This window comes from Nocardia sp. CS682, assembly GCF_004634405.1.
Classification (GTDB): Bacteria; Actinomycetota; Actinomycetes; order Mycobacteriales; family Mycobacteriaceae; genus Nocardia; species Nocardia ninae.
The window spans coordinates 4517560-4574455 of sequence record NZ_CP029710.1 but is presented as its reverse complement, the minus strand read 5'-3'; the positions used below and the strand labels follow the sequence as shown (position 1 = coordinate 4574455).

The 56896-nt window shown below is 67.0% G+C and carries 53 protein-coding genes (2 of these 53 running past the window's edge); 18 read left to right on the top strand and 35 right to left on the bottom strand.

Annotated elements, in window-relative coordinates; genetic code table 11:
* From DMB37_RS20675 to DMB37_RS20665, 3 genes are all read right to left on the bottom strand, one after another.
* Positions 1-626 carry the 5' portion of a hypothetical protein gene (locus DMB37_RS20675; RefSeq protein ID WP_135234123.1) on the bottom strand. It extends 70 nt beyond the left edge of the window, so only the first 626 of its 696 coding nucleotides appear in the window; it begins with the start codon at positions 624-626; the stop codon falls past the left edge of the window.
* A 375-nt stretch (positions 627-1001) separates the two neighbouring features.
* Positions 1002-1793 carry a TIGR03084 family metal-binding protein gene (locus tag DMB37_RS20670; protein ID WP_135234122.1) on the bottom strand — a complete coding sequence of 264 codons (792 nt, stop codon included), beginning with the start codon at positions 1791-1793 and terminating at the stop codon, positions 1002-1004.
* 174 nt (positions 1794-1967) lie between these two features.
* Positions 1968-3323: a hypothetical protein gene (locus tag DMB37_RS20665; RefSeq protein ID WP_135234121.1), complete on the bottom strand. Its 1356-nt coding sequence runs from the start codon at positions 3321-3323 to the stop codon at positions 1968-1970.
* Between the two features lie 213 nt (positions 3324-3536).
* On the opposite strand from DMB37_RS20665, the gene DMB37_RS20660 reads away from it, so the two are divergent.
* Positions 3537-4253 (top strand): cupin domain-containing protein, encoded by a 717-nt coding sequence (locus DMB37_RS20660; protein ID WP_240771588.1) that lies wholly within the window; start codon positions 3537-3539, stop codon positions 4251-4253.
* Here the strand turns inward: DMB37_RS20660 and DMB37_RS20655 are convergent.
* Both DMB37_RS20655 and DMB37_RS20650 read right to left on the bottom strand, forming a co-directional pair.
* On the bottom strand, positions 4250-5293 hold the full coding sequence (locus tag DMB37_RS20655; protein WP_135234120.1) for a PrsW family intramembrane metalloprotease: 1044 nt from the start codon (positions 5291-5293) through the stop codon (positions 4250-4252). The genes DMB37_RS20660 and DMB37_RS20655 overlap by 4 nt on opposite strands.
* Entirely contained in the window at positions 5290-5832 is a 543-nt protein-coding gene (locus tag DMB37_RS20650; protein ID WP_135234119.1) for a hypothetical protein, read from the bottom strand. The genes DMB37_RS20655 and DMB37_RS20650 overlap by 4 nt, the downstream gene beginning before the upstream one ends.
* Positions 5833-6076: 244 nt before the next feature.
* Between DMB37_RS20650 and DMB37_RS20645 the strand changes: the two genes are divergently transcribed.
* Entirely contained in the window at positions 6077-6643 is a 567-nt protein-coding gene (locus DMB37_RS20645; RefSeq protein WP_135234118.1) for a dihydrofolate reductase family protein, read from the top strand.
* Positions 6644-6691: 48 nt separating this feature from the next.
* Here the strand turns inward: DMB37_RS20645 and DMB37_RS20640 are convergent, their stop codons facing one another.
* Positions 6692-7288: an RloB family protein gene (locus DMB37_RS20640; protein WP_135234117.1), complete on the bottom strand. Its 597-nt coding sequence runs from the start codon at positions 7286-7288 to the stop codon at positions 6692-6694.
* Entirely contained in the window at positions 7285-8502 is a 1218-nt protein-coding gene (locus DMB37_RS20635; protein WP_135234116.1) for an ATP/GTP-binding protein, read from the bottom strand. Before DMB37_RS20635 ends, DMB37_RS20640 begins: the two co-directional genes overlap by 4 nt.
* A 294-nt stretch (positions 8503-8796) precedes the next feature.
* Between DMB37_RS20635 and lon the strand changes: the two genes are divergently transcribed.
* Positions 8797-11157, top strand: coding sequence for an endopeptidase La (lon, locus tag DMB37_RS20630; RefSeq protein WP_240772555.1), 2361 nt, complete (start codon positions 8797-8799; stop codon positions 11155-11157).
* A gap of 61 nt (positions 11158-11218) precedes the next feature.
* On the opposite strand, the gene DMB37_RS20625 is transcribed toward lon, so the two are convergent.
* The 3 genes from DMB37_RS20625 to DMB37_RS20615 are packed head-to-tail and all read right to left on the bottom strand — an operon-like array spanning position 11219 to position 12931.
* Positions 11219-11656, bottom strand: coding sequence for a PaaI family thioesterase (locus DMB37_RS20625; protein WP_135234115.1), 438 nt, complete (start codon positions 11654-11656; stop codon positions 11219-11221).
* Positions 11657-11710: 54 nt separating this feature from the next.
* Positions 11711-12265 carry a TetR/AcrR family transcriptional regulator gene (locus DMB37_RS20620; protein ID WP_135234114.1) on the bottom strand — a complete coding sequence of 185 codons (555 nt, stop codon included), beginning with the start codon at positions 12263-12265 and terminating at the stop codon, positions 11711-11713.
* 60 nt (positions 12266-12325) lie between these two features.
* The gene (locus DMB37_RS20615; RefSeq protein WP_135234113.1) at positions 12326-12931 is read right to left on the bottom strand and encodes a DUF1707 domain-containing protein; all 606 of its coding nucleotides are present in this window, start codon (positions 12929-12931) and stop codon (positions 12326-12328) included.
* Positions 12932-13058: 127 nt separating this feature from the next.
* Between DMB37_RS20615 and DMB37_RS20610 the strand changes: the two genes are divergently transcribed.
* Both DMB37_RS20610 and DMB37_RS20605 read left to right on the top strand, forming a co-directional pair.
* Positions 13059-14129 carry a DNA polymerase IV gene (locus DMB37_RS20610; protein ID WP_135234112.1) on the top strand — a complete coding sequence of 357 codons (1071 nt, stop codon included), beginning with the start codon at positions 13059-13061 and terminating at the stop codon, positions 14127-14129.
* Positions 14130-14195: 66 nt separating this feature from the next.
* The gene (locus DMB37_RS20605; RefSeq protein ID WP_135234111.1) at positions 14196-15191 is read left to right on the top strand and encodes an oxidoreductase; all 996 of its coding nucleotides are present in this window, start codon (positions 14196-14198) and stop codon (positions 15189-15191) included.
* A 69-nt stretch (positions 15192-15260) separates the two neighbouring features.
* On the opposite strand, the gene DMB37_RS20600 is transcribed toward DMB37_RS20605, so the two are convergent.
* Positions 15261-16763, bottom strand: a complete 1503-nt coding sequence (locus DMB37_RS20600) for an MFS transporter (RefSeq protein ID WP_135234110.1) — start codon at positions 16761-16763, stop codon at positions 15261-15263.
* 126 nt (positions 16764-16889) lie between these two features.
* Between DMB37_RS20600 and DMB37_RS20595 the strand changes: the two genes are divergently transcribed.
* A complete protein-coding gene (locus DMB37_RS20595) occupies positions 16890-17606 on the top strand; it encodes a TetR/AcrR family transcriptional regulator (RefSeq protein WP_135234109.1) in 717 nt (238 codons plus the stop codon).
* 16 nt (positions 17607-17622) lie between these two features.
* Here the strand turns inward: DMB37_RS20595 and DMB37_RS20590 are convergent, their stop codons facing one another.
* Both DMB37_RS20590 and DMB37_RS20585 read right to left on the bottom strand, forming a co-directional pair.
* Positions 17623-18570 carry a DNA-3-methyladenine glycosylase gene (locus DMB37_RS20590; protein ID WP_135234108.1) on the bottom strand — a complete coding sequence of 316 codons (948 nt, stop codon included), beginning with the start codon at positions 18568-18570 and terminating at the stop codon, positions 17623-17625.
* A 362-nt stretch (positions 18571-18932) separates the two neighbouring features.
* The gene (locus DMB37_RS20585; RefSeq protein ID WP_135234107.1) at positions 18933-21803 is read right to left on the bottom strand and encodes an FAD-binding and (Fe-S)-binding domain-containing protein; all 2871 of its coding nucleotides are present in this window, start codon (positions 21801-21803) and stop codon (positions 18933-18935) included.
* Between the two features lie 459 nt (positions 21804-22262).
* On the opposite strand from DMB37_RS20585, the gene DMB37_RS20580 reads away from it, so the two are divergent.
* Entirely contained in the window at positions 22263-24143 is a 1881-nt protein-coding gene (locus DMB37_RS20580) for an ABC transporter ATP-binding protein (protein ID WP_135234106.1), read from the top strand.
* A 136-nt stretch (positions 24144-24279) separates the two neighbouring features.
* Here the strand turns inward: DMB37_RS20580 and DMB37_RS20575 are convergent, their stop codons facing one another.
* From DMB37_RS20575 to DMB37_RS20565, 3 genes are all read right to left on the bottom strand, one after another.
* Complete coding sequence (locus DMB37_RS20575; protein ID WP_135234105.1) at positions 24280-25800, bottom strand: alpha/beta hydrolase; 1521 nt, start codon at positions 25798-25800, stop codon at positions 24280-24282.
* Between the two features lie 84 nt (positions 25801-25884).
* On the bottom strand, positions 25885-26091 hold the full coding sequence (locus DMB37_RS20570) for a hypothetical protein (RefSeq protein WP_135234104.1): 207 nt from the start codon (positions 26089-26091) through the stop codon (positions 25885-25887).
* A complete protein-coding gene (locus DMB37_RS20565) occupies positions 26091-26411 on the bottom strand; it encodes a hypothetical protein (RefSeq protein WP_135234103.1) in 321 nt (106 codons plus the stop codon). The genes DMB37_RS20570 and DMB37_RS20565 overlap by 1 nt, the downstream gene beginning before the upstream one ends.
* 303 nt (positions 26412-26714) lie before the next feature.
* Between DMB37_RS20565 and DMB37_RS20560 the strand changes: the two genes are divergently transcribed.
* The 4 genes from DMB37_RS20560 (at position 26715) to DMB37_RS40605 (ending at position 28525) form a co-directional block, all read left to right on the top strand.
* A complete protein-coding gene (locus DMB37_RS20560; protein WP_240771587.1) occupies positions 26715-27668 on the top strand; it encodes a helix-turn-helix transcriptional regulator in 954 nt (317 codons plus the stop codon).
* On the top strand, positions 27665-27868 hold the full coding sequence (locus DMB37_RS20555; RefSeq protein WP_107653434.1) for a DUF397 domain-containing protein: 204 nt from the start codon (positions 27665-27667) through the stop codon (positions 27866-27868). Before DMB37_RS20560 ends, DMB37_RS20555 begins: the two co-directional genes overlap by 4 nt.
* A gap of 96 nt (positions 27869-27964) precedes the next feature.
* Positions 27965-28192, top strand: coding sequence for a DUF397 domain-containing protein (locus DMB37_RS20550; protein ID WP_107653433.1), 228 nt, complete (start codon positions 27965-27967; stop codon positions 28190-28192).
* Between the two features lie 195 nt (positions 28193-28387).
* A complete protein-coding gene (locus tag DMB37_RS40605; RefSeq protein WP_228540563.1) occupies positions 28388-28525 on the top strand; it encodes a hypothetical protein in 138 nt (45 codons plus the stop codon).
* 49 nt (positions 28526-28574) lie between these two features.
* On the opposite strand, the gene DMB37_RS20545 is transcribed toward DMB37_RS40605, so the two are convergent.
* From DMB37_RS20545 to DMB37_RS20535, 3 genes are read right to left on the bottom strand one after another with little or no spacing between them, the layout of a single operon-like run.
* On the bottom strand, positions 28575-29321 hold the full coding sequence (locus tag DMB37_RS20545; protein ID WP_107653432.1) for a succinate dehydrogenase/fumarate reductase iron-sulfur subunit: 747 nt from the start codon (positions 29319-29321) through the stop codon (positions 28575-28577).
* 2 nt (positions 29322-29323) lie between these two features.
* Entirely contained in the window at positions 29324-31264 is a 1941-nt protein-coding gene (locus DMB37_RS20540; protein ID WP_135234102.1) for a fumarate reductase/succinate dehydrogenase flavoprotein subunit, read from the bottom strand.
* Between the two features lie 30 nt (positions 31265-31294).
* A complete protein-coding gene (locus DMB37_RS20535) occupies positions 31295-32137 on the bottom strand; it encodes a hypothetical protein (RefSeq protein WP_135234101.1) in 843 nt (280 codons plus the stop codon).
* A gap of 533 nt (positions 32138-32670) precedes the next feature.
* Between DMB37_RS20535 and DMB37_RS20530 the strand changes: the two genes are divergently transcribed.
* Positions 32671-33894, top strand: coding sequence for an acetyl-CoA C-acyltransferase (locus tag DMB37_RS20530; protein WP_135237709.1), 1224 nt, complete (start codon positions 32671-32673; stop codon positions 33892-33894).
* Positions 33895-33981: 87 nt separating this feature from the next.
* Here the strand turns inward: DMB37_RS20530 and DMB37_RS20525 are convergent, their stop codons facing one another.
* The 6 genes from DMB37_RS20525 to DMB37_RS20500 all read right to left on the bottom strand — a co-directional run bounded on the left by DMB37_RS20525 (position 33982) and on the right by DMB37_RS20500 (position 38409).
* Complete coding sequence (locus DMB37_RS20525; protein ID WP_107653429.1) at positions 33982-34269, bottom strand: hypothetical protein; 288 nt, start codon at positions 34267-34269, stop codon at positions 33982-33984.
* Positions 34270-34526: 257 nt separating this feature from the next.
* On the bottom strand, positions 34527-35492 hold the full coding sequence (locus tag DMB37_RS20520) for an alpha/beta fold hydrolase (protein WP_135234100.1): 966 nt from the start codon (positions 35490-35492) through the stop codon (positions 34527-34529).
* A 349-nt stretch (positions 35493-35841) separates the two neighbouring features.
* Positions 35842-36261 carry a hypothetical protein gene (locus tag DMB37_RS20515; protein ID WP_135234099.1) on the bottom strand — a complete coding sequence of 140 codons (420 nt, stop codon included), beginning with the start codon at positions 36259-36261 and terminating at the stop codon, positions 35842-35844.
* A complete protein-coding gene (locus DMB37_RS20510; protein ID WP_135234098.1) occupies positions 36261-37040 on the bottom strand; it encodes a hypothetical protein in 780 nt (259 codons plus the stop codon). The genes DMB37_RS20515 and DMB37_RS20510 overlap by 1 nt, the downstream gene beginning before the upstream one ends.
* A 13-nt stretch (positions 37041-37053) precedes the next feature.
* A complete protein-coding gene (locus tag DMB37_RS20505) occupies positions 37054-37365 on the bottom strand; it encodes a hypothetical protein (protein ID WP_135234097.1) in 312 nt (103 codons plus the stop codon).
* A 75-nt stretch (positions 37366-37440) separates the two neighbouring features.
* Complete coding sequence (locus DMB37_RS20500; protein ID WP_135234096.1) at positions 37441-38409, bottom strand: hypothetical protein; 969 nt, start codon at positions 38407-38409, stop codon at positions 37441-37443.
* Here DMB37_RS20500 and DMB37_RS20495 point away from each other — a divergent pair.
* Complete coding sequence (locus tag DMB37_RS20495; RefSeq protein WP_135234095.1) at positions 38386-38622, top strand: hypothetical protein; 237 nt, start codon at positions 38386-38388, stop codon at positions 38620-38622. The two genes, DMB37_RS20500 and DMB37_RS20495, sit on opposite strands and share 24 nt — an antisense overlap.
* Positions 38623-38900: 278 nt before the next feature.
* Here DMB37_RS20495 and DMB37_RS20490 read toward each other — a convergent pair whose 3' ends face one another.
* Together DMB37_RS20490 and DMB37_RS20485 are read right to left on the bottom strand one after the other, a co-directional pair.
* Positions 38901-40856 carry an acyl-CoA dehydrogenase family protein gene (locus DMB37_RS20490; RefSeq protein WP_135234094.1) on the bottom strand — a complete coding sequence of 652 codons (1956 nt, stop codon included), beginning with the start codon at positions 40854-40856 and terminating at the stop codon, positions 38901-38903.
* A 154-nt stretch (positions 40857-41010) separates the two neighbouring features.
* The gene (locus tag DMB37_RS20485; RefSeq protein ID WP_135234093.1) at positions 41011-42192 is read right to left on the bottom strand and encodes an ATP-binding protein; all 1182 of its coding nucleotides are present in this window, start codon (positions 42190-42192) and stop codon (positions 41011-41013) included.
* A 159-nt stretch (positions 42193-42351) separates the two neighbouring features.
* Here DMB37_RS20485 and DMB37_RS20480 point away from each other — a divergent pair, with 159 nt between their 5' ends.
* The 3 genes from DMB37_RS20480 (at position 42352) to DMB37_RS20470 (ending at position 44094) form a co-directional block, all read left to right on the top strand.
* Entirely contained in the window at positions 42352-42630 is a 279-nt protein-coding gene (locus DMB37_RS20480) for a hypothetical protein (protein ID WP_135234092.1), read from the top strand.
* A 409-nt stretch (positions 42631-43039) separates the two neighbouring features.
* Positions 43040-43672 (top strand): C40 family peptidase, encoded by a 633-nt coding sequence (locus DMB37_RS20475; RefSeq protein ID WP_370465167.1) that lies wholly within the window; start codon positions 43040-43042, stop codon positions 43670-43672.
* Positions 43673-43674: 2 nt separating this feature from the next.
* On the top strand, positions 43675-44094 hold the full coding sequence (locus DMB37_RS20470) for an RNA-binding S4 domain-containing protein (RefSeq protein WP_255508294.1): 420 nt from the start codon (positions 43675-43677) through the stop codon (positions 44092-44094).
* Between the two features lie 73 nt (positions 44095-44167).
* On the opposite strand, the gene DMB37_RS20465 is transcribed toward DMB37_RS20470, so the two are convergent.
* The 4 genes from DMB37_RS20465 to DMB37_RS20450 form a co-directional block, all read right to left on the bottom strand.
* Complete coding sequence (locus DMB37_RS20465) at positions 44168-44545, bottom strand: hypothetical protein (RefSeq protein ID WP_167769148.1); 378 nt, start codon at positions 44543-44545, stop codon at positions 44168-44170.
* A gap of 74 nt (positions 44546-44619) precedes the next feature.
* Complete coding sequence (locus DMB37_RS20460) at positions 44620-46335, bottom strand: fatty acyl-AMP ligase (RefSeq protein ID WP_135234090.1); 1716 nt, start codon at positions 46333-46335, stop codon at positions 44620-44622.
* The gene (locus DMB37_RS20455; protein ID WP_135234089.1) at positions 46332-50915 is read right to left on the bottom strand and encodes an SDR family NAD(P)-dependent oxidoreductase; all 4584 of its coding nucleotides are present in this window, start codon (positions 50913-50915) and stop codon (positions 46332-46334) included. The genes DMB37_RS20460 and DMB37_RS20455 overlap by 4 nt, the downstream gene beginning before the upstream one ends.
* Positions 50912-51151, bottom strand: a complete 240-nt coding sequence (locus DMB37_RS20450; protein ID WP_135234088.1) for an acyl carrier protein — start codon at positions 51149-51151, stop codon at positions 50912-50914. Before DMB37_RS20450 ends, DMB37_RS20455 begins: the two co-directional genes overlap by 4 nt.
* 154 nt (positions 51152-51305) lie before the next feature.
* Here DMB37_RS20450 and DMB37_RS20445 point away from each other — a divergent pair, with 154 nt between their 5' ends.
* Positions 51306-52265 (top strand): MBL fold metallo-hydrolase, encoded by a 960-nt coding sequence (locus tag DMB37_RS20445; protein WP_240771586.1) that lies wholly within the window; start codon positions 51306-51308, stop codon positions 52263-52265.
* Positions 52266-52302: 37 nt separating this feature from the next.
* Here the strand turns inward: DMB37_RS20445 and DMB37_RS20440 are convergent, their stop codons facing one another.
* The 3 genes from DMB37_RS20440 to fadD5 form a co-directional block, all read right to left on the bottom strand.
* Positions 52303-52719 carry a hypothetical protein gene (locus DMB37_RS20440; protein ID WP_135234087.1) on the bottom strand — a complete coding sequence of 139 codons (417 nt, stop codon included), beginning with the start codon at positions 52717-52719 and terminating at the stop codon, positions 52303-52305.
* Between the two features lie 115 nt (positions 52720-52834).
* Positions 52835-53440, bottom strand: coding sequence for a cysteine hydrolase (locus DMB37_RS20435; RefSeq protein WP_135234086.1), 606 nt, complete (start codon positions 53438-53440; stop codon positions 52835-52837).
* A gap of 27 nt (positions 53441-53467) precedes the next feature.
* The gene (fadD5, locus tag DMB37_RS20430; RefSeq protein ID WP_135234085.1) at positions 53468-55039 is read right to left on the bottom strand and encodes a fatty-acid--CoA ligase FadD5; all 1572 of its coding nucleotides are present in this window, start codon (positions 55037-55039) and stop codon (positions 53468-53470) included.
* Between the two features lie 341 nt (positions 55040-55380).
* Between fadD5 and DMB37_RS20425 the strand changes: the two genes are divergently transcribed.
* Positions 55381-56352, top strand: coding sequence for a nitronate monooxygenase family protein (locus DMB37_RS20425; protein ID WP_135234084.1), 972 nt, complete (start codon positions 55381-55383; stop codon positions 56350-56352).
* Between the two features lie 8 nt (positions 56353-56360).
* On the opposite strand, the gene DMB37_RS20420 is transcribed toward DMB37_RS20425, so the two are convergent.
* Positions 56361-56896, bottom strand: the 3' portion of a protein-coding gene (locus DMB37_RS20420) for a TetR/AcrR family transcriptional regulator (protein ID WP_240771585.1). 49 nt of this gene lie beyond the right edge of the window; 536 of the gene's 585 nt are visible here — the last part of the coding sequence; its start codon lies off the right edge, out of view; it ends in the stop codon at positions 56361-56363.

Sequence of the window (56896 nt, the reverse complement as noted above, 5' to 3'; positions counted from 1 at the left end):
GTCGACTCGGTGCCCGGCGCGGGGACGGGAGCGGACTTCGGTGCCGGGTTTCGCTCGAAGCGCAGGTCGTGGTCGCCGAGTGACGGGTCGGTCAGCATCAGCACCACCGCACCACTGCGCGTGTCGAATTCGGTGCGCAACTCGGTGATGTCCGCGCGGTCGTCGAGCCGTTCCTGGTTCGGCAGGCCATTCAGCACGGTGCGGGCGTTGGTGCCCAGGGTGATGGCGATCGTGTCGGTGGGTGCGGCGGTGACCTGCGCGTCGAAATAGGCATCGCCGAGCAGCAGGGTGCCGCCGATGGTGGCCGGACGCGGCGCGGGCGACGAATAAGGGTGTGGGTCAGCCGCTTTCGGCACCGGAACGGTCACGTCTTGCGAAGGCCGGCGGTATGTCGAGGTCAGTTCGAAGCTGCCGCCGGTCAGTACGGTGTCCACCCATTCGGGATCGCTCGTCGAATCCTCGACTGCCTGCGCGGGTGGTGTGGCGAGGGCGCCGCCGGGTCGGTTGATGTCGGCCATCTGGTGGACGATGTAGGTGCCCGCGACCACGGTGAGGCTGAGACTGGCGGCACCCGCGAGAACGATCGCGGCGTGCCGAGCGATCTGGGCATGCTTGTTTCTTGTCACGATGCGGTCCTTCCTGTGCCCCTGCTCCCCCTGGCAGCCGGCCCGCATCGTTGAAAGCCGTACGGTTGTCCAGGTTACGGCGCGGCCCTCGGGGGCACTGCCTCGGGGAGACCAGAATCACAGTCCACATCGCGGACCGTCGGCGAACAGTCGGCCGATCCGCGGGGTGCTTTATGTTTCCAGCACCTCGAGCGGGGGTAAATACATTTTGCTGGCGAGCGTCATCCTCGACTGCCACATCGAGACACCCGGCCAATGGCGTCCGGCCGACACGAACGGCGCACCCAAGTGTGGCGCTCGCCCGCTCCCCTATCTCATGGATCGGGTCGGGTGTCGGCAACGGCCGGATGTTCGCATCCGGCCGTTGCCGCGTTTTCAGGCGAACTGACCGGCAGTCCGTCCGGTCCCCGTCGGTCCGGCGAAGGCCTGTGCCAGGGTGAGCCACTCGGCCGCATCCGCGCCGACCGCCTCGATCGCCAGATCGTCCGGATGGCGGCGCTGCGTCACCAGCAGGCAGAAGTCGAGTGCGGATCCCGTCACGCGTTGCGCGGCGTCCTCGGGACCCCACGACCAGCTGCTGCCGTCGGGTGCGGTGAGTTCGACCCGGAATTCTTCGGTGGGCGGCGTCTTTCCGTGCACGGTGTAGGCAAAGTTCCTGGTTCGCACGCCGATGTGCGCGACGGTGCGCAGTCGTGCGGTCGGGGTGCGGGTGACGCCGAGGGTGTCGGCCACGTCCTGGCCGTGCGCCCAGGTTTCCATGATGCGGGCGGTGATCATGGAGGCCGCGCTCATCGGCGGGCCGAACCAGGGCAGCTTGCTGCCTGCGGGTACCGCGCGCAGGGCGTCGGTGAGTGACTTGCGGCCGCGATGCCACCGATCCAGCAGCTCCGCGGGCGGCGCGGTCGACGCCTCCTCGGCGGCCTCGTCGACGAAGGTCGAGGCCTTCGGTGCGGCCTCGATGACGAGTTGCTGGAAGCGGTCGGCATCGGCGGCGGCGAGCGTCGCGACCTCGTCGGTCCAGGCGAGATGGCCGATCTGATGGGCGATGGTCCAGCCGGGGGCGGGGGTGGCGCGGGCCCAGTCGGCCGCCGCCAGCGGGGCGACGATTCCCTCCAGCTCCGCGCACTCGTCGGCGAAGTCGTTGAGCAGCGCTTCCAGGTCAGCCATCTGTTCCCTGCCTCATCGCGGGTGCACGGGCTCGTGCGGGTTGCCGCCGCCGAGCATCACGCACGCCTGTGCACGCACACCACGTCGTGTGCTGTCGCGGTCCAGCATCGCAGTGGCCGAAGAAAAATGCAAGCACGCGTGCTTGTATTTTCTATGGCGCTCCAGAAGTGCTGTCTACCAGCCGAAAACGATCAGATGCGAGGCTCCGACGACGAGTCCGAGCACCGCGCCGTGCAGATAGAGCAGCCAGGCGTCCTGCTCGACCGAGGCGTAGAACATCTCCATGAACTCCCCCGGCGTCAACTGCCGCAGCTTGCGCGCCGCGAACACGTCGATGGTCTTGGCCTGCTCCCGGGTGAACTCCTCGTCCTCCACCAGGGTCGGCGCGAGCCCGACGGCCGCCCCGGCCGCGCCCGCCTTGAGATTGTCGAACTGGCGGCGCCCGAGGGCGGCGCGGACGAACGAGGTGGTCGGGCCGAGCTGGCGGTGGATCTCGTCGGAGATCAGCCGTTCCAGCAGCTGACGGGTCTTGTCGCCGTTGGGTCCGTCGAGCAGTTCCTTCGACAGGTTCGGCAGGGTGAGCACCTGGTAGGCGAGGATGTGCGCGAGGTCGGTCGCCGCCTGCGGCTGCCGTTTGGCCAGCAGCGCCTGCCGCCACAGGTACTTGTACCAGGGCTGCGGGTCACCCGGCTCGAACACCATCTTGACCGCGATGACATTGACGATCACGCCGATCGCCGCCGACGCGAGCAGCACGATCACCCAGCCCGGCACCCAGCCGAACACCGGAATGCGGTGGTGCACATGCAGATACAGCGCGAGCAGCAGGCCGAACGGTGCGCCGAGCAGCCCGATCCGGACCATGAAGCGCAGTTCCGGCGCCGCGATCGTGGTGGTCAGATCCTTCAGGATGCCGGGGTTGTCCTGCAGATACCGGATGACGAAGCTCTTGATGTCGATGAGCTGATCGACATTGTCGCCCAGGGATTCGAACGCGCGGCGTGACAGCGCGGGCATTTCCCGATCCACCCGCTGATAGATGACCTGCTTCGCGGCGCGTGGCACCGAACGCCACAGGTCCGGGTTCTCCCGGTTCATCAGCTCGTCGACCAGCGGCTGCACCTGTTTACGGGCGAGCACCGCGACATAGTCGGCGATGCCGTCCAGGTCGAGCTCGTGGATGAAATCGCGCGGGCTGCCGATCCGCATCAGCGCCTTGTCGACGCAGATGCTGGCCATCTTCTCGGCCCGGGCCGGGATGAATCCCTGGAAGCCGAGCCGGCGCCCGTCGCCGGAGAACGTCGGCAGCACCTGCACCCGGCGCGGGAAGTACGGATACAGCAGGTGCAGTCCGGGAATGTGCACGCCGCGAAATCGTTCCGGCCAGAACAACATCAGCACGCCGGTCCAGTTGGTCAGCCAGCCGGCCAGCGCGCTGAAGATCGGGAACGTCACCAGATCGACCACGAACTTGGACTGGCCCGTCAGACCCTCCCAATCGATGAACACGCCGGCGGCGAGTGAACTCATCGATGGGTCTCCCTAGGCCGAACCGGCGGAACCGCCGGTATGAGGTATCAAGGCCCCAACATTGTCATTGCGCCGGAGCGAGTGTCAACGCGGCGCGGGATAGGGCTTGCGATCGCGTCGCGGGTCTACCATGAGCGCGCCCGAGCTGGACCTGGGCGTGAGCATGACATCCCCTTCGCGCGGTCGCGGACCGCCGACGTCGCAGGAGGTCGCGTGTCCGAAAAGCCAGTGCCCGAAGACCTACCGGCGGAGACCGACGAGGCCCGGCTGAGCAGGCGCCGGATGATCGGCACCGGCGCCGCCCTCGGTGGCGCGGCAATCGGCGGGGCGCTCGCCGCGACGGTGGGCGGGGCGGCCAGGGCCGAGCACGGCAGCGCGACGCCCGCCTCGGACGCGAGTGCGAAGCTCGACACCGAGTCGCATCTGTTCCGGCTCACCTCGGCCGAGCCGAACCGGTACGACGGCGGCACCTTGCGCGGCGCACACGAGGGCACCTTTCCGGTGCTGACGGGTCAGCAGGCGTCGGTGTACTACGTCGAACTCGAGATCGGCGGACTGCGCGAGCCGCACTGGCATCCGACGGCGTGGGAGCTCAACTACATCATCTCCGGCACGGCGGACTGGACGATTCTGGGCACCCACCCCGACGGCACCTATCGCAACGACACCTTCGAGGCGAAGCAGGGCGATCTGGTGTTCGTGCCGCAGGGCTTCTTCCACTACTTCGCCAACTCGAGCACCGAGCAACCCCTGCAAGTGCTGGTGGTCTTCAATACCAGCGCCCAGGAGCCCAACGACGACATCGGCATTGTGGCCACGGTGAATTCGCTGCCCCGCGAAATATTGGCCGCCGCGTTCGGGGTGCCGGTCGCGGCGTTCGGTGCAGTCCCCACCGCGGTGAAGCCGGTGGTGATCACCAAACGCGCTTAGGGCACCCGGATACCGGATCGCGCGCCGGTCTCCTGGACCCAGTCGAGCAGCGTGCGCTGCCGGCGCAGCAGGTTGCGGCGGTTGTACCGACCGCTCAGTCGTTCCGCTTTGCGGGCGCGGCGCCTGCTCTGCCGGGAGATCAAGGTGCTCAGCTCGCCGGCCGGCGCGATCCCCCGGGCCACCGCCCAGTCCACCACCGCGCGGAACCATTGCCGTTCGGTGCGTAATACCCAGGCGTAGACGACGGCGAAGATCAGGATGTACAGGATCGTGCGCGCCGCGATCGAGCCGACCGGGATGCTCGCCGGGCTCGGCGCGTCCCAGCCGAAATGCAGTGCGGCGCCGAGCAGATAGAACTGGACGAAGACCTGGGCGCGCCGACTGACCGGCCAGTCCGCGCGCGCCACCGCGAGCACGATGCCGATACCCGCCAGTGCGGTGAGCATCCAGTGTGAGGTGATCCCGGTGAGCAGCCGCACGAAGCCGACCAGCATTGCGTTCGCCGGATTGTCCTGTGCCGACAGCAATCCGGCGTTGGCCGAGTAGGTGATGTTCTCGACCACCTGGAAGCCGAGGCCGGTGCAGCCGCCGAGCAGCAGCCCGTGGATCGGCCGGTTCAGCAGCGGCCCGGCCAGCCACGCGACGGCGAAGACGCCGATCCCCTTGACCGCCTCCTCCACGATCGCGGCGGAGATGGGGGCCTGCCAATCCATGGCGAACGCGTCACCGGCGAGGTTCTGGATGATGCGCATGTTGTGGTCGTTGGCGAACAGGGCGATGCCTGGGCCGGCCAGCGCACCCCAGGCAAAGCCCATGACCAGCGGGGTCCTGATCCGCCGGTGCGCGCGGAGCCGATCCAAATGCAGGACCAGCCAACCGAATACGACCAGGGTCGCCAGCGTGAACGGCAGGCCGACCAGGATGCCGCGCCAGGTCAGCGCGGCGACCGGGGCCAACTGGAGCACCAGCCCCACCACGCCGAGTAGCGAGGTCAGGCAAAACACCCACCACAGCGCCGATTTCGGCTGGAACCAGCTCATCGGCGCACCGTCAGTGAGTCGAGCACCGGGGTCAGTTCCGGCAACGTGGCGTCCGCGCCGATGAGTACCAGGGTGACCGCCAGGTTGTCGTTGCCGAGAATGGCGCAGACCCCCGCCTTATCGGTGCCGCGGCAGGTCAGTCCGCTGAAGCCGTTCGGTGTCTTGATTTCGCCACCGTCGAAGTAGGCGTCGAAACCCTGTACGCCGAGGACTTTTCGACGCCACTCGGCGGCTTCGGCGAAGTCCGTGACACCGTCGATCACGCTGACCGCGAGTCGCGAACCATCCGGCGCGATGAGCACGGCGGTCGTCTGATCGCCGGTCGGTCTGCGCTGCCAGCCGCCCACCCCGCCGAAGGCGATGGTGTCCGGTTCCGTTCCCGGCGCGGTCAATTCGATCTCGCTGTCCGGGGGGACCACGGTCTGCCTGGTCGGCACGAGCGCTGCGGCGACCGAGGGGACGACGATCAGCGCGGCGATTACCGCGAGCACCACTCCGGCCTGCTTCCAGTCGTTGCCGGTGCGGATCGACTGGCTCATGTGCTCCCCTCGGCGTTCTCACTCGATGGCGCGTTAGGCGAGAAACTGCCGCCGACCAGCGGTGCAGTCGCCTCCACGGTAAGCCAGTTCGCCCCGTTTCCCGGGGAACCCGGCCGTCGCGAATGTCTTGATTGCACGACTCCGCAGCAGACCGTAAACAATCCGTAAACCGGTTCCAGCACAGTAGAGACACACCAGCACGGCGGGTCCGGAACCGGATTCGCCCCTCGAAAGGAAGCACCTCATGCGCAAGCTCAAGCTCCAGGTCCAGACCACCGCCGACGGCTACATGGGCGGCCCGAACGGCGAGATGGACTGGATGACCTTCCCCTGGACCGACGACGTCGGCGCCTACATCAAGAACGTGATGGCCTCGGTCGACACCATCGTCCTGGGCCGCAACCTCGCCGAGGGTTTCATCCCGGTCTGGGCCAACCGTACCGAGGCCGACGGCGAGGACCAGGAAACCATCGACTGGATGAACAACACCCCCAAGATCGTCTTCTCCAACACCCTCACCGAATCCCCCTGGCCCAACACCACCATCGCCAACGGTGACCTCACCAAAACCGTCACCGACCTCAAGTCCCAGCCCGGCGGCGACCTCATCGTCTACGGCGGCGCCACCCTCGCCGCCAACCTGATCGCCGCCGAACTCATCGACGAACTCCACCTCTTCGTCAACCCCACCGCCATCGGCACCGGCCTCCCCGTCTTCGCCCCCAACACCTACCAACCCCTCCGCACCGTCGCCGCCACCCCCTTCGACTGCGGCATCACCGCCCTCCACTACGCCCCGAAGAGCGCCTGAGCACGGCCGCGAGCACAAGCATCGGCCCAGGCCCGACCCCTGATGGAATCACCGTTCGGGGTTGTCGGACTGGGCGCTCGCTCGCATCAACAGCTCGACCAAGGCCCATACCCCCGTGGAAGGATTGGTCAGGTATTCGCCGCCAAAATCGGCACATTGCCTTTTGGCACGGCGCAACGCGTCGTCCAACTTCTCGGCGAAGTCACCGAAGTCCAAGTCTTGCTTTTCGTAGCTGGGCAAATGTTTCCGCAGTCGCGGTGTGACGTCCTCCCCGCATCTCTTCATAGGCGCACGACAGTGTTCGAAGTGCAGGAGCAGCCAGTACTCGAAGCAAGGATTGGATACCGCGAGAGATACATTGCTGGTATGCGCCAGCTTGGTTGTGGCTGCGATGTCGAACTCATCCACATCGGCTACGCACCAAACGTGATTGAATCCCGAACCATATTTCGAGGCGAACCGGACGAGTCTGCTCGGATCCTCGTGTCGGCCCACCACGGTGAGTTTGTACGCAGGGTTGGCCAGGTGCCGGTTCAGGCCGCTGAAGTAGGCGGGCTCGGTCTTTTTTGCCGAGACGATGAGGATCAGAGTCCGCGGCTCCCGGAAGGCCTTTCGCCGTTTGGATGAGTTCTCGCGTCGTGTCATGCGCTGCGGATCGCGTTGGCGAACCGGACGGGGTCAAGGCTGGGTATCGCGCCATACGCGCCGTTCAAATAACGACGTTCGAGGTTGTGCTCTCGCCGTGGTTTGAAGTCTGTCAACGGGTAGAGCGTGCTTGCTCCGTCGGCATCCTTGTCGACAAACCAGATCTGGTCGCGTCGCAGCAATCCGCCGGGTCGTACTGCCGTACCGAGCAGACTTGGGTCGTGGGACGTGAACAGTAACTGTGCGCCGAGCGGATTCGTGGCGGGATCCTGGAACAGCGCGGCCAGTTCGGCGGTGAGTAGTGGATGCAGGCTCGTGTCGATCTCGTCGATGACTAGGACGTAGCCCTTTGCCAGCGCCGCCAGCGCACCGGGGAGAATGCGTAGCCAGGAACGTGTACCGGATGATTCGTCGGAGGCCCTGAACTCGGTGCGGCTTCGGCCGTGGCGAAACACCAGTCGCCGTACTTCGTAATCGCTGTAGTCGTCAGGACGCTCGACATCGACGCGGACATCTGAGATCCCGACGTCTGCCGCACGGATCAGTTCCAACACCCGGGCACGTGACGGGGAGTCTTCCGCGAGCAGACGTTCGATGCCGTCGGCTTCCACGACGCGTGTTCCGTCATGGTCCGGCGTATTGAGGATCGCGTAAAACCACCAGTAGATGGAAAGAAAATGATCACCGATGGGTCCGCTGAAGTTTGCTTCCAGGATCCGCGTCAAGAACAGGGTGTCGGGGCGGGTCAGACGTTGCAATACCACGAGTTCCGACTTGATCTCGGCGAGTGTCGAACCGATCGAGAAGCGGTCGTCCTCCCGTTCGAAAAGGACTCGCTTACGCTTCGCCGGATAGCTGTACAGCCACTCTTCGAGGACGCGTTCGTCACTGATGCTGAAGCCGTACGTGTAGCGGATTTCGTCCGCAATGAACTCGACGACAAACAGTGATGGCGCGCTACCGCGTGCCGAATCCAGTCGAAAAGGCATCCGCAGCGGGTCGCTGTCGCGCCGCCGACTGGACGACGAGCCGGTGACCGTGCTCCCCATGAACGACAGCGCGTCGAGCAGATTGCTCTTGCCGGAAGCATTCGCGCCGTAGACGGCGGCCACTGGCAGTGCCGCATTGACGGCATCGCCAGTTGCCGGTATCAGCAACAGTTCCTGCTCGTCAGCGAACGACTTGTGGTTTGCGAATCGAAAGCTGCGTAGCACCGTAAGACCGCCTTCCGCGAGGCTTTGTGCCCTTCTGTGCAGTTTACCTGCATCATAGGGCTTGTAATCAAGAGAATCTCGACCTCTTCGAGGCCATGTATCTTCAGGATCTCACGTCTCCCGGCCTCTGTTGCAGCACTTCTTCGCCCACAGCGAACGTCGGGGAAGTTCGGAACAAAGTGGGTGGGGGTGGGGTTGAGTTGGTATCGCTCAACTTTTGGAAGGGTCGAACACGTGACTACACCACAGAACCTGCCGGTGCTGTTCCTGACCGATCCGATCGTGCTGCCGGGCATGGTCGTGCCCATCGAACTGGACGAATCGGCGCAGGCCGCCATCGACGCCGCGCGCGCCGCGAAGACCGATGCCGTGCTGCTCGCGCCGCGGCTGGCCGAGGGCTACGCCACCTATGGCGTGGTCGCCACCATCGAACAGGTCGGCCGGATGCGCGGCGGCGCGCCGGCGGCCGTACTGAAGGCCGAACGGCGGGCCAAGATCGGGCACGGGGTGACCGGGCCGGGTGCCGCGCTGTGGGTCGAGGCGGAGCCGGTCGAGGTTCCCACCCCGGACGGCCGGACGAAAGAGCTGGCCGCCGAGTACAAGAAGCTGGTCGTCTCGGTGCTGCAGCGCCGCGAGGCCTGGCAGATCATCGACGCGGTCAATCAGCTCAGCGACCCGTCGGCGATCGCCGACACCGCGGGTTACGCGCCGTACCTGACCGACGAGCAGAAGCGTGAACTGCTGGAAACCCCGGATGTCACCCAGCGTTTGAAGACGTTGATCGAGTGGACCAAGGACCACATCGCCGAGGCCGAGGTCACCGAGAAGATCAGCGACGACGTCCGCGAGGGGCTGGAGAAGAGCCAGCGCGAGTTCCTGCTGCGCCAGCAGCTCAACGCGATCCGCAAGGAACTCGGCGAGGACGAGCCGGACGGCGCCGACGACTACCGCACCAGGGTCGAGCAGGCCGACCTGCCGGACAATGTGCGCGCCGAGGCGTTGCGCGAGGTCGGCAGGCTGGAACGCGCCAGCGATCAGAGCCCGGAATCCGGCTGGATCCGGACCTGGCTCGACACGGTGCTGGAGCTGCCGTGGACGGTGCGCACCACCGACAGCACCGACGTCTCGGCCGCCCGCGCGGTGCTGGACGCCGATCACCACGGCCTGGACGAGGTCAAGGACCGCATGGTCGAGTACCTGGCGGTGCGTTCCCGCCGGGCCGCGCGTGGACTGGAGGTGGTCGGCGGACGCGGCTCCGGCGCGGTGCTCGCGCTGGTCGGTCCGCCCGGTGTCGGCAAGACCTCGCTCGGTGAATCCGTGGCTCGCGCGATGGGCCGCAAGTTCGTCCGGGTCGCCCTCGGCGGCGTGCGCGACGAGGCCGAGATCCGTGGCCACCGGCGTACCTATGTCGGCGCGCTGCCCGGCCGGATCGTCCGCGCCATCAAGGAGGCGGGTTCGATGAATCCCGTTGTCCTGCTGGACGAGATCGACAAGGTGGGCTCGGACTTCCGGGGTGACCCGGCGGCCGCGCTGCTCGAGGTGCTGGATCCGGCGCAGAACCACACGTTCCGCGACCACTACCTCGACCTGGATCTCGACCTTTCCGACGTGCTGTTCATCGCCACCGCCAATGTCATGGAGACCATCCCCGGCCCGCTGCTGGACCGGATGGAGCTGATCACCGTGGACGGCTACACCGAGGACGACAAGGTCGACATCGCCCGCGACTTCCTGGTGCCGAGGCAGCTGGAACGCAACGCGCTGACCACCGACGAGGTGACCGTCACCGACGCGGCGCTGCGCGAGATCGCCGCCAACTACACCCGGGAAGCCGGAGTGCGGCAGATGGAGCGGTTGATCGCCAAGGCGTTGCGCAAGGCCGCGACTCGCCTGTCCGAGGGCGGGACCGACTCGGGCACAGCGGATCTCGGCTACGACGCCGAGCTGGGTTACGACGCGCCGGTGCAGTCCGAGAGCGCGGCGAAGCAGGCGCTGACGATCGACCTCGGCGATCTGAAGGAGTACCTGGGCCGTCCGCGCTTCACCCCCGACTCGGTGGAACGCACTGCGGTGCCGGGTGTGGCGACCGGGCTCGCGGTCACCGGTCTCGGCGGCGACGTCCTCTACATCGAGGCCAACGCCGCGGAGGGCGAGCGTTCGCTGACCCTGACCGGCCAGCTCGGCGACGTGATGAAGGAGTCCGCGCAGATCGCGCTGACCTACGTGCGCTCGCACCTGGAAGAGATCGGCATCGAGCCGTCGGTGCTGGATCGCAATATCCACGTGCACTTCCCGGCGGGCGCGGTGCCCAAGGACGGACCGTCGGCGGGCGTCACCATGGTCACCGCCCTGGTGTCGCTGGCCCTGGGCAGGCAGGTGCGCGCCGATGTCGGCATGACCGGTGAGGTCACGCTGAACGGACGGGTGCTGCCGATCGGCGGCGTCAAGCAGAAGCTGCTCGCCGCGCAGCGGGCCGGCCTGAAGACGGTGTTCATCCCGGCTCGCAACGAGCCGGACCTGGACGACGTCCCGGCCGAAGTGCTTGCCGCACTGGATGTCCGCCCCGTCGGTGACGTTGCCGACATCCTGGCCTACGCCATCGAGCCGGTCGCCGAACCGGCCCTGGACGGACGGGCCTTCGCGGCCACCGCCTGACGGGAGGAGGATGGGCCGGGCACCTGAGGTGCCCGGCCTTTTCTGTGTGCGTGGCGGGTTGTCAGGTGCGACTTGCCAATTCGCGTTCGACCGACCGGGCGGTGCCCTGCGCCACCGCGCACAGCACCGGTTCGGTGCCGGCGTCCTCGGCGTAGATCTCGCAGCGGACCACGGCTTGGCGGCGGGTGGCGCCGGTGACGGTGGCGACGGCGCGTAGTCGCTGGCCCGCGGCGGGGCGCAGGTAGGTGATGGTGAAACCGCCGGTCAGCACGTTCGGGCCGAGGGCGGTGCCCGCGGCGAAGGTGAGCGCGTTGTCGGCCGCGTAGGACAGCACGCCGCCGTGCACGAAGCCGAACTGCTGGCCGAGTTCGGGGCGGATGGGGATCACCAGAGTGACTGTGCCGTCACCGAATTCGGCGATCTCGGTGCCGACCAGCTCGGCGAAGGGTTGTGCGGCGAGGACCTTCTTGGCGAGGTCGATATCTATGGTCGCGGTCATCAGCTGTCCTTCGTTCACGCGCCGAGGCGCGATAGTCGTTGGGGCGACGCAGTTTCAAGCTGCGCGCAATGCGAGCCACGCCGCGTCCGCGAGGTCGTCCGCGACGTCGGTCGGCGCGGCGCGCATGTCGCCGCCGAGCCACTGCCTGCTGTACTCCTGCGCCGGGCCTAACCACAGCGCGTACACCAGATCGAACGACAGATCGCGCACCGCGCCGTACCCGGCGTGCGTGCGCCACCAGCGCACGACATTGCGCAGGAACTCGCGATTGCTGTCACTCTCCCGTACCCCCGGCGGCCGGGCGGAGGTGAGAACCTTTGCCCGGTACTGGTTCTCGGCCACCCAGCGCAGGTGTTCCCGTACCCCCGCCGTGATCCCCTCCCTGGCATCGGCGCTGTCGCCGACCGCTGCCCAGAAGTGCTGCTGGTAGTCGACGAGCGCGTTCGCCCAGACCTGCCGATACAGGTCCGCCTTGTCCGGGAAGTGGTGATAGAGGGCGCCGACGCTGGCGCCCGCCGCGTCGCGGATCTGGGCCAGCGTCGCCTCCAGCGCCCCCTGCTCCGCGAACTGCCGCTCGGCCGCCAACAGCAACCGATCTCGAATCTTCATAACCAGAATTTAGTTCTGTTTTTCGGACAGCGCAATGGCCCGATCGGCAATGCGGTCGAGTCAGGCTGGGCGCGGCTTATTCAGCAACCACGCCACGAAGGACCGGCGGGGTCGCCGCGGATACCGCGCGAGGAGCGCGCCGGAGCCGACGCGGCCATCCACCCGCAACAGGGGTGCACCGGGCCGCACCGGACCGGTGACCTTGCTGCGCACATCACCGCTCTTGGCCCGCACGCGGTCTACGTCGACCATCCAGCCGCGCGGCACGATCAGTTTGAGGCCGCCCGAGCCGACGGATGCGTGCAGCACCACCTCGCGATGCGGGCAGAAGGCCTGGCTGAAGTCGATGACGATGGTGCCGGAAGTGCATTCGGCGGTGATCTCGGCGGGCACGATCCACTGCCCGCCCTTCTTGCGCGTCCCGCTCCCGACACTGAGCTCGATCGGCTCGCGGGCCGTGGCGGCCGCAGGCAGATCCGCCGTGACGGCCACCAGTTCATCGGTGGTCCGCGCCGAGTAGACGGTGACGAGTCGCCGATCCAGCTCCAGTAGATCCAGTCGCCCCTCCTCGACCGCGAGTTGCAGCTGTCGAGCGGCGATCTCCCGGTCGACGTGGCCGACGCGAACCTCGGGCAGTGCGGTGGGCTCGTCCTGCGGGTCGGTCATCGGAGTGCTCCCCTTTGGTGGTCCTCACCGAAATCGTACGACGCGCTGCCGTTCCAGACGCCGCCGTCAGCGCCCGATCGGACCGGAAGTCCGGCTGTCTGTCACCCCCGTGGGGTAAGACGGACATATGGCCAGGTGGCTGTTGCATGTCGATCTCGATCAGTTCCAGGCCGCGGTGGAGTTCCGCAGGCACCCGGAACTGCGCGGCCTGCCGGTCATCGTCGGCGGCAACGGCGATCCCGCCGAGCCCCGCAAGGTGGTGACCTGCGCGTCCTATCCGGCGCGCGCGTTCGGCGTGCGAGCCGGGATGGCGCTGCGCAGCGCCCAGCGCAAGTGTCCGGAGGGCGTGTTCCTGCCATTGGACATGGCCAGCTACGAGGAGGCGTCGGAGGAGGTCATGTCGCTGCTGCGGACTTTTCCCGGCCGCGTCGAGGTGTGGGGCTGGGACGAGGCGTTCCTCGCCACCGACACCGCGGACCCAGAAGCCCTCGCCCGCGAAATACGCAGCGCCATCGAGCAATTGGAGCTGACCTGCGCGATCGGCATCGGGGACAACAAGCTCACCGCCAAACTGGCCACCGGCTTCGCCAAATCGACGGGCAAGTCCGCCGCCGGACCGGCCACCGACCCGGGCGCGGCCGCAGGCATCTTCCGCCTCACCGCCGCGAACTGGACCGAGGTGATGGCACACCGCCCGACCAATGCGCTGTGGGGCATCGGCACTCGGATCGCCGCCCGCCTCGCCGACCTCGGCATCCACACCGTCGCCGACCTGATGGCCGCCGACCGGCAGCGCCTCGCCGCTGAATTCGGCCCGACCACCGGCCCCTACCTCTGGGTCCTCGGTCACGGCAAAGGCGACACCGACGTCACGACCGAACCCCGGGTCCCGGTGGGCCGCAGCAAATCCGAGACCTTCCCCCGCGACCTCACCGACCCCGCCGAAATCCGCGCGCAGGTAGCCCGCCTCGCCACCGAGGTGGCCGAAGAGATGGCCGAAGCGGGCCGCGTCGGCACCCGGGTCTCGGTCACCGTCCGCACCAACACCTTCTACACCCGCAGCAAACAGGAGAAACTGCCCACGCCCACCATCGACCCCGCCGAAATCACCGACACCGCCCTGCGCATCATCGACCGCTTCCCGCTCGACCGTCCGATCCGCCTGCTCGGCGTCCGCCTCGAACTCGTCCCCGAGTAGCCCGCCCACTCCGGCGCGGACCTCGGGAGCCGCGCGGACGCGGGCCGACGCTCGTATGCTCGTCGCATGGAGTTCTGGGCGATGGTGGCGCATGAATCGGACAGCGGGATCGTGCTGACCAAGCAGGAGGTCGGGGAGGATTTCCTCGGGCCCGGCGAGGTGACGATCAAGGTGCATTTCTCCAGCGCGAACTACAAGGACGGGCTGGCGATCACGCCCGGTGGCGGGGTGGTGCGCAAGTATCCGATCATCCCCGGCATCGATATCACCGGTGAGGTGGTGTCGTCCGAGGACGACGATTTCGCACCCGGCGACCTGGTGGTGGCGCACGGTTACGACATCGGCGTCTCGCACAACGGCGGGTTCGCCGAGTACGCCAGGGTGCCCGCCGACTGGGTGGTGAAGCTGGACGGCCTGAGCCCGAGGGATGCCGCCGCGCTCGGCACGGCGGGCTTCACCGCCGGTCTGAGCGTGCAGGCCCTGCTCGACCACGGCATCACCCCGGAGACGGGCGCGGTGCTGGTCACCGGCGCGACCGGCGGTGTCGGCAGCGTGAGCATCGACATTCTGTCCGGCCTCGGCTACGAGATCATCGCCTCCACCGGCAAGACCGACGCGGGCGAGCTGCTCGCCGAGATCGGCGCCAACGAGGTGATCGGCCGGCTGCCGGAGGATCCCGACGCGAAGCCGCGACCGCTGAACAAGGCCCGCTGGGCCGCCGCGGTCGACAGTGTCGGCGGCAAATCGCTCGCCTACGTGCTCAGCACCACCGGTTACGGCGGCGTGGTCGCGGTCAGCGGTCTGACCGGGGGCCCCGGCCTGCCCACCACGGTGCTGCCGTTCATCCTGCGCGGTGTCAGCCTGCTCGGCATCGACTCAGTCTTCCTGCCGATCGAGAAGCGCCGTGAGCTGTGGGGCCGCCTCGCGAACGAGCTGCGCCCGCAACATCTCTCGTCGCTCACCAATTTCGCGGCCGTCACCGACGCCACCGAGGTGCTGCACACCATCCAGCACGGCAGCCACAGCGGCCGCACCGTCTTCAACGTACTCGGCGAATTCTGAACGGATAGAACGCAATTCATGCGAAAAGACCGGCTCGACAAGTGATCGAGCCGGTCTTTTCCGTTTGTGCTAATCGACGAGTGCGACCTCGTCCACCGTGGCGTTGTTCTTGTTGCGCATGACGACCAGGGCGACCACCGCGCCGGCCAGGATGCCCACCCCACCGGCGACGAAACTGACCGACATGGCGTCGGTGAACGCCTCCCGCGCGGTGCCGAACAGGGCGGTGTCGCCGGTGCGCGCGGCCAGCGCGAGCGCGTCACCGATCGAATGCCGGGCGGCTTCGGGCGCCGAGTCCGGCATGCTGCTGGTGTAGGTGCTGGACAGGATGCTGCCGAGCACCGCGATACCGAGCGCAGCACCCGCCTGCTGAATGGTGTCGTTCAGCGCGGACCCGACCCCCGCCTGCTCCTGCGGCACCGCGCCCATCAGTGCGGCGATGGCCGCGGGCTGCGCCAGTCCCGCACCGGCACCGAGGATTACCAGCGCGAGTGCGAGCATGCCGAAACCGCTGTCCGCAGACAGTCCGGCCAGCAGGCCGAGGCCGACGGCCGAGACGAGCATGCCGGTGACGGCGAGGGTGCGGTTGCCGACCTTGCTGCCGAGACCGGCACCGAGCCCGTTGAACACGATGGAGGCCACCATCATCGGAATGAACGCCAGCCCCGCCTTGGTCGGCGAGTAGCCGAGTACGAACTGCAGGTACTGGGTGAGCACGAGCAGCAGGCCACCGTTGGCAACCTGGACCAGGGTCAGCGACAGGCTGCCGCCGGTGAAGTCACGGTTGCGGAAGAGGTCGAGCGGAACCATCGGGTGTTCGACGCGCTTCTCCCACACGATGAACGCGACCAAGCTCACGATCGCGATGGCCAGCGTGCTCAGCGTGGAGGCGTGATCGAAACCGCCCTTGGGGAATTCGATGATGGTCCACACCAGCGCCGTCATGCCGACCATGGACAGCACCGCACCGGGCACGTCGGGCGCGGTCCACGGTCCCTTGGACTCCGGCATCAGCACCACCGCGGCGACGATGGCCACGATCGCGACCGGAATATTGATCAAAAACGCGGCGCCCCACCAGAAGTGCGCGATCAGCACGCCGCCGAGCACCGGCCCGCCGACCAGTCCGAGCACCGAGGCGGCGCTCCAGAAGCTCATCGCCTTGCGGCGCTCCTGATCGTCGAACACGGTGATCAGGATCGACAACGTGCTCGGAAGTACCAGTGCGCCACCGACACCCATCACGGTGCGGGCCACGATCATCTCGATCGGACTCGACGCCAGCGTCGCGCCGAGTGAGGCCAGTCCGAACAAGACCAGGCCGATGATCATCACCCGGCGCCTGCCGAACCGGTCGGCCAGGCTGCCCGAGGTGAGCAGCAGACCGGCGAAAACCAGGATGTAGGAATCCAGGATCCACTGGATGTCCTGGGCGCTGGCGTTCAGGTCCTCGGCCAGCGGCGGCACCGCCACGGCCAGCACGAAGTTGTCGATGACCAGGACCAGCGTGCTGAGGCACAGCACGATCAGAATCCACCAGCGCTTCGGATTGCGGGTCTCGATCGGATTCATCGGAAGCTCTCTTCTCACGGCGTTGCGTACAACGTTCTATCGTTGCGAACAATGTACGCACACGTTTCGGACGTTCGCAAGTGCGAACATCGTGCGCTACGCTGTGGGCAACCGGAAGGAGTCGACGTGGCCGTCGAGAAACAGCAGGTCGGATCGGTATGGACCCGTCCTCGCAAGGGCAGGGAGCAGCCGGCGCTGACCAGGGAACAGATCGTGGCCGAGGCCGTCGCCCTGCTGGACGCCGAGGGCATGGAGGCGCTCACCATGCGTCAGCTCGGGGCCCGGCTGAACGCGGGCGCCACCTCGCTGTACCGGCACGTCGCCAATCGCGACGAGCTCATCGAGCTGGTCGTCGACGAGGTCTACGGCGAGATCAGGGTGCCTAAGATCGCCGACCCGACGGCGTGGCGGGCGGCCACCGAGGAGTGCGCGCAAAGCCTGCGCGGAATGATCCTGCGGCACCCGTGGATGGCGTCGACGCTCGGCCAGGTGGGACTGTCCTACCTCGGCCCGAATGTCATGCGGCTCAACGATGGCCTGGTCGGACTGTTCGAGGCGGGCGGGTTTCCGTCGGCGGAGACCGAGGAGGCGCTCAGTGCGGTGATGAGCTACGTCGTCGGAATGGGCATCAGCGAGGCGGCCTGGCTGGCGCTACTCGTCCGCTCCGGGCAAACGGAGCAGGAGTTCGTCGCCGCGCTGCGACCCGCGGCCGAGGCGGCGGCCAAAAACTATCCGAGGGCGCAGCAGGAGAATTGGGACGCAGACCCGCGCGAGCGCCGCGATCGGAAGTTCCGCTACGGCCTGGAGCGCCTGTTGGACGGACTCGACGCCCGCCGCGGCTGACGCGAGGTCGGCGCGCTCAGTGCCAGGTGTGATCGGTGAGCGGCGTGCGCGGTCCGAACTTCGGCTTGTGCGCCTGGCCGCTGATCTCCAGCAGCCGGACCGCCCGATACCGGTGTGGCCGAAGCGGTGCCAGGTATTCGACCATCGTGTCGTCGTCGATCGGGTGGCCGAGCAGCGTCCAGCCGATGATGGCCGCGAGGTGGAAGTCGCCGACCGACAACGCGTCCGCGTCGCCGAACGCGCGCTGCGCGGTCTCGGCGGCGGTCCACGCGCCGATCCCGGCGATCGTCCGGAGCCTGCGGGCGGCCTCGGCCGGGTCGACACCCGCCGCCCGTTCCAGTGAGCTCGCCACCCGCGCGGCCCGCACGATCGTCTGCGCGCGCTGCGGACCGACATTGGCCCGATGGAAGGCCCAGGACGGCACCCGCCGCCAGGTATCGGCATCGGGTGGCAGCCGCAGGCCCTCGGGCGCCGGTCCCGGAGCCGGATCACCGAACTGCCGCACCAGCTTTCGCCACGAACCGCGCGCCGAGATGGTGTGCACCTTCTGCTCGAGCACCGCGGGCACCAGCGCCTCGAACACCAGCCCGGTGCGCAGCATCCGCAAACCGGGGAAGCGGCGATGCGCCTCGACCAGCTTCGGGTGGTCCGGGACGAAGCCGTCCAGGTCCTCGTCCAGGCACAGCATGTGGTCGAGTCCGTCGAGGAACTCCTCGGCACCGGGCCCCCAGGCGTTGCCCTTTACCGCGCACGGACCGGCCTGGGTCAGCCGGTAGGTGACCGGGCCCGACGACATGCGGGAGGCGTGCCAGTGCGCGCTGTCGCGGGTGGTCTGGTGGCACGGATCGCCCGCGCCGCGGCGCAGCGGCGCGATCGTGCACGCCAGGTCGATCGGGCGGTCGGACGTCACGGTTCTGGTCAGACCGGTCGGTTCACCTACCGGCTCGACCATCGCGCTACGCATCGGCTCATTCTGCCCGATGGCACCCGAGTGGAATGCGGCCAGTCCGTGATCGGTCGAGAAGGTCCTCGCGGACAACGGAATTCACCGCTATTCGATACCGAATTCGCATGACCGCAGGTCCCCGGTATTTTGTAACACGAAGAATGGACGTGGCGATATTGGTTCCGATCGGCAAACAGCTGGCAGTCGCCACATGGAGGTATCGAATGATCACCAACTTGCTCAACTGGTTGCTCGCCGCCTGGGGCGGTGTTTCCGCAGGTAGTTCGGGTTATCAGATTCCGCCCGGCACCCTGCCCTTCGGCAGCTGACCTGTTGCGCGCACTCGCCGGGACCGCGCGTCCGGCGAGTGCGCGAAAGCCTCACTGCTCCAACAGGAATTGGGCCAGATGGCGGCTCCGGCGACCCGCCAATTGCGCCGCCTGAGTACGGCAGGAGAAGCCGTCCGCCAGGAAAACGGCGGCATCCTCGGCGGCCCGCAGCGCGGGTAGCAGGCCGTTCTCGGCGACCGCAACCGAAATGTCGTAATGGTCGCGCTGCATTCCGAAGTTTCCCGCGAGACCGCAACATCCGGTGACCTCAGTCACATTCATTCCCATTGTGGTTAACAACTGGCGATCGGCTGTGAAGCCGAGCGTCGCATGATGGTGACAATGCGGCTGAACCACCACTGTTCGTCCGGGCAATTGCGGTGGCCGCCAGTTCGGTTGTTCGCTCAGGAACTCTGCGAGCGTGCGCACGGCCCGCGCCGTGGCCGCCGCGCGCGGATCCTCGGGTAGCAGTTCGGGCAGATCCGACCGCAGTACCGCGGTACAGGACGGTTCCAGTCCGACCACGATGCCGCCGGCGCGTACGTGCTCGGCCAGCGCATCCAGCGTGCCGCGCAGCCGCGCGCGGGCACCGTCGAGCTGACCGGTGCTGATCCAGGTGAGTCCGCAACACACGCGGCGGGCTGGGATGCGCACCCGGTAGCCGAGTGACTGCACCAATTGGGCTGCGGCCAGCGCTATCTCGGGGTCGAAGGCGTCGGTGAAGGTGTCGATCCACAGCATCACCTCGGGCCGGTCCCCCTCGGCCCGTGGTGCGTCGACCAGGCTCCCCGTCTCGACCGCCGCGACGTTGCCCTGGATCTCCTCCGGTCGACCTACCGACACCGCGGGCGGGATTACGCCGCCGAGGTCACGCCAGATGTGGCGAAAGCTGCGATCCGCCAGTCGCGGTACCTCGCGGCGCGGGTCGATCCCCGCCGCGCGCAACCCGATTCGGCGCAGCACCGAGACATTCGCCAGTGCGTTGGCGACGCGCGGCAGCTTGGTCGCCACCGCGAGCCAGCGCGGCAGCCAGCCGAGCGAGTAGTGATCGAGCGGTCGCGGGCGGTGCCGGTATCGGCGATACAGCGCCTCGGCTTTATAGGTGGCGACATCGACGCCGGCCGGGCAGTCGGATCGACATGCTTTGCAGGACAAACACAGATCGAGCGACTCCGCGACGGCGTCCGACGACCACGGCAGCGCGCCGCGGACCACTTCTTGCAGCACCCTGGCGCGGCCGCGGGTGCTGTCCTTCTCATCTTTGGTGGCCAAATAGGACGGGCACATGAAACCACCGGCGGCGCTGGTATCAGCACGGCATTTGCCGACACCGACACAGCGGTGCACCGCCGTACTCAGGTCGCCGTGGTCGTGCGGGTAGGCGAAACCGCTCGCCGGAGGTAGCAGCGGCAACCCGGCCAGTCGTAGATCGGCGTCGATCGGTCGCGGTTCGACGAGCACCCCGGGGTTCAGCACCGCGTGGGGATCGAAAAGTGCCTTGTACTCGGCGAATACGTCGAGCACCGGCCGGGAGTACATGAGCGCTAGCAACTCCGAGCGGGCCCGCCCGTCCCCGTGCTCACCCGAGAGCGAACCACCGTACCGCACAACCAGTTCCGCCGCGTCGAACAGGAAGCGCCGAAACCGTTGCGGCGCATCGGCGATCGGGAGATCGAGCCGCACATGGATACAGCCGTCACCGATGTGGCCGTACAGCAGGCCGTCCACGCCGTGCGCACGCGTCAGGTCGGCGAAATCGCGCAGATAGGCGCCGAGCCGTTCCGGCGGCACCGCCGCGTCCTCCCAGCCCGGCCAGGCCGGCTGCCCGTCCGGCGTGCGACCGGCCAGGCCCGCGCCGTCCGCGCGGATATGCCAGAGTGCCGCCGCGGCAGCGGGATCGGTGACAATGCGGGAGTCCAGCGCGTCGGCCGACCGGCGCAGCTGTTCGGCGCCTGCCAGCGCCTCGGCGGGTGTGTCGCCGGTGGTTTCCACGAACAGCCAGCCACGGCCGCGCGGCAGTTCGGGCACGGTGCCGCGATGGGCACGGACCGTGTCGACCAGCCGCGCGTCGATGCCCTCGACCGCAGTGGGCTTGCAGGCCATCACGGCGGCGACATCGTCGGCGGCGGTGGCGATATCGGGGTAGCCGAGCACCGTCAGCACGGCGGCCTTCGGGAGCGGAACCAGGTCGACGGTCGCGTCGAGCAGCAACCCGCAGGTGCCCTCGGACCCGACGAACGCCTTCGCCACCGCCGAACCCCGTTCGGGGAGTAAATGTTCCAATCCGTAGCCGGAGGCCTGGCGTTCGAAACGACCAAGGTCGGTGCGCAGCACCGCGAGATGCGCCCGGGTGAACTCGGCGAGGCCCGGCAGCACGGACAGGTCGTGCGCGAGGGTCCGCTCGACGCCCGTCCCGTCGAGAATCCGCAGTTCCCGCACCGTGTCCGAGGTGCGACCCCAGGCGACCGCGCGCGGGCCGCAGGCATTGTTGCCGATCATGCCGCCGAGGGTGCACCGGTTCTGCGTCGACGGATCCGGCCCGAACCGCAGTCCGTGGGGCCGGGCCGCGCGCTGCAATTCCGACAGCACGACACCGGGTTGCACCCGTGCCACCAGCGCCTGCGGATCCACCTCCAGGATGCCGTTCATGTGTCTGCTGAAGTCGAGCACCAGCCCCGGCCCGATCGCGTTGCCCGCGACCGAGGTCCCACCGCCACGCGCGGTCACCGACAATTCGTTGTCCCTGGCGAACTCCACGGTGACGGCCACATCCTGGTCCGTGCGTGGAAAAACAACCGCTCGTGGCGGCACCCGGTAGTTGGACGCATCCGACGAATACTCCGCCCGTCGGCGATCGGACGCGTCGACCTCACCGCTGAGCCTGCTGCCCAGCGCCGCCACCACTCGGTCCTTGGTCACCACGCCAGCCTAAGCGCGGCTCGATCCCAGGCTGCCTTGGAATGACCGGGTGTGCGGCTCGCGCTTCTGAAGGCCGGTCGGCCAGAGGTTGCGAGATCGCCCGGAAGTTTCGCTGTGCGCGGAATCGGAATCCGGCGGCATCGACTTGCTCTGAACCTTTGTTGAGGTCTTAGTGTCGGTGCCGACGGCTTTGATGGGTGGGGAGCGAGAGGACAGTGCAACGTGAGCGAGCGGCAGCGAGTGAACCAGGGACACAGCGTGCTGATGCGCGCGACGGAGCCGAGCGCTAGCGAGGTGGAGTCGTGAGCGAGCGGCAGCGAGTGAACCAAGGACACAGCGTGCTGATGCGCGCGACGGAGCCGAGCGCTAGCGAGGTGGAGTCGTGAGCGAGCGGCAGCGAGTGAACCAAGGACACAGCGTGCTGATGCGCGCGACGGAGCCGAGCGCTAGCGAGGTGGAGTCGTGAGTATCGAATCGGTGGCCTGGAGCCAGATGTACCGGCAGGCCAACGCGCCCAAGGAGCAGCGGCCGTTCAGCATGGCCACCGCGCGGCGCATTCTGCGCTTCGCCGCGCCACACCGGCGCCGGATCGGCGTATTCCTGCTGTTCAGCGTCGTATCCGCGCTCTTGGCGGTGGCCACACCGGTGCTGGCCGGGCGGGTGGTCAACAACATCGTCGGCGGCGCGGCGCCACGGATCGTGGTCACCCTGGCACTGATCATCGGCGTGCTCGCGGTCTTCGACGCCGTGCTCGGCGTGGTCATCCGCTGGTTGTCCTCGCGCATCGGGGAGGGCTTGATCCTGGATCTGCGCACCGCGGTCTTCGATCACGTGCAGAAGATGCCGATCGCCTTCTTCACCAGGACCCGGACCGGTGCGCTGGTCAGCCGGTTGAACAACGACGTGATCGGTGCGCAGCGTGCGTTCAGCGACACCCTGTCCGGCGTGGTCGCCAACCTGGTCACTCTCGCGCTCACCCTCGCCGTGATGCTCAGCATCTCCTGGCAGATCACCTTGCTCGCGCTGCTCCTGCTGCCGGTGTTCGTGCTGCCCGCCCGGCGGATGGGCAACCGGCTCGCCGACATGCAGCGCGAGGCGGCCAAACTCAACGCCGCCATGAGCACCCAGATGACCGAGCGGTTCTCCGCGCCCGGTGCGACGCTGGTGAAACTCTTCGGCCGTCCGCACCAGGAATCCGTCGAGTTCGAACTGCGCGCCCGCAGGGTGCGCGACATCGGCGTGCGGACCTCGATGCTGCAGACCGTCTTCGTCACCTCGCTCACCCTGGTGTCGGCGCTGGCGATCGCGCTGGTCTACGGACTCGGCGGCTGGTACGCCCTGCGCGGACAGCTGGACGCGGGCGCTGTTGTCGCCCTGTCGCTGCTGCTGACCAGGCTCTACACCCCGCTGACCGCGCTGGCCAGCGCCCGGATGGAGATCATGGCCGCGCTGGTGAGCTTCGAGCGGGTCTTCGAGGTGCTGGACCTGAAGCCGCTGATCGAGGACGCTCCTGGCGCGGTGCCGGTGCCGGAGGGGCCGGTCGCGGTCGAGCTGGACGACGTGACGTTCGGCTACCCGTCCGCCGACAAGGTGTCGCTGGCCTCGCTGGAGGACGTCGCGACCTTGGACACCCGCGGCGGGGTCGACGTGCTGCACAATGTGTCGCTGCGGGCCGAGCCCGGCCAGCTCATCGCATTGGTCGGTTCGTCGGGTGCCGGCAAATCCACGGTGGCGCAGCTGGTTTCCCGGCTGTACGACGTGGACAGCGGCGCGGTGCGACTCAACGGCACCGACGTGCGCGAGCTGACCATCGAGTCGATCCGGGCGGCGGTCGGCTTGGTCACCCAGGACGGGCACCTGTTCCACGACACCATCCGCGCGAACCTGCTGCTCGCCCGGCCGGAGGCGCAGGAGCCGGAGCTCTGGGACGCGTTGCAGCGGGCCAGGTTACGCGACCTGGTCGAGTCGCTGTCGGACGGTCTGGACACCGTGGTCGGCGAACGCGGCTATCGGCTCTCCGGCGGTGAGCGCCAGCGTCTCACCATCGCACGTCTGCTGCTCAAGCAGCCGCGCGTGGTGATTCTGGACGAGGCGACGGCCTCGCTGGACTCGACCTCGGAAGCCGCGGTGCAGGAAGCGCTGTCCGAAGCACTGGCCGGCCGGACCGCCCTGGTGATCGCGCACCGACTGTCCACGATCCGTGCGGCCGATCAGATTCTGGTGATGGAGGACGGCCGGATCGTGGAGCGCGGCACGCACACCCAACTGCTGTCCGCCGACGGACGCTACGCCGAGCTGTACCGCACCCAGTTCGCCGACGATCCTGCGACGGTCGCCGCCTGATCATCACGCGCCCCGGCTGACGAGATCGGCTCAGGCCACCCGGCTCTCGACCGGGCGGCCTGAGCCGATCTCGGTGCACCGCACGGACGATCGCGGCTGGGCGCGACGCCGGTGGTCCGACTGCGCTGATCGGCTGCTATTGGGGTGCCGCGTCGGCGTAGCAGGTCGTGTCCTCGGTGGGCAGCGTGCCCGTGCCGAAGTAGGTGTTGATCGCGTCGTTCACACAGGTACTCAGCTTCGGCCGAAAGGTCATGTGGATGCGCACATCCTGCAGGGTGACCAAGCGCGACCCGGCCATGTCCTGATGCAACTGGACGGCGTGCGCGTACGGCGTGCGCGGATCGCCGGTGGAGTTCACGATGAGCGCGGGCACCGCGTTGCGCACGACGGTCGCGGGCTCCACCGGCCCCGGCCAGAACGCGCACGGTTGAATATTGCTCGCCATCGCCCCGAACACCGGCTGGCCGGCCCTGGTCTGTTCGATATTGCGCCAGTACCAGCCCGGATCGCGGGGTGCCCCGGCGTCACCACAGGCGATCTGCGCCAACGTCGAATTCTCGCCGTCCCGCAACGCGGTGACAATCGCCTTGAGCCGAGGCGATTTCGCCGTAGTCGGCGGCCCGCCCGCGGCATCGGCGAGTTCTCGGAGGGTGTCGGCCAGCGCCGCGTTCAGCCGGAAGTTCATCAGCATCCCGTGCAGGACGAACGGCAGCCAGTGATCATCCACCGCAAAGCCGTCGACGACGATCGGTTGCCGCGCCACGGTCCGAACCAACCCCTCGACCGTGCCGCGCACCTGCTGCGGCGTCGCACCGAAGTGATAGGTGTCGTCCCGGGTCGCGGCCCAGGACGCCCAGTCGTCCAGCGCGAGCTCGTCCGCCGGTCCCCAATCCTGCACCAGCCCTTCCCAATACCGGTCCGGATCGATCGCGCTGTCCAGCACGATCCGCCCGCTGCGGTCCGGGAACAGCTGGGTGAACACCGCACCGAGATAGGTGCCGTAGGACAACCCGAAGTAGTCGATCGTCTGCTCGCCGAGCACGCCGCGCACGATGTCGATATCCCGGGCGGTATTGCGCGTGGTGAACTGCCGCATCATCTCCGGGTCGTGGATCAGACAGCCCGCGGCCATGCCCGCCGACTGCACCGTGTCGTGCACGAAGCCGAGCGGATCCAGACCCGCCGAGCGGATCATCTCGCCGACCGGCCAGCCGCAGCGCGGACTCCGCCCCGACTCGCCGACCCCGCGCGGGTCCATCCCGATCAGGTCGTGCGTCGCCAGAACCTCCGGCGTCAGCACGTCGCCGAGCAGATCGACACTGTCCAGTCCCTCGCCGCCGGGCCCGCCGGGGTTGGCCAGCAGGATCCCTTGGCGGCGAGCCGGATCCGTGGCCGGGACCCGGGAGATCGCCACGGTCATGGTCCGGCCGTCGAGCCGCCCGTAGTCGAGCGGCACCAGCACGTCGGCGCACTCCCCGCCCGCCTTGTCCAGATTCTCGAGCTCGCACGGATGCCATTGCAGTTGCTGGCGATAGAACCGTTCCAGGCCGACCGGCTGCGTGTCACCCCCGGGCGCCGCATTGCTGTTGACCGGCACGGCGGCGAGCACCGAGACCGCCACCACCGCCACCGAACGCCGGAACAACCGCACCAACACCAGACTCGCCTCTCACGAACACTTACCTCGTCGCGCAGAGAACGGTAACGGATCGGGCCCGGCTCCGGTGGGCGTGGCGCTTCCTCAGGTCGGCAGCGCGCGCTCGTCGAGCACGCATTTGCCCGCCTCGACCAGCGTCGTGCGCGCGCGCCGCCGCACCCGGCACCGGTCGACGGTGCAATCAAGGTGCAATTGCATTGCGGCATGGGCTTGTTCGACGGTCATGATGCCCGGGTCGCCGCCGCAGGCCAGCAGGGCGGCCACATGCATGTTCAGGTTGGTCAACTGCATCAGGAGACACCCGCCCCGTGCGCCCCGGCGGTCCACCGATGTCGGGTGGGTGCCGGACGATCCTCCGGCCAGGAGGATTGCCGCACGGCCATGCCGACCGCCTCCAGCGCGGTCAACCCGACCTCGTCGGCGAGTTCGCCGACCAGATCGAGCAGGGTCGGCACCACCTCGGCAACCCGCAGCGCGGCGACGGCTTGCGCACACGTCAGGGTGCGGCCGGGCAGGTAGGAAACCACCCAGCTCCCGTGTCCGACGCTGCGCGCGCGATGCGCGGTGAGATCGCTGGTCATCAAGGACGACGCAATGACATGTACAGCCATGACTCCTCGTTCCTGCGGGCGACTCCTGCTGAGTGCCCGGAGGTTTCGCGGCGGGACGCCGAGGATGGCGTTCGATCCCTCCGGGCATACTTCCAGCACACCATTGACGGGGGCGCGAAACAACGCCCGCGATGGATATCCAAAGATTTCGCGCGAATTCCCAGCACGAAAACCAGCCGGGAGGGGAGGATTCTCCATAGTGGACGAAAGCGCCCGCTGCCCAAGCGAAGTGACGGGGGACCGAGCTTGCTGGTTGCCCCGGAAAATCACGGGTGAGCAGCCGAACACAGAACGGAGCGTGCTGTGTCAGCGAGTTCGGCAAGACTGTCAGCGAGTTCGGAGCGAGCGTCCGGGGGGTCCGACAGACCGACCGGTACCGAGAGCGCCTCCTCCACCCTACCGCGCAGGCAGCTAGGCAGGTATCTACGCGACTGGCGCACCCAGGCGGGCCTGACCATCGCCGAGGCCTCGCGGCTGATGGAATGGGGCGCAAGCACTTTGCAACGCCTGGAAAAAGGCCAGGCCGACCGCATCCGCACCATCGACATTCAGGAACTGTGCCGCATCTACGGCATCCCCGACGAGCTGGCCGACGGCCTCAAGGGCCTGGCCCAGCAGGCCGCGGTCAAGAGCTGGTGGCACGCCTACGGTGACCTGATCCCGGAGAACTTCGATGTCTATGTCGGTTTGGAAGCTTCGGCCCAGCAACTCAGTTCCTACCAGTCCGAGCTGGTGCTAGGTCTGCTGCAGACCGCGGACTACGCCAGGGCCCTGCATCGTCTCGGCTATCCGGACGATTCCGAGGCCGAGCTCGAACGCCGGGTCCAGCTCCGGTTGCAGCGGCAGGCCTTGATCACCAGGAAGGCCTCGCCCGCGACCGTTGCCGTGGTGTTGCACGAGTCGGTGCTGCGCCGGGTGGTCGGTGGCGCGAAAGTGATGGCGGCGCAGCTAAGACATATTGCGGATTTGAGTACCAATGACAATGTTGCGGTGCGTATTCTGCCGTTCGCGGCCGGTATTCCGCTCGGGGATTCAACGGGACCGTTCACTGTTCTGGAGTTCGGTACCGATAGCAAAGGGCAACCGGTAGAACCACCGGTTGTGTATGTGGAAGGTTTCACCGGAGATCTCTACTTGGAAAGACCGGTCGATGTGCAGCGGTACCATCGGGCACACGAGTGCCTCCAGCGCGCCGCGCTGGATATCCAAACGAGTAGACATCTGCTTCGGCAGATAGCGAAGGAGTTTGCGGCATGAGTATCGATCTTATTGGGGCGCAGTGGTTTACCAGCGCCCGCAGCGGCAGCAAGGATTGTGTGGAAGTCGCCTTCCTCGGCGGCGGGCATGTCGGTGTGCGCGACAGCAAGAATCCCGGCGGCCCGGCCCTGGTTTTCACTCCCACGGAATGGGATACGTTCACGGCCGGTGTGGCGGACGGTGAATTCGCGCGGGCGTGAAGCGGTTTCGGTAGGTGCGGAGTTCGACCGTGCGTGCACGGATCCATGGACAACGGGCTGCATTCGACGCAGCCGTAGGGGCAGTGAGGCGGAGTCATGAGTGTCAATAACGGCGCGAATGTCGATCTGGACGGCGCGACCTGGCGCAAGGCCGGCGCGGGCGCGGGCAACGACAGCGTCGAGGTAGCCATGCTGGCAGACGGTCACGTAGGCCTACGTGACGGCAAGAACCCGGACGGCCCCGTCCTGGTCTTCACCCCCAGCGAGTGGGCCGCGTTCACCGCAGGCGTGCACGACGGCGAGTTCGACCGACCCGGCGCGTAGCCAGAGGGGCCCGGCCGCGTCGAACGCGCGCCGGGCTTCATTGCGGCACCGAGTGGTTCAGCAAGATCACGAAATGGCACAAATCGGGCAACAAAACGGGTTTCGCCAGGAGAAATTTCGGGTAGTTAATCTTTTGTGGATCGTGGGCTGAAAGGTTCCCACTCCCGGTACAAGAAATTGCGACCTGGGGACTGGGTGGAATGGTTGATCGTCGCGTTGCTGTTCGCAGTGACGTCGATCGGTCTGTTCATCCTCACCGGCTCACTGATGTCATCACTGTTCATCGGCGTACTCGTGGGAGTTGTCGCCGTCGGTGTCGTGGCCATGCTGTGAGACAGGTGTGCCCGCCGACCGAGGATGATTCCGGCCGACGGGCACCTCGTCAACGACGAAACAGCTTGTTGCCCAACCACACCAGCGGATCGTACTTCTGATCCGCCACGCGTTCCTTCATCGGGATCAACGCATTGTCGGTGATCTTGATGTGCTCCGGGCAGACCTCGGTGCAGCACTTGGTGATATTGCAGAGTCCGAGGCCCTGTTCGTCCTGCGCCAGGCCACGCCGGTCACCGACATCCAGCGGGTGCATTTCCAATTCCGCGATCCGCATCAGGAACCGCGGCCCGGCGAACGACGTCTTGTTCTCCTCGTGGTCACGCACCACGTGACAGGTGTCCTGGCACAGGAAGCACTCGATGCACTTGCGGAACTCCTGCGAGCGCTCGACGTCGACCTGCTTCATCCGGTAGTCGCCCGGCTTGAGATCCGCGGGCGGCGTGAACGACGGTATCTCCCTTGCCTTCTGGTAGTTGAAGGACACGTCGGTGACCAGATCCTTGATCACCGGGAAGGTGCGCATCGGGGTCACCGTGATGACCTCGGCCTCGGTGAAGGTGGACATCCGCGTCATGCAGAGCAGGCGCGGTCGCCCGTTGATCTCGGCCGAGCACGAACCACACTTGCCCGCCTTGCAGTTCCAGCGCACCGCCAGATCGGGCGCCTGGGTGGCCTGCAGCCGGTGGATGATGTCGAGCACCACCTCGCCCTCGTTCACCGCCACGGTGAAATCGTGCAACTCACCACCGTCGAGGTCGCCGCGCCATACGCGGAATTTGGCGTCGTAACCCATCGCTACGCCTCTCGCTCTGTCGATTTCCCGGCCGCCGCCGGATGCCCGGCGATTTCGTCGGGGGTGTAGTACTTTTCGAGCTCGCCGAGTTCGAAAAGGGCGAGCAGTTCCGGTCGCATCGGGGTCTGCTCCTTGGGCGTCACAGTGACGTCCGGGATGGTCTCCCCCGCCGTGCTCGGATCCACCGCACACACCAGCAGCTTGTGCCGCCAGTCGGGATCCATCGACGGATGATCGTCGCGCGTGTGCCCGCCGCGACTCTCGGTGCGCAGCAACGCCGCCTTCGCGACGCACTCGCTGACCAGCAGCATGTTCTCCAGGTCGAGCGCGAGATGCCAGCCCGGGTTGAACTGCCGGTGCCCCTCGACGGTGACCTGCTTGAACCGGGCCCGCAGCTCTTCGAGCTTGCTGAGCGCCTCGCGCACCTCATGCTCCTTGCGGATGATGCCGACCAGGTCGTTCATCGTCTGCTGCAGATCGGTGTGCAGGGTGTACGGGTTCTCACCCCGGCCGTCGGAAGGCGGATCGAACGGCGCCAGTGCGACTTTCGCGGCCGCGGTGATGTCGGCGTCGGTGATCGAGGGCCGCTGCGCGAGCTGCTCGACATACGCCGCGGCGCCGAGCCCGGCCCGGCGGCCGAAGACCAGCAGGTCCGACAGCGAGTTGCCGCCGAGCCGGTTGGAGCCGTGCATACCGCCGGAACACTCACCGGCGGCGAACAAGCCGGGCACCGTCGCCGCCCCGGTGTCGGGATCGACCTCGATGCCGCCCATCACGTAGTGACAGGTCGGGCCGACCTCCATCGGCTCCGCCGTAATGTCCACATCGGCAAGCTCTTTGAACTGATGATGCATGGACGGCAGCCGGCGCTTGATCTCCTCGGCGGGCATGCGCGAGGCGATATCGAGGTAGACCCCGCCGTGCGGTGTGCCGCGACCGGCCTTGACCTCCTCGTTGATCGCGCGCGCGACCTCGTCCCTCGGCAGCAGGTCAGGGGTTCGGCGCGCGGAATCGTTGTCGCGCAACCACTGATCGGCCTCCTCCTCGGTCTCGGCGTACTGCCCCTTGAAGACCGGCGGGATGTAGTCGAACATGAACCGCTTGCCCTCGGTGTTCTTCAGCACGCCACCGTCACCGCGCACACCCTCGGTGACCAGGATGCCCTTGACGCTGGGCGGCCAGACCATGCCGGTCGGGTGGAACTGCAAGAACTCCATGTTGATCAGCGTCGCGCCTGCCCGCAGCGCGAGTGCGTGGCCGTCGCCGGTGTACTCCCACGAATTCGAGGTCACCTTGTACGACTTGCCGATGCCGCCGGTCGCGAGAACCACTGCGGGAGTTTCGAAAAGCACGAATCGGCCGGACTCGCGCCAATAGCCGAACGCACCGGAAATCCGGTCGCCGTCCTTGAGCAGTTCGGTGATGGTGCATTCGGAGAAGACCTTGATGCGCGCCTCATAGTCGCCGGTCGCCGCGTAATCCTCCTGCTGCAGCGAGACGATTTTCTGCTGCATGGTGCGGATGATTTCCAAACCGGTGCGGTCACCGACGTGCGCGAGCCGCGGGTAGGTGTGGCCACCGAAGTTGCGCTGGCTGATCCGGCCGTCGGCGGTCCGATCGAACAGCGCCCCATAGGTTTCCAGTTCCCACACCCGGTCGGGTGCCTCCTGGGCATGCAGTTCGGCCATGCGCCAGTTGTTGAGGAACTTGCCACCACGCATGGTGTCCTTGAAATGCGTTTGCCAGTTGTCCTTTTCGTTGGCATTGCCCATCGACGCGGCGCAGCCGCCTTCGGCCATCACGGTGTGCGCCTTGCCGAACAAGGATTTGCACACCACCGCGACGGAATGGCCGTGTTCTCTGGCCTCGATCACCGCGCGCAATCCTGCGCCACCGGCCCCGATGACGACGACGTCGTACTTGTGCCGTTCCACTTCTGGCATGGCCGCGAATACTCCTGGGGTTGGGGCGGGTCAGTTGATGAACCGCAAGTCCGAAATCTTCTCGCTGGCAACCAACATGACGTAGAAGTCGGTCAGCACCAGGGTGCCGAGGGTGGTCCAGGCCAGTGCCATGTGCCGGGTGTTCAACTTCGAGACCTGGGTCCAGAACCAGTAGCGCACCGGATGGGCGGAGAAGTGCTTGAGCCTGCCGCCCGCGATATGCCGGCAGGAATGGCAGGACAGCGTGTATGCCCACAGCAGGATCACGTTGACCCACAGCACGATGTTGCCGAGACCGAAGCCGAAACCGCCGTCCGCACCGTGGAACGCCACGGCCGCGTCGTAGGTATTGATCACCGAAACCACCACGGCCACATAGAAGAAGTAGCGGTGCGCGTTCTGGATGATCAGCGGCAGCTTGGTCTCGCCGGTGTACTTGGCGTGCGGCTCGGCGACCGCGCAGGCCGGCGGGGAGAACCACACCGCGCGGTAATAGGCCTTGCGGTAGTAATAGCAGGTCAGCCGGAAACCGAGCAGGAACGGCAGCACCACGAAGCCCAGTGGCAGGATCGCGGGCAGATCGCCGAACGGCGTGCCGAAGTGGCTGGAGCCCTCGACGCACGCGGTGCTGAGGCACGGTGAGTAGAACGGCGTCAGATAGTGGTAGTCGGCCACCCAATAGTGGTCGCGCGCATAGGATCTGACCGTCGCGTAGATGACGAACGCGGCGAGGCCGAGCACCGTGATCGCCGGCGGAATCCACCAACGATCGGTGCGTAGCGTGCGTTCGGAGATTCGAGCCCTGGTCCTGCTGAAGACGCCGGTCCCCGTTTCCGAGGTGGTGCTGCTGCTGGTAGTCGGTGCGGCACTCACAACCGTGCCTCGCTAACGCTCGCCACCGTTGTGAATGCCGAGGGCGCTGTGTTTTTGGTTCGATCGCTGCGCTCACTCACTGGTGGATGCCTCGCTGATCTGCTGTGCGGGTGGTCATCGTTACCTCCGCAATCGAATGTGATGCCCAGCACCATACGACACCCCGGCTATCGCTCGAGCGGGGTCCCGGCATTCCAGACCCGCCGGGATGCCCGTGATTTGCGCCACATTCGATGTCGCTTCAACGGAATCGGTCCGACGGTGAACGGACCGCAAACTCTTCGAACTCGACTAAAACAGAACACGATTCGAGACAGGTGCGCGTAAAGGAAACCTGGGGTCGAAATGCCGACGCGCCCATCGTCACACGGCGGCAACATATCTGTGGTCCTCTTTTTCCGAGATGTGCCCGCTGACGTGCGCCGATGTCCGTGCGGTTGGCGTAAGGACCGGTGGCGGCAGCCCGCTCGCCCACCAGGCCTGCGAGCGCCGCTGGTCGGACATGGCGCCAGGCCGGGGGAAGGAAGACCATGATGCGAAGAGCCGCGATCGTCGCGCCGGTCCGTACGCCCAGCGGGATCGAAGGGGGTGCGCTGTCGGGAATGCCGCCGGAGTGGCTGGCCTCGACGGTGCTGTCCGCGGTCATCGAGCGCTCCGGGGTCGACCCGATGCGTATCGAGGATGTCGCGATGGCCTGTGTCGACGGGGGTCTGGCCAACGGGCCGGAGCTGAGCAGGCTGGCCGCGCGCGGCGCCGGGCTACCGTTCGCCGTTCCCGGCTTCCGCACCGATCGGCGTTGCGGCAGCGGCCTGCAGGCGGTGATCACCGCGGCCATGATGGTGCAGACCGGCGCCGCCGATGTGGTCGTTGCGGGCGGCGTCGAGTGCGCCGCGGATGCCACTGCCCGCCAGGGGGATTCGGCGCGGGCCGCCGATCTGCGCAATGCCGAGGAGCTGGCCCGCCACTACGGCATCAGCCGGTCCGAAGCCGACGAGTTCGCCGCGGCCAGCCATCGCAAGGCCGCGCGCGCCTGGCGGCAGGGCACCTTCGCCGCCGAGGTGATTCCGGTCGGTGTGGCCGGCGAGCCGGGCCGGCCCGCCGCGGATGTCGAAGGCACCGGGGGACACCGGATCCTGCGTGACGAGGGGGTGCGCGACGACGTCTCCACCTACACCTTGGCCGCGTTGCGCCCGTTGTTCGCCAACGGGGTGGTGACCGCAGGCAATATGACTGCGCACCGGCACGGCGCGTCGGCGTGTCTCGTGGTCGCCGAGGAGCGGCTGGACGAGCTGGGCCTGACGCCGATGGCGTATCTGGCCGGCTGGGCCGCGGCCGGATGTGCCTCGGCGACGGCGACGCTCGGTGCGGCGCCCGCCGTGGCCAAGGTGCTCGGCCGCACCGGGATCGGACTCGACGAGATCGATCTGGTCGAGGTCAACGAGGGTTTCGCGGTGGAAGTGCTTGCCCTGGCGCGGGAATGGGATCTCGATCCGCGCGATCGGCTGAACGTGAACGGTTCGGCGATCGCATTGGGGCACCCGGTCGGCGCCACCGGCTTGCGGATCATGACCACGATGCTGCACGAACTCGCCCGCACGGGTGGCACCTACGGTCTGGAGGCGATCGCTCTCGGCCACGACCACGGCATCGCCGCGCTGTTCGAATCGGCCGCGGCCGCCCCGATCACCGAGACTCCGCGCGGTGCCCGGTTCCACGGCGCCCGCCCGGCTCGGCGGTTCGGCCGCCATCGGGCCTGACCGCGCCGGGGGTCTCCGGCCGGGGGTGGACGCGACTTCGCGGGCCCACCGGCACGGAGCGGGCCCGCGAAGTTGTTCGGTCGTGCGCTACTCGGTCCGCGGGCGGGAGTGGAAACCCAGACCCTCGTCCTGCGCGCCCATCCAGGCCGCCTCGTCGGACTTGCTGTCCGGGACGTAGATGGTGTCCTGCGGGCGGCGGCGGACCTCCGGCGGCGGCGACTGCTCGAGCTCGTCGGCGTCGATGACGAGCCGCTCGAGATCGTTCTCCAGCCGCCGCACCATGTTGGCGTCACCGTAGTGGGCCCGCAGTGCGCCGATGGATTGCCGGAGCTGGCCGACCGTGTAGCGGAGTTCCGCGATTTCGCTGCGTGTCATCGATACCTCCTGTGTTCCGGGCAGACATGCGAACTCGGTGGGTAACGGGTACTTCCGTGTCCTGCCTGGAAGCGCGCTGCACCAAGCCGTGTGACTCACCACACAACGTGATCTTTAACACAGTACAGAAAGATTCTTGATCTGGCTCGTCAGCTGCGAATCTTCGGCAGTTCGCCCAATTGTTGCTCAGCCTCGGGCATCGCGCTTTGTGTGAACCGACGGTGGGTCATTTTCGGTGATCCCGGCCCGCTCGGTGCTCATCCGGCGACGGCGTACTCCGGCCCCTGTCCGCGCAGGCTCGCGACGACCTGATCGACCAGTCCGACGATGGACAGCGCGACCTCCTCGGCCCGCTCGAAGATCACGCTGTGCCCCGCCCCTTCGAGCGGAACCAGCTGCGAGCCGGCCAGCTGCGAGGCGAGCGCCACCGAATGCGCGAACGGCACCACGATGTCGGCCGTGCCCGCCAGCACCAGCGCCGGGATGGTGCCGAGGCGGTGCAGGGTCGCGGTCTCGTCGAAGGTGATCAGCGAGGCGAGGAAACTGGACATGGTCAGCAGTGGCGTGTCGTTCAGCATGGCGGTGGCGACCGCGACCATGCGCGGATTCACCTTCCTGGTGCCGGAATTCGCCGCCCGGATGATCGGCTCGAAGATCCGGCGGGACAGCCGCTTCGAGCCCTGCATGACGCGCGGCGCGCGAACCACGGCCACCTGCAGCGAGTTCACCGCACGCCGCTTGAGAAACCGGCCGAGGCCCACCTCGGTGATGCCGTTGGCGGCGCCCGCGATCAGGCCGACGCCGACGATGCGGGTGCCGATCATCTCCGGGAACAGCCGGGCGTAGGCGAGCACGACCATCGCGCCCATCGAATGCCCGATCAGGATCACCGGCCCGGTCGGCGCGACCGTGCGCAGCACGGCGTCGAGATCGTGACCGAGCTGCTCGATGGTGTACGTCGAGGGGTGGGCCTGCCCGGATTCGCCGTGACCGCGGTGGTCGTAGAACACCATCCTGGTCTCGGCCCCCCACTGACGCAGCAGTTGGTCGCGCAGGAAGCGCCACGATTCGGTGCGTAAGCAGTGGCCGTGGGCGAACACCACGGTGACGGGTGCGGTGTCGGTGCCGAACACGCGGACCGACAGTGGAACGCCGTCGTCGGCCGACACCGTGACACGGTGACCGTCATAGCCTGCGGCGCTGCGGGCGATGATCATGGACATGACGTCCTCCTGGGGAGGGTGCATCCTCGCGGAGCGTTCTTGCCCGGTTGTCGATATATATTTCCGCCGCGTTAGCAGGTCATACCTGGCGTTATGGACAAGTTGTCCAACTGACGCACGGGAGGTATCCGACACTGCCCCTCTACGATCGTCCGCCGTATCTACGTCTCTATAGGGAAAAGACTAGAGTCTGACAGATAGCTCTGATCGGTTGATCGTGACCGAGGGGTTGGGAACATCTGCGAGATCTTCTAGAGACCGCTAGAAACCTTGAGACGTCGCGACCTCACGTTCATCTAGACGATTCTAGCGTTTTCTATATAGTTACCAAGACTCATCAAGAGGCTACTCACGTTCCTTTACCGAAGGCCTCGAATCGTCGAGTGCAACGTTCGAATAATGCATGGAGAGAGAAGATCAGCATGAAGTAGATCGGGATCGACAAGATTTCCCAGTTCTCATTCCGCACCGTTAATGCCGCCGATACCACGATGAGGGCATATGACGTGAAAAATGCTGTGCGAATTGCGGTGAGGAGATGTCCGCTGGGTGGCCGTCGATGGCAGATGGCGACCGCTGACAGCGCCACCGCCAATGCCACTCCGATGGCAATGCGTTGCACTACACCGACTCCCGCATATTCCCCGACGAAGGTGAACAGGAGTCCACACCCGATCAAGATGGGCACAACTGCTAGAACAAGGAGCCCGAAAATTCGGACCCGCAGCTCCCACTCCGTTTCGCGCCGCGCCCCGGGCTCGGCCATCATTACACTATCTTCCAGTTGGACTTGTTGTCCCCGTCGACCGATGCATCGTTGAAACTCGAGGACTGCGAGTCCGGCCACTTTCCTTCGGGGAACGATCTCTCCAGATCGCTCATGGCCTTTACCTGTGCGCCGAGAAACGTGGCCAGGGCGGTGCAGGCTCCCCAAATGGCTGCCGTGGATATCCCGGAGGTAGCGGCAATGTCGGCGATGCTGACAGGCGCCCCGACTCCGGTGATCAGCTCAGCGATGGCCCTGGCGAGACCGAGGAGGAATTCGGCACAAATCACCAATATGCCGACATAGAAGGCGAGGCCACCGACTGCGGCATCCAGCATCCCGCTCCTCGCCTTATCGGCGATATCAGAAAATGTCCCAGCGGCACCGACCTGGCTGGTGCACGTCTGCATATATGCAGTCCGAGCGCTACCTTCCCACCTTCGAAGTGCTTCCACGTTGTTGGGATCGATACCTTGCTTGACCCCGGCGGAAACGTCCCGGATGTCAGCCCAGTCCTTGCTTCGCAGGTACATTTCGTACGGCGCACGCACGCCATGGTAGATCTCTTTGATTTTGTCCCATATCCACTGACAAATCTCGATGATTTTATCTGCGCAAGTCTTGATGAGGCGCTGGAGCGGGGGGAGAAGTCTTACGTAAGGTAGATCCAATGCATCGCTCTTGGCATTCGGAACTTCGACCTTTATCGCATTGTCTACTTTGGTGAAGAATTTATCCAAGCCATCGAGAACGGAATTGTACTGAGAGATATCGAAACTCATAATCGCCCCCTGGTTACCAGACGTTGTCGATGCGGTGCTTGCCTGCCGCGTCTTCGGCTTCGTACGTATCGGCGCACGTGCGCAGCACGCCGGCTACTTCCGTGAAGCGTTGCGACGCCTCACCTGCACGGCTGGCCAAATCGTTGACAAGCTTGTCATTCGCGCCGGTGATCGTAAAGAACAAGCCGGCCTCGAGATGAGTAAACGTCAACGTCTCTATCTTCGCCTTGAGGCCTGACATATCAGTGGCCTTGCCCTCCCACAGTGCCGCATCGTTGCGAAGTGAGCCGGTTGCGACCTTGAGCTTCTCTGCATCAGCACCCACTGCTGTTCCCCTCTGATCTACTCACTCGACTCGTAATTTATGAATGTATCGGCGGCAACTGCTGGTGCAGTGAGTTCACCGTGCATCGGACGGCGGATGAATCTGCAGATTGGCAATGGCTTGAATAGCTTCACCAATTAGCGTACCGGGTGAAATCTCCGAATCGCCGTCGTTCGATGTAATTCGTTGGCGATATGCCTGATTATATGACTCGCTGATCGCCCATGCAATCCGGCCCCCACCCACATCCATTCCCCAGGGGATGCGGACCGAGCAGTCGACGATGTCATTCTTGTTCAAGGTGATTGATGCGTACAGTTCATTCTCGCCGCCGACGGAAGCCGTGAATTCTCCGACTTTTGATTCTGTGGGATCACCGTCAAGCTTGCGAAGAGCTTTTTCAAGCATCTGTTCCACGCTGACCGGTTGATAATGCGAGGGCTGTGGTGGGCTGAAACTTGTAGGCGTTGCGGAAGTAATATCGAGCTCTTCGAGTCTGTCGATCGTACCGTTCTCCGCCGCTGCGATGCTGGTCAACTCGAGGCGCTTTATCTCCGCATTCTTCACCGCCTGTACGAAGGCCGGGCCGATGCCATTTTGGTCGAGGTATAGATGCCAGTTCTCCGAAACGACAACTTGATTCAACTCGCCTGTGCCTGTCACGGTAACCTGTACGGCCCCCGTGCTGTCATGCGCAGTAGTGTTCGATGGCCCGGCGGAGAAGGCTTCTTGCATCAAGTCCGATATTGCCCTGGTATACCCATGAAACTTGGCAAGGTCGTCGAGGAGGCTGCCGAAACCGGGCAAGTCTGCCGGTTGATCAGGTCGTGAAGCGGACCCGGAAAAGGTCGAATGCGCAGAACTCGTTGTCGGCAATTCAACGGGATCGGTCGGCGCAGCGGGAGCGGGCCCGAACGAGGGAGAAGGGGTGGTCCGGGGTTGCGCGATGGGGTCTGCGGGACGAGCCTTTGGCGTCGGCCGGAGCGGTTCCTCATCCCAGTGTTCGTCAGGATCGTCGTAATGGTTGTAGAAACCGCCCGCCATCACCACACCTCGCAGCGATTGCCGGTTGCCAACGCGATCAGTGTGGTGTCTCTTGAAGTTTGCATCAACCCCCCGTTCACGTTCCCCGCCGCTTACCAGGCGGTCGCGCCCACCTTCGCTGGCATCGATCTGTTTGTCAAACCTGTCGGCGTGCAGTGGTGCCTAGAGCCCGCCGGCGCGGTCGCGATGTCCTTGGTCGCCTCAGACAAGTAGACGTATGCAACGGCTTGCTCGGCTTCCAGTCGCGGCGAGGCTGTCGGTCGGATAGTCGTCTATCGCGGGGAAGGCCCCCGGTGGTTGTTGGCGTCTGGGTCGGCGCGGATGTGACGGCGTAGCGCGCTGCCGCGGCGGAGCCACCCACCGATCAGGGTATCTAAGTAGTTCTAGTGTTTTTGAAATAGAACCTAATAGTCTCCAATGAGGGCACCCGCCGGACGTCACGTTCGTGGCACAGCGTTATCGAACGTGACGCCCGGTGAGCGGCCGACCGTTCAGGGGGTTGCGGTGCTGCGGGTGGATGGGAGGAACGGGCGCAGCAGGTTTTCTTCGGTGGACGGACCGACCTGCCACTCGGCGATCCACGGGCCGGTGCCCTCGCTGGGGTCGAACACGCCCTCCTCCAGCCAGGTGTAGCGACCGGTGAGCACGCCGCGGGTCAGTGTGCGGTCGTCGTCGTCGGTGTTGTCCCAGAGCTGGTCGAACAGGCTGCGCACCCGGATCCTGGCCTGCTTGCAGAAGGCGTCGGCGAGCTCGGCGGCGGCGGTGGCCTCCGGCGCGCCCGCGGCGTGCAGTGCGTGCGCCCGCACGCAGGCCGCCGACATGGCGAACAACTCGGCGCCGATATCGACGATCCGGCCGAGGAAGTTCTGCTTGTACTCCAGCTTCGCCTGCCAGCGGCCCATCGCGTACATCAGCGACCTGGCCTGTTTGCGCGAGCTGCGCTCGATGAAGCGCAGATGCTTTGCCAGCGAACCGAATTCGGTATAGGTCGCGGGCACGGTGCCCGAGCCGACCGCGAGCTGCGGGAACCACTTGGCATAGAAGCCGGTCGCGCCGACGGCCGCCTTGGCCTTGTCCTTCAACTCGGCGTTGCGGTCCACCAGCGCGCCGGCGGCCGCCATGTGCGCGTCGGCCATCTCCCGAGCGATCAGCAGCCGCATGATCTCGCTGGAGCCTTCGAAGATCCGGTTGATGCGCAGATCACGGACCAGTTGTTCGGCGCCGACCGCGCGTTCACCGCGGGCCGCGAGCGAGGCCGCCGTCTCGTAGCCGCGACCGCCGCGGATCTGCACGAGCTCGTCGGCGATGGTGCAGCTCATCTCGCTGGCCCACAGCTTGGCCAGCGCCGCCTCGATCCGGATGTCGTTGCGCGCCTCGTCGCACATGGCGGCGGACAGGTCGAGTGCGGCCTCCAGCGCGTAGGTGGTCGCGGCGATGAAGGAGATCTTCTGGCCGACCGCCTCGTGCTCGCCGACCGGCCTGCCCCACTGCACCCGCTCGGTGCTCCACTCCCTGGCGATCTTCAGCGACCACTTCGCCGAGGCGGTGCACAGCGCCGGGATGGCCAGCCTGCCCGCGTTGAGGGTGGTGAGCGCGATCTTCAGGCCGTCGCCTTCGCGCCCGATGAGGTTGGCCCGCGGCACCCGCACGTTGTGCATCCTGGTGACGCCGTTCTCGATGCCGCGCAGGCCCATGAACGCGTTGCGCCGCTCGACGGTGATGCCCGGCGAATCGGCCTCGACCACGAACGCGGAGATGCCGCCGCGATGGCCCTCGCTCTTGGGCACCCTGGCCATCACCACCAGCAGCTCGGCCACCACACCGTTGGTGGTCCACAGCTTGACGCCGTTGAGCTCGTAGGCCGTCCCGTCGTCGACCGGGGTGGCGGTGCTCGCCATCCTGGCCGGGTCGGAGCCGACATCGGGCTCGGTGAGCAGGAAGGCACTCACCGCGCCCGCGGCGCACCGGGGCAGGAACTCCGCCTTCTGCTCCGCGGTGCCCGCCAGTTTCAACGGTTCGGGCACGCCGATGGACTGATGCGCCGAGAGCAGCACGCCAAGGCTGGGATGGGCCGAGCCGACCAGCATCAACGCCCGGTTGTAGCCGAACTGGGAGAGCCCCTGTCCGCCATAGGATTCCGGAATCTTCAAGCCGAAGCAGCCGAGCTCGGCGAGCCCCTTGACGTACTCGTCCGGGATCCGGCCCTCCGCCTCGATCACCGCGCCGTCGATGGACTCGCAGAACGGCCGCAGCCTGGCGAGGTAGGCCGCGGTGCGGGCGGCATCCTCCGGGCTCGGCTCCGGGTAGGGGTGGATCAGATCGAGCCGGAACCGCCCGAGGAACATCTCCTTCGCGAAGGATGGTTTGGCCCAGCTGGTTTCGCGGGACTCCTCGACCAGTGCGCGGGCCTGTTCTTCGGTGGCGTCGACTTTCGCGGCTGTCGCCATGATGTCCTCCTCGGACGTGATCAGGATCACATTCGAGTGTAAGAACTTTAGTTACCGGCCGGTAGGGCTGCAGGTCGATTGATTTCTATCGATCTCTAATGATCTTGGTAGACAAGCTAATTCGAAGCTATCCGATCGTTCGCTTTTCGGACCATCAGACGCTGCGCAGATAGCGGCCGAAATGCGGCACGGTGAATCCGATGGTGCCGCGCTCGGCCGAGTAGATCAGGCCCTTCTTGATCAGACCGTCGCGCGCGGGCGAGAGAGAGGCGGGTTTGCGGCCGAGTTCGCTGGCCACCGCCGAGGTGGCCACCGGGCCGTCGTCGCCGGCCAAATCCGCCATGGCGCGCATGTATTCGCGCTCGGCCGGCGTTGCCCGTTCGTAGCGGGAGCCGAAGAAGCCGACCGCCAGCTCCTCTTCCGCGGACGGCGCGGCCACCTCGACATCCTCGGCCGTGATCGGGCTCTCCGGCGCCTGGTCCCAGGCCGCCTTGCCGTAGGCCTGCACAAAGTACGGATAGCCATCGGCCTTGTGGTACAGCGCATCCAGCGCCTCGTCGGTGAACTTCACCTCTTCGCGCTCGGCGGGCGCGATCAGCGCGAGGTCCGCGGATTCCCGGTCGAGTCGATCGATGCGGTGATAACTGAACAGTCGCTCGGAGTAGCTCTTCGAGGCGGACAGCACCGCGGGCAAGTGCGGCAGCCCGGCGCCGACCACGATGAGCGGCGCTGCGTCCTGGCTCAATTCGTGGCAGGCGCCGCAGATCGCGGAGACGTCGGCCGGGCCGAGGTCCTGCATCTCATCGATGAAAATCGCGATGCCGACGCCGATCTCGCTGGCCAGCGCGGCCGCCTCGACCAGCAGCTCGACCAGGTCGATCTCGATGTCGCCGGAGTCCGCGCGCCCGGTCACCGCGGGCACGTCGATACCGGGCTGCCAGCGTTCGCGCATGCCCTTGTCGGCGGTGGCGCGCAGCGCGAAAGCCTTGAGAATGCCGAGGAAATCGTCGACCCGCTCCGGGTTGCGGTGTGCCATGGCGATCGCGCGGACGGCCATGTGCAGCGCTGAGGACAGCGGGCGGCGTAGCTCCTGGTCCGGCCGGGCCTCGATCTTGCCGGTGCCCCAGCCACGCGAGATGGCGGCGGAGCGAAGTTGATTGAGCAGCACCGTCTTTCCGACGCCGCGCAGCCCGGTGAGCATGACGCTGCGTTCCGGACGGCCGCGGGCGACGCGTTCCAGCACGATGTCGAAGGCGGTGAGTTGCTTGTCGCGCCCGGCTAATTCGGGTGGGCGCTGTCCGGCTCCGGGAGCATACGGATTCCGCACGGGGTCCATACCCTGACACCGTAGCCCGTTCGGTCCGGAGAATCTGCCCGTATCTACGGCGTGTCCTAGATACGCCTAGCGGAAGGTATTGCACGATGGCACTCGCACTATCGCTATAGGCCCGGAACTCACTACGCTGGTGGCGTTTCCGGCGAGTATCGGAGGGGCATGTCCGACGAACCCACCCCCACCACGGCTGAGGTGGTCGAATCCTGGAATGTTCCAGCAGGTGCCACCGTCGCGCGGCGCATCCGCTCCAACATTCTGGTGGCGATAGAGCGCGGCTATGACGATCCGCAGCTGGTGGCGGACCTGGCGGTCGGGCCGTTGGTGATGGCGCTCGGTCAGCTGGAGGTCGGGCTCGCCGATGCGCGGCGCCGGATCGTCGAACTCGAGCGCGCGCTCGCCGAACGCGACGACGAGTCCTCGAACGGCCACGAATCCTGAATTCCCAGCGGCCGATTCGGACATTTGCCGCCGATCGGTAACGGACACCGCTGCGCCGATATCGTGTCGTGACCTTGTGGGCGTGTCGCGTTTCCGGGCAATCGTCCAGCGGGTTTGCCGAGAGTGAAAAACTCGCAGGTCTGTGCGCTGGACAACACCGCGTCGGCATCGTAATCTCTTCGTGACTTAGTGGAGTGCCTGTCGCTTCGAAAGAGAAGCGGCGCCACAGAGTTACCGCCTTAGCGGCCGTCGGGGCCATCTTCCCGGCTGTCGTGCCGGGATCACCCACAGGGTTCATTCGGGTGATGCCTTGCGGCCATTTTCTGGTCAGCTAGCCCGGTCGGCGGGAAAGCACGAAGATCGGAGACGTAGCTCGGTGGGTAAACACAGCATGCAGCGGGATTCTCGCTTGCCGAATTCCGTCAAGGGTGCCCTCGTGATGGGCGCGGTGGCCGCGACAACCGGTGCCATGCCGGCGATTCCCGCGATGGCGGCAACCGTCAGCATTCCCGGCCTCGGCAACTTCGATGTTCCTGTTCCGCAGGAATACGAAGCGCCGGTCCAGCAACTGAACCAGCAGATCCAGCAGGCTGTCTCGGCCATGCCGAACACGCAGCTGCCCGGTGCACCGCAGCAGGCGGCGCCCGGCGTGCCCAACTTCGCGCCGAACATGCCCGGCATGTTCAATCCCGCTCCCAGTGCCAGCGATATCGCGCTCGACGCCGCCAAGACCAAGGTCGGCGCGATGTACTCCTGGGGTGCCGCGGGCCCATCCAACTTCGATTGCTCGGGTCTGGTCCAGTGGGCCTACCGGCAGGCCGGCGTCGAACTCCCCCGCACCAGCTTCGAGCAGTCGCACGTCGGCGCTCCGGTGGCCTTCCAGAACCTGCAGCCCGGCGACATCGTCATCACCAACGGTGGTAACCACGTCGGCATCTACGCGGGCGACGGCAAGCTGCTCAACGCCGTCCAGTCCGGCTCGCCCGTCTCCTACACCCCGCTCCGCCCCGGCGACGTCGTCACCGCACGCCGTATCGTTTAAGGGTGACCCCCGCCGATAACGGCATCCGTACGAACGGAAACAAGAGCACTGCGACGCAGGCCCGAGTCGATTCCTGGACTTGGGCCGTGCGCCTGTTCAAAACAAGATCCGCCGCAGCAGCGGCCTGCAGGGGCGGTCACGTCCGTGTCAACGGCGTCGCGGCCAAGCCCGCCCAGCCGGTCAAGCCCGGCGATGAGGTGCGCATCCGCGTCAGCGGCGTCGAACGCATTGTGATCGTGGAACAGATCGTCACCAAGCGCGTCGGTGCCCCGATCGCCGCCCAATGCCTGATCGATCGCAGCCCGCCGCCACCGTCGCGCGAACTCCTCGCCGCCCTGCCGCGCCGCGATCGCGGCTCCGGTCGGCCCACCAAACGCGAACGGCGGGAGACGGATCGGCTCCTCGGCCGCACCGAAGACTGAACGTTTCAGGTCGAAAGCTCGCGCGGCTAGGCGATCCACCGCAGCGGCGGTTGTGAACGCGCCAGCGGGAAGATCACGGCATGGCGGCCAGCTTCGCCGGAATAGCGATGTTCTCGTCAGCCCAGTGGATCGCACAGACCCGGTGATAACCGTCAGCGATCACCATCGGTGCGCCGGTGCGAAAGTCGCCGCGCACCAACAGGATCGGCGACAACGCCTTGCCATTGTGAATCTTGATCAAATCGCGGCGGACGTGCAGGTTCTCCGGTGGCAGCAGCTCGAGCCGCGCGGCACGAAGAATGTCCTTGGCCTTCTTGTGCACGATCGGGGCGGCCCGCAGATCCTCCACCACCGCGCTGACGATCTTCGGTCCCGCCAGCAACTCCAGATAGTCGGCGGCCGCGGGGTAGTCGTGCTCCTCGGGGACGTCTTTCCAGCGCACAGCGATGATCTCGGTTGCCATAGGCCACATCCTCGCGGCCGACCGCCCGGATGGGCGGGATCTCGACGGTGTTTCGGCCGAGCTCAGATCATGGCCACCGGCTCGAGCTGACCGGCGATATAGCGGGCCCTGCACTCACCGCGACGCAGCTTCCCGCTGGTCGTCTTGGGTATGCGTCCAGGCTCGACCAGCATGACGGCACCGGGTATCACCTCGTGCGCGGCGGCGACCTCGGCGCGGATCCGGCGGGCCAGCGCCGAGAGTTCGGCGGGCTCGATGGTCTCGGCGGCGGTCAGTTCGGCGACGATCACCAGATCCTCGCGGCGCCCGTCGTCGTGTCCGAACGCCGTCACATGGCCGGGCCGGATCGCGGCGGCGCAGCTCTCGACCGTCGCCTCGATATCGACCGGAAAGTGATTGCGCCCGTCCACCACGATGACGTCCTTGCGGCGTCCCGCGATGTAGAGCTGACCGTCGAACCAGAAGCCGAGGTCCCCGGTGCGCAGCCAGCGGGCGTCGCTGCCGCGCAGCGTGGCATGGAAGGTCTCGGCGGTGGCGTCGGGTCTGCCGTGGTAGCCGTCGCACACATTGGCGCCCGCGACCCAGATCTCGCCGACCCGGCCGACGGGCAGTTCGACGCAGGACAGCGGGTGCACGATGCGCACGTCCTGACCGATCGGTGCGCCGCAGCCGACCAGCGGCGCACCGCCGAGCGGTGGCGGTGCGGCGGCATGCGGCACCGCACGGCCCTCGGCGAGCGCACCGCGGTCGAAGTGCTGTGCCACCGGCGGTTTTCGCCAGTCACCGATGGTGACGGTCAGTGTCGCTTCCGCCAGGCCGAAGCCGGGCGTGTGCGCCTGATGCCGGAAGCCGTACTCGGCGAACGTCGCGGTGAATTCGGTGAGGGCCTCGGCCCGGATGGGTTCGGAGCCGTTGAGCAGCATGTCGAGGCAGGACAGGTCGAGCCCGGCCCGCTCCTCCGGTGTAGTCGCCGAAACCGCAAGGGCCAAGCCGAAATTAGGTACACCCGTGATCCCCGCACGGTAGTCGCTGACGGCGCGCAGCCACCGGATCGGGCGCTTCACGAACTCCGAGGGTGACATCGTCACACCGAGCACGCCGCAATAGAGCGGCAGCGCCAGGCCGAGGATGAGACCCATGTCGTGGAAGAACGGCAGCCAGGTCAGGATGGGCTTGTCCGGCGAGGGTTCCAGCGCCTGACAGAGTTGTTCCAGTGCCGTCGTCATGTTCGCGTGGGTGACTCGCACGCCGGCGGGCGACTGGGTGGAGCCCGAGGTGTATTGCAGGTAGGCGAGTTCGGCCCGGATCGGATCGATGACCGGTTCGGGCGAATCCGCCGACGGCGCAGTGACATCCGACGGGAGTTCGAGTACCTGGCCGAGCATGGGGCCCAGTACGGACGAACTGGTGGAGTCGCCGTGGGAGAGCAAGGCGAGCGTGGGCCGTGCGTCGGCGAGTACCGCGAGCAGCCGCTCCTTGTTGCGGGTACCGGCCGCCGGGAACAACGGCACCGCAATGCGATTGCTGTACAGGCAGGCGAGAAACGCGACGGCATAGTCGAGTCCGTGCGCGCAGAGGATGGCGACTCGATCGCCCGGTGCGCTGCCGTCCCGGATGCGTTCGGCGAGCTCGCCTGCGGCGGTGTGCAAGCGGGCGTAGGTCATGTCGACGGGCAGCCGCTCGTGTATCCGGTAGCGCAGTTCGGTGCAGGCCACCGTGTCCGGCCGGGACGCGGCCCACTCGGCGATCCGTGCGGCGAGGCTGTTGCAGGCGGTCATGGGGCCTCGCCGAGGTGTGCGTCGACCAGCAGGCCGAGGGTGTCGGGTGGATGGCGTTCGGCCGTGTGGGTGTGCTCGGACGAAGCCGCCATGGGAGCAAGCAGATTCGACAGCCGTGCCGCCATGGGTGCGGTGTCGGCGGACGGGGTGTAGTCGAGCGCCAACAGGTATGACCCGGCGAACCGCAGTGCCTCGCCCAGCAGCGTGGCCGCATTGCGGGTGTCGAAGGCCGCCATGCCCGCCTGCCGCGGCGGTACCGCCGAACCTGTCGCCCACGCACCCCAGCCGATGCTGAGCACGCCCCGCCCCGGATGCGCCAGGGCGAGGGAGTCCATCGCGGCGTTGGCGGCGGCCTCGGCCGCCCGGCCCGGTGCGCCGAGTGCGCCGGTGGCCGAGGAGAACAGCAGAATGAAGTCGGTCGGGTCGGCCGAGGTCAGTCCGATCAGATTGCCTGCCGCGGTCAGCTTGGGTGAAAACACCGCAGCTAGTTGCCCGGGGGTGGTCGCGTCGAAGGTTGTCTCGGCCGCTGTTCCCGCGGCGTGCACGACACCGCGGATGGTCGAGCCGCATTCCCGGATGTCGTTGAGCGCGTTGGCGAGATCGCGTCGATCGGCGGCGTCGCAGCGGACGATGACGATCCGGTCCTCCAGTCCGTCCAGCAGTGCGGGCACCGGACGGGGCGCGCGGGTGAGCACCACCACGTCGCGTGCCCCGGCATCGAGCAGCCAGCGCACCGCGACCGCGCCGACCGCACCCAAACCGCCGGTGACCACGTAGGTGCCGGTGGCGTCGACCGTGGCGGTCGGGGCAGGACGGAGCTGTGCGGGGGCGAAGCGGCGGATGGCGAAAGTACCTGCCCGGAGCCGTACCTCGTCGAGGAGCCGGGTCGAGTCGGCCGGTCCCCGAGCAACGAGTCGACTCAACGGTGCGACGTTCCCGGGATCCGCGTCGGTCCAGACCAGGCGCACCGGAAGGTCGGATTCGAGTTGCAAGGAGCGAACCAGACCCGCGATGGCCGGTGCAGCCGCCAATGCATCGGGATCGGTGCTCAACAGCCCGGACGCGGTCGTTCGTCCGACGGGTTCCGGCAGCACGACCGTCAGGGACGCGGTGCCAGCATCGGCATGCACACGCTGGAGCAGATCGAGTACCCGGCAGGCGGTCGCGGTGGCATTCCGGCCGGGACCGATGGGGTCGGACAGCGTTGCAGACGACGCTGTTTCGGCTGGCCAAACGAGGACGACCGCGGTGTGCGCGCTATCGGCGCGCGACATCGGCAAAGCGGTGATGAAGGGCCTCGCGGCGTCGGGTTCGCGAGCCACCCGCTCGGTGGGCAGGGTGGTCGCCAGTGTGTCGGACAACCGGATAGCCAGTTCCGAATCACCGATTATCAAGGTGCGCGCGGCGATCGGGTGGTCGGGGGCGGAACTCGCTATGCCTAAGAGGTCAGGGTCGCGCGGCTCCCACATCTCCTGGCGGAAGGGCGCCCATCGCTCGTTACCTTGCGTGCAGTCGGAAAGTCTTGCGGTAGTGCTGGGTTCGGCAAACCGGAGATGCACGCCGGACATTGCCAGACACGGCACACCGTGCTGGTCGGTGCCGATGACGTCACCGCTGAATCCGGTGCCGGTGCGCTCGCGGAGCAACGCGTGCGCCTCGAGCACGACCCGATTCGGTTCGGCCGACAGCCAGACGGAGTCGATCCCGATCGACAGCGGGCTCGACCCCGTGGGCATCTCATCGAAGACAATCGCACCGAGCAGATGCAAGCAGCCACTCAACGTTGCGGCACTACGCGTTTCAGCGGCGTCGAACACACCGACCGCCCGGTCGGGACCCGTCGCGATGCCGCGCAGCACGCGGAAACGCGGCCCGTACTCCAGCCGCAGCTCGCGCAGCGCATCGTAGAAGGCGGCCGGCGCGATGACCCGCATGCGGTGCCGCCCAGCCCGGTTGGCATCCACCACCCGCATCCATGCGACGATATCCGCGGGCGTGGGGTCGCCGCCGGGCCGCGCCGATGCCAGCGCTGCGGCCGCCGTGACCTCCGCCCGTACACTTCCCTCGCCGTCCCTGCGATAGCGGACCGTGGGCAGTGCCGCGAGATCGAGCCGCTCGTGCATCACGAAGTCGGTCACCATCGTCGCGGCAGCGGCGCCGGTGCGGGTCACATTCAACAGCCCGAGCAGCCAGAAGGTCGCGGGCACGGTCGGTACGCCGTTGATCACGTGATCCGCGAGATCATTTGGTGCGAAAGCGGATTCGGTCCACGCCGGTGCCGCTGTGTCGGTAGCCAGGGGGAATCGGCGCTTGCGCCACACCCGCCGTGGTGCGGTGCGGAACGGGCCTTGCGCGGACCAGTCGACCGGTCGCCCTTCCAGGTGGAGTCGGGCCAGGCAGGTCAGGAAGGCGCCGGCCTCGTCGGCACGAGTCGCGACCAGGTGAGCGCCGCCATGGAATTCGGGGTACTCCTCGACCGCCGGAAGCAGCGAGGGATGTGGCGCGAGCTCCAGCACCGTCGAGAGCCCGGCCGCGGCGGCCCGCTCCAGCGCGGCGGCGAGATCGACTGTCCGCGCAACGTTCTCGGCCCAGTACTTGCCGTCCAGCACTGCGGTATCGATCAGCTCGCCGCGGCGGGTGGTGGAGTACAGGGGAGTGTGCGGTGCCATCGGTGCCAAGTCGGCGAGCGATTCGACGAACTCCGCAGGGACGGTGGCGAGGCGCGGGTACGCGGCGGACTCGTCGGTGCGCCGCAGCACGGGCAGTTCGCGGCGCTTGGCCCGCCGCACCAGCGTATCGATGTAGCGCGGGGTGCCCGAGACGACCACCGACCGCGGACCGTTGATCGCCGCGACGGTGACCTGTGCGCGCATCGGCTCCACCAGTTTCACCACCTGATGCGACGGTGCGAGCAGCAGGGCTACCGCATCGCTGTCCACCGATTCGGACAGGATCGCGCTGCGCCGCAGCACGACCCGCGCCGCATCCGGCAGCGACAGCGCGCCGCCGACCACGGCCGCGGCGATCTCGCCGAGACCGTGCCCCACGACCGCATCCGGGCGAATACCCCACGTCGCGAGCAATTCCGCCATCGCCAAGTGGAACGCGAAAATCGCGGGATGGGCGAGGGCGCATGAGCCGTTTCCCTTGCTCGCAGCGCCGATGGCGAAGCCGTGCCGTGGCGTCCAGACCCGCGGGCCGCCCGCCGTGACGATCGCGTCGGCGACTCTGGTCAACGCGGCCGCGAATGCGCTGTGCCGGGCGGCGAGTGCCCGTCCCATGGCGAGATGTTGTTCGCCTGGACCGGTGAACAAGAACAACAGTCCGCCCGGCCTTCGAACCGGGGACGGACCGATCACCGCTCTGCTCGGATCGCCGTCTGCGAGTGCGCGTAGCCGATGCACCGCATCGTCGCGATCGTCGGCCAACACGCACGCCCGTATCTGCTCCGGCATTAATCTCGAGGCAACGGAGGCGATTTCGCGCAACGGCTCGGTGCCGGATTCGAATCGGTCGGCGAGCCGGAGCGCCTGTGCGCTCAGTTCGCCGGCGTCGCGCCCGGTGATGGGGATGAGCACGGGAGGATCGTCGCCGCGGACCACCGGGGGTGTCTCGATGCGGCGCAGTACATGCGCGGCCTCGGTATCGAATGTGCCGACGCCCCAGTGGGTTTCGCTCGGCCGCGCAGCGGTCCGGTCGACAGGCGCGGTGGACACCTGTGGACTGCGCGCACCGGCCGTAACCGTGTCGACTCGGTCGTGAACAGACAGTGCCGCCTCGATCAGTCCGATCAGGCCTGCGTCGGCCGTAAGGTGCACGTCATCGGAGGCCGTCGAGCCATTCCGGAGCTGTTCGGTTGACAATGAAATGCCCTGTGCAACAACGGAACCTGATGTCGCAGCGAGCTCCGCGTATATCCGATTGCCTTCGCGCACCGCATGGTCGGTGCGCTGCATGACCACCACGGCGCAGGCGCCGCGGCGTGCCGCACCATCTGCCGGCTCAGCAAGGCAGTCCGGTGCACGGACTCCGTTCTCCGGGCGGTAGTTCGATGTGGGTATCGGCAGATCGACCCCGCCCACGACGGCGAACGGCACCGCCTCGTCGACCAGCAGCCGAACCGCCAAGTCGACGGCTACCAACGACGAACCCACGCTGTCCACCACGAGACTCGGCCCGTGTAGCTGCAGCACCGCGGACAACCGAGCGGCGACGCCGCCGAGCGCGGTGCCGGCGTGCGGTACGTCGAATCCATCCCGGCCCAGCACCGCGCTGTGGTCGTAGCCGAAGAGCACCGCAGCCCCCGAACCTCTGGTGCGATAGCCGACACCGGCGTCATCGATGGCCTCGACCGCGACCTCCATGGCCATCCGCTGCCGCGGATCCAGCAGCGCCGCTGCCTGGTCGGCGATGGCGAACCATTCGTTGTCGAACCACGCGGTGTCGTCCGGATATTCATCGCGCGGCGCGTCCGTTTTCGGACCGGTGGCGTCGCGCCCCCGCAGCAGCCGGATGTCGCCGCCTTCGGCTCCCGGCACGCGGCAACCGATCCCGATGATGGATACCCCGGGCCCCGTCATCGCATCGCGAGATACTCGACCAGCCGGTCTATGTCGGGGTAGTCGTACATCGCGGTGAGCGAAACCTCCACCCCCATCGCGTCCTCGAGGCGTGCCGTCAACCGCGCCAATTGGGTGGAGTTCAGGCCGAGATCGGTGAACGGCGCGTCGGTGCAGACGGCGGTCGCATCGACGCCGAGCAGCTCCGCCACGGCCGTGACCGCCGTGGTGGTGAGCGCCGCACGACTGCGTACCATCGAGCTCCGATCCATCCCGAGACGTACTACCCCCGCAACGGCGGCTCGTCTCGACCGCCCAGGTACCCCCCGCGATTATGCCGAGATATCGCACTGTGGAGAAGAGTCTCTTGCGCGGCATGCGTCGCGAACACCCATCACCTACCGTGGCGAGGTGAGCGAAAACTCCGCACGCCTGGCCGATGGCCGCCCTGGAACCCTCCGCACGCTGGCCCGCTGTTGCGCCGCGCTGGCCGCGACACCCGGTCGGCTGCTCCGCCCGCGGCAGCCCGACACGGCGTTTCTGGCCGGCCTGGCGGACGCGCCCGCCCCGAAGGCCAGCGCGGCGGTCCGGTTGACCGCGCTGCCGCAGGCGACGATGGCCGCGCCCGCCATCATCGTTGCCGAGGGGGTGCGCAGCCTGCGCGAGTTGCCGATGTCGATGGGCGCCTTCCTGATCGAGCATCCGCAGGCCAGATTCCTCGTCGATCCCGCCATCTGCTCCGACGTACACGAGCGCGTCCTGCCCGGTCACCCCTTTCCGGTAGGCAAGCTGGTGTCTCCCGACAAGCCGGTCCTCGGACTGAGCAACGCGCTCGCCGCCCGCGATCTCGCCCCCACCGACATCGACTTCACCCTGGCTACCCACCTGCACTGGGATCATGTCGCGGGCCTGCTCGAACTACCGGACTCGATCGAACTCAGGGTCCCCGCGATGGAATACGACTGGGCGATGCACGGCGACGAGGCTCCGATCGGCGTCATCCGCGAGCCGTTGCGCGGCCAGGCCATCGCGCCGGTGGAACTGGACGGCCCGCCGGTGCTGACCTTCCCACGCAGCCATGATGTATTCGGCGACGGCGCCGTCATCCTCGTCGACCTGGCAGGGCACACTCCCGGCAGCATCGGCGTCCTGCTGGCAGTCGAGGACGGCACCCGAGTCCTGCTCGCCGGCGACGCCGTCTGGAACACCCTGCAGATCAGCCTGATCCGCGAGAAGGCCCCCATGCCCGGCAACCTCTTCGATGCCGACCGCGACGCCGCCTTCCGCACCATCCAACGCCTGCACGCCCTCCCGGCCGGCATCGAGGTCATCGCCAGCCACGACTACGACGCCGTCTTGGCCCGGGCCTGAGCTGAACCTCGCGTCGGGCGTGGATTCGTCGCCGGCATCAATGTGCGCGCAGGGCGATGACGAGGCCGTCCTTCGAGCAGCTGGAGGGAATGGCAGGGTCGGGTTGAGCTTTGCACTGCCAGCCGTCGACGGTTTGGGCTTCGGTGTTGCTGATCGTTGTCACGTATGTCGTTGCCACGGTGATCGCTTCGGTGCAGCCGACGCGGCCCGCCGTGCTGCCGACCGCGATGACGGTGCGGGTGCCACCGCCGGCGTCGGTGACGGGGCCGCAGTTGACGTCCTCGATGATTTCGGCGGAGGGCGTGGTCGGCGCGGTCGAGGACGACGCCAGGGCGGCGGTGGTCGAGGTGGCGTGCGCCGAGTGGTCTTGCTCGCTGTTGCCGCAGCCGGTCGAGCAGACTGCTACTACCGCTAGGGCGGTCGCGGCGAAAACCGCGAGGTGGGTGGATTTCACCGAGCTGGCTCCTGATCCGGTGGGCGGAGCGGCCGAAGCGGCGATGGTCCACCAACATTCGACCGTAGCTGTCATGTTGCCGGAATCATTCAAGCACGGTGCTGTGCCACGAATGTCAGTGCCGGCCGGTCAGATCCAGCGCCTGTGCCGCGGTCAGCGAACCCGCGGTGACGAGCTCGAGATCGGCCAGCGAAGCCTCGTGTGCTGCCACGTCGGCAGCGACCGTGCAGTCGGCCAGCACGTGCACGGTGAAGCCGAGATCGGTGGCGTGCCTTGCCGTTTGCTCCACCGTCAAGTTGGTCGCGACACCGGTGATGAACAGGGTATCGATGCCCTGGCCCGCCAGCCACTCCGGCAATGCGCTGCCCGCCAGCCCGGACAGCTTCTGGTTGTCGAAGACCTCGGCCGCCTGCGCCGCCATCTCGGGAATGAGCCGGCTACCCGGCGAATCCGGCCGGAACTCGGTCTGCGCCGCGCCTACCGAGCGCATGAACCCGGTATTGCGCACCAACTCCCCCTCGCCCACCGGAATGGTGAACCGGGTGAAGACCACCGGGATCTTGCGCGCGGCGGCGGCGTCGTGAAACGCCACCGCACGCGCGACGACCCCGCTGGCCGCCACCGGCTCCGCGAGCATCGGCCCGAAAAACCCGTCGGGCTTGATGACATTCACCTGCCAGTGCAGAGCGAGTACGGCCGCGCGGATCCGAGGGTTCGCCATCCCACGACCATACTCAGCTGCCCGGAATCAGGATGAATAATCTTTGCGCAGTTGGCCTTTCACAACCTTGCCGCTGGCATTGCGCGGTAGTTCCTGGACCAGCACCAGATCCTTGGGATGCTTGTAGCGGGCCAGATTCTCATTGAGGAACGCGGTCAGCTCGTCCAGGGTGAGCTCGTCCTCGGCGCTGTTGAGCGCGACGACGGCGACCGGCACCTCGCCCCACTTCTCGTGCGCCCGGCCGATCACCGCGGCCTCCCGGATCTTGGGGTGGGCGAAGAGCACGTTCTCCACCTCGGCGCAGTAGATGTTCTCGCCGCCGGAGATGATCATGTCCTTCTTGCGGTCCACCACCCAGATGAAGCCCTCCTCGTCCTGGCTGACCAGGTCGCCGGAGTGGAACCAGCCGCCCGCGAACGCCTCCGCCGTCGCTTCGGGCTTGTTCCAGTAGCCCTGCATGAGCGTCGGCCCGCGATAGACGATCTCGCCTACCTCGCCGGGTGCGACATCGTTCATCTCGTCGTCGACGATCCTGGCCTGGATGGTCGGGATGGGCTTGCCGACCGAACCGAGCTTGCGCAGCGCGTCCTTGCCCTCGAGCACGCAGGTGATCGGCGACATCTCGGTCTGACCGAATACCGCCACATTGAAGGCGTTCGGGAAGCACTCGGCCATCGCCTTCAGCACCGTGTCCGAGGCGGGCGCGGCGCCCCAGCTGAGCGCGGTGAGCGCCAGCTTGCGCTCCTTGACCGTCGGCTCGGCACAGATGGCCTGCCACTGGGCGGGCACGCAGAACGCACTGGTCGCCTGCTCCTGCTCGATCGCGTCGAGGAATTCGGTGGGGTCGAACGCGCCGAGCGGATGCAGCACGGTCTTCGCACCGAGCAGGAAACATGGTGCGAGGCTGCCGAGTCCGGCGATGTGGAACAGCGGCGAGGTGCAGAAGCCGATCGAGCTCTGCTCCGTCGCGAGAGCCCGAATGACGGTCAGCGCTTGGGAATTCATGTTCGCGTACGACAGGATCGCACCCTTGGGACTGCCGGTGGTGCCCGAGGTGTACATGATCAGCGACGGGGTGTCTTCGGGAATGTCGAGCGGGGTGTGCGGCGTACCGCCCTCGGCGAGCACGTCGTCGAAGCCGAGCACGCCGTCCGCGGTTGCCCCGCCGATCACGAAACATGTTTCCAGCGTGGCGGATTGCGCCCGCACGGCGGTGGCCAGCGGTTGCAGCACGGTGTCGGTGACGATCGCCTTCGCGCCGCTGTCACTGACGATGTAGGCGACCTCGGGCGGCGTGAGCCGGAAGTTGACCGGGACCGCGATGGCGCCGAGCGCGTTGATGCCGAACACGGCCTCGATGTATTCGGGGTAGTTCAGCGCGAGGATCAGCACCCGATCGCCGAAGCCGACGCCGCGGCGGGCGAGCGCGTCGGCGAACTTCAGCGAACGCTCGTGCAATTGCCGCCAGGTGGTGTCCGCACCTCGGAAGCGCAGCGCGACCGCGTCGGGCCGCATCTGCGCGTGCCCGGCGATCTGGTTGTTCCAGTGGTTGCGCCGCGACCTGAGCGGCTCGTCGAGCGCCTGCGCACCGGTGGTCATGCCACGAACTCCTCTCGGACCGTCACCTGCGTCCGCCGGGGTGGCCGACAACTGTGACGGGCTGAACTGCGAGCAGAATAACAAGTAACTTAGCGCAGCGGCAAGAGATCAAGTAATGAATCGCGGTTAATTCGGCCGACGCACCGCTCTATCCGGAAAATGGCGCTTCAGCAGGTAGTTTCCCTGAACTTCCGCTCGCCGAAGCGGGCGGTCAAAGGCTCAAGCGTGACATCCAGATGCGAATGCTGGCTCACTTATGGGTTGAACCCGAGTGGATCCTCGTGTCACCATTCAGGTCTTCGGGCGAACTGGCACGCCCGCGCGAGGCAGAGGAGAGCGCAATGCTGCGGACCAGGTTCACCGAGACCTTCGGTGTGGAACACCCGATCGTGCAGGGCGGAATGATGTGGGTCGGCCGCGCCGAGCTCGTCGCGGCCGTCGCGAACGCGGGCGGGCTCGGCTTCATCACCGCGCTCACCCAGCCGACGCCGCAGGACCTGCGCCGCGAGATCGCCCGCACCAGAGAGCTGACCGACAAGCCGTTCGGCGTGAACGTCACCATCCTGCCGTCGATCAACCCGCCGCCCTACGCCGAGTACGTGCAGGCGATCATCGACAGCGGCGTCGAGATCGTCGAGACGGCGGGCAGCAATCCGGAACCGTTCCTGCCGTACTACAAGGACGCGGGCATCAAGGTGCTGCACAAATGCACCAGCGTGCGGCACGCGCTGAAGGCGCAGCGGATCGGCGTCGACGGCGTCAGCATCGACGGGTTCGAATGCGCGGGCCACCCCGGCGAGGACGACGTGCCCGGCCTGATCCTGATCCCGGCCGCCGCACGGGTGCTCGACATTCCGATGGTCGCGTCCGGCGGTTTCGCCGACGCCAGCGGCCTGGTCGCCGCCCTCGCCCTCGGTGCGGACGGGGTCAACATGGGCACCCGCTTCCTGTGCACGCAGGAGTCCGCGGTGCACCAGAAGGTCAAGGAGCAGATCGTCGCGCACACCGAACGCGACACCCAACTGATCTTCCGCACCATGCACAACACCGCCCGCGTCGCGGACAACGAGATCAGCCGCAAGGTCGTCGAAATCGAGAAGGCGGGCGGCACCTTCGAAGACGTGCGCGACCTGGTCGCAGGCGCCCGCGGCCGCCGCGTCTTCGAGGAGGGCGACCTCGACGCGGGCATCTGGAGCGCCGGTCAGGTGCAGGGCCTCATTCACGACATCCCCACCTGCGCGGAGCTCATCAGCCGCATGGTCAGCGAGGCCGAAGCCTTGATCACCGCCCGGCTCGCAGGCGTGGTCGCCTGAGGCCCTGCTCAGCCTGATCGGACCCGGCCGGACAGGCCGGGTCCGATCAGTTGCACCAGGCGCCGGTACGCCTCGGTGGGCGAGAGCGGCGGGTCGGCGTCGGCGATCGCGCCGAGGACCCCGACCACGCCCCAAGACAGAAACGTCATGGTCGCGGCGAACTCGGCCTCGTCCATGTCGAGCTGCTCGGCGAGGCGTTCGGCGAGAATCTCGGCGACCATCTCCCGCGTCGTCCGCAGCAGCAACGCACCGCTCTTGCGACCGAGCAGGGCTTGGTACACCTCGGGATTCGCCGCGGCCAGCTGGAACAGCGTGTGCACCGGGGCCAGCGGCGTCGCGGCGTCCGCACCTGTGTCGGCGCCGGGTGCGGTCACGGCGGCCCGCAGGTAGTCGGTGCTGCTCAGCAGCAGCAGGTCGTCCTTGTCGCGGAAGTGCGCGTAGAACGTGGACCGTCCGACATCGGCCCGGTGCAAGATGTCGCGCACCGAGATTCGGTCGTAACCGCGCTCCAGCATGAGTTCGATCAACGCCCGATGCAGCAGGC

Excerpts from the sequence above, each read along its gene's own strand:
- DMB37_RS20540 (WP_135234102.1), bottom strand. The coding sequence starts at position 31,264 with ATGCCAGAAGTGGAACGGCACAAGTACGACGTCGTCGTCATCGGGGCC.
- DMB37_RS20460 (WP_135234090.1), bottom strand. The coding sequence starts at position 46,335 with ATGACCGCCTGCAACAGCCTCGCCGCACGGATCGCCGAGTGGGCCGCG.
- DMB37_RS20650 (WP_135234119.1), bottom strand. The coding sequence starts at position 5,832 with ATGAGCCAGTCGATCCGCACCGGCAACGACTGGAAGCAGGCCGGAGTG.
- DMB37_RS20500 (WP_135234096.1), bottom strand. The coding sequence starts at position 38,409 with ATGGCGGGCGGTTTCTACAACCATTACGACGATCCTGACGAACACTGG.
- DMB37_RS20620 (WP_135234114.1), bottom strand. The coding sequence starts at position 12,265 with ATGAAGATTCGAGATCGGTTGCTGTTGGCGGCCGAGCGGCAGTTCGCG.
- DMB37_RS20610 (WP_135234112.1), top strand. The coding sequence starts at position 13,059 with ATGGCCAGGTGGCTGTTGCATGTCGATCTCGATCAGTTCCAGGCCGCG.
- DMB37_RS20665 (WP_135234121.1), bottom strand. The coding sequence starts at position 3,323 with ATGAGTTCACTCGCCGCCGGCGTGTTCATCGATTGGGAGGGTCTGACG.
- DMB37_RS20485 (WP_135234093.1), bottom strand. The coding sequence starts at position 42,192 with ATGGACCCCGTGCGGAATCCGTATGCTCCCGGAGCCGGACAGCGCCCA.
- DMB37_RS20455 (WP_135234089.1), bottom strand. The coding sequence starts at position 50,915 with ATGACGGGGCCCGGGGTATCCATCATCGGGATCGGTTGCCGCGTGCCG.
- DMB37_RS20590 (WP_135234108.1), bottom strand. The coding sequence starts at position 18,570 with ATGCGTAGCGCGATGGTCGAGCCGGTAGGTGAACCGACCGGTCTGACC.
- DMB37_RS20605 (WP_135234111.1), top strand. The coding sequence starts at position 14,196 with ATGGAGTTCTGGGCGATGGTGGCGCATGAATCGGACAGCGGGATCGTG.
- DMB37_RS20545 (WP_107653432.1), bottom strand. The coding sequence starts at position 29,321 with ATGGGTTACGACGCCAAATTCCGCGTATGGCGCGGCGACCTCGACGGT.
- DMB37_RS20640 (WP_135234117.1), bottom strand. The coding sequence starts at position 7,288 with ATGACACGACGCGAGAACTCATCCAAACGGCGAAAGGCCTTCCGGGAG.
- fadD5 (WP_135234085.1), bottom strand. The coding sequence starts at position 55,039 with ATGACCACCGGTGCGCAGGCGCTCGACGAGCCGCTCAGGTCGCGGCGC.
- DMB37_RS20435 (WP_135234086.1), bottom strand. The coding sequence starts at position 53,440 with ATGGCGAACCCTCGGATCCGCGCGGCCGTACTCGCTCTGCACTGGCAG.
- DMB37_RS20645 (WP_135234118.1), top strand. The coding sequence starts at position 6,077 with ATGCGCAAGCTCAAGCTCCAGGTCCAGACCACCGCCGACGGCTACATG.
- DMB37_RS20510 (WP_135234098.1), bottom strand. The coding sequence starts at position 37,040 with ATGAGTTTCGATATCTCTCAGTACAATTCCGTTCTCGATGGCTTGGAT.
- DMB37_RS20670 (WP_135234122.1), bottom strand. The coding sequence starts at position 1,793 with ATGGCTGACCTGGAAGCGCTGCTCAACGACTTCGCCGACGAGTGCGCG.
- DMB37_RS20425 (WP_135234084.1), top strand. The coding sequence starts at position 55,381 with ATGCTGCGGACCAGGTTCACCGAGACCTTCGGTGTGGAACACCCGATC.
- DMB37_RS20625 (WP_135234115.1), bottom strand. The coding sequence starts at position 11,656 with ATGACCGCGACCATAGATATCGACCTCGCCAAGAAGGTCCTCGCCGCA.
- DMB37_RS20570 (WP_135234104.1), bottom strand. The coding sequence starts at position 26,091 with ATGCAGTTGACCAACCTGAACATGCATGTGGCCGCCCTGCTGGCCTGC.
- DMB37_RS20530 (WP_135237709.1), top strand. The coding sequence starts at position 32,671 with ATGCGAAGAGCCGCGATCGTCGCGCCGGTCCGTACGCCCAGCGGGATC.
- DMB37_RS20515 (WP_135234099.1), bottom strand. The coding sequence starts at position 36,261 with ATGATGGCCGAGCCCGGGGCGCGGCGCGAAACGGAGTGGGAGCTGCGG.
- DMB37_RS20550 (WP_107653433.1), top strand. The coding sequence starts at position 27,965 with ATGAGTGTCAATAACGGCGCGAATGTCGATCTGGACGGCGCGACCTGG.
- DMB37_RS20565 (WP_135234103.1), bottom strand. The coding sequence starts at position 26,411 with ATGGCTGTACATGTCATTGCGTCGTCCTTGATGACCAGCGATCTCACC.
- DMB37_RS20490 (WP_135234094.1), bottom strand. The coding sequence starts at position 40,856 with ATGGCGACAGCCGCGAAAGTCGACGCCACCGAAGAACAGGCCCGCGCA.
- lon (WP_240772555.1), top strand. The coding sequence starts at position 8,797 with ATGGTCGTGCCCATCGAACTGGACGAATCGGCGCAGGCCGCCATCGAC.
- DMB37_RS20600 (WP_135234110.1), bottom strand. The coding sequence starts at position 16,763 with ATGAATCCGATCGAGACCCGCAATCCGAAGCGCTGGTGGATTCTGATC.
- DMB37_RS20555 (WP_107653434.1), top strand. The coding sequence starts at position 27,665 with ATGAGTATCGATCTTATTGGGGCGCAGTGGTTTACCAGCGCCCGCAGC.
- DMB37_RS20480 (WP_135234092.1), top strand. The coding sequence starts at position 42,352 with ATGTCCGACGAACCCACCCCCACCACGGCTGAGGTGGTCGAATCCTGG.
- DMB37_RS20495 (WP_135234095.1), top strand. The coding sequence starts at position 38,386 with ATGGTTGTAGAAACCGCCCGCCATCACCACACCTCGCAGCGATTGCCG.
- DMB37_RS20615 (WP_135234113.1), bottom strand. The coding sequence starts at position 12,931 with ATGACCGACCCGCAGGACGAGCCCACCGCACTGCCCGAGGTTCGCGTC.
- DMB37_RS20525 (WP_107653429.1), bottom strand. The coding sequence starts at position 34,269 with ATGACACGCAGCGAAATCGCGGAACTCCGCTACACGGTCGGCCAGCTC.
- DMB37_RS20520 (WP_135234100.1), bottom strand. The coding sequence starts at position 35,492 with ATGTCCATGATCATCGCCCGCAGCGCCGCAGGCTATGACGGTCACCGT.
- DMB37_RS20450 (WP_135234088.1), bottom strand. The coding sequence starts at position 51,151 with ATGGTACGCAGTCGTGCGGCGCTCACCACCACGGCGGTCACGGCCGTG.
- DMB37_RS20655 (WP_135234120.1), bottom strand. The coding sequence starts at position 5,293 with ATGAGCTGGTTCCAGCCGAAATCGGCGCTGTGGTGGGTGTTTTGCCTG.